Genomic DNA, 57,214 nt, shown 5'->3' on the forward strand with positions numbered 1-57,214 from the left:
CTCTTGCGAATACATCGACTCGACCTGGAAGCGAATGGTTCGCCCGATGAAGGCCTCGAGTTCAGCCACGTTGCCAGACTCTTCGTCCAACAGGCGATCGACCACCTTCTGATTGGCCAGCACGCGATAGCCTTCCGCCTGGTAGGCGCGGGCTTCACGCAGGATTTCGCGAAAGATCTCGTAACAGATGGTTTCGGGCGTTTTGAGCTTGCCTCGCCCCTGGCAAGCCTGGCACGGTTCGCACAGCACCTGCTCAAGGCTCTCCCGGGTGCGCTTGCGGGTCATCTGCACCAAGCCCAACTCGGTGATGCCGATGATGTTGGTCTTGGCGTGGTCGCGCTCCAGCTGTTTTTCCAGCGTTCGCAGCACCTGACGCTGGTGATCCTCGTCTTCCATGTCGATGAAGTCGATGATGATGATGCCGCCGATGTTGCGCAGCCGCAGTTGCCGGGCAATGGCGGTGGCGGCCTCCAGGTTGGTCTTGAAGATGGTTTCTTCCAGGTTGCGGTGACCCACGAAGGCGCCGGTGTTGACGTCGATGGTGGTCATCGCCTCGGCCGGATCCACCACCAGGTAGCCACCCGACTTCAACGGTACCTTGCGATCCAGGGCGCGCTGAATTTCATCCTCGACACCGTACAGGTCGAAGATGGGCCGTTCGCCTGGGTAGTGTTCCAGACGGTCGGCGATTTCAGGCATCAGCTCTTGCACGAACTGCGTGGTGCGCTGGAAGGTTTCCCGCGAGTCGATGCGGATTTTTTCGATCTTCGGGTTGACCAGGTCGCGCAGGGTACGCAGCGCCAGGCCCAAGTCTTCGTAGATGACCAGGGGTGCGCCACAGGTCTTGATCTGCGCCCCGATCTGCTCCCACAACCGCCGCAGGTAGCGAATATCCTGCAGGATCTCCTCAACCCGCGCGCCTTCGGCGGCGGTGCGCAGAATGAAGCCGCCAGCGCCTTGTATGTTCTCGCTGTCCACGCAATCACTGACCACGCGCTTGAGGCGTTCACGCTCGGCCTCGTCCTCGATCTTGAGCGAAATGCCCACGTGGCTGCTACGCGGCATGTAGACCAGGTAGCGCGACGGGATCGACAACTGGGTGGTCAGCCGCGCGCCTTTGCTGCCGATGGGGTCTTTGGTGACCTGTACCACCAGGGCCTGGCCTTCATGGACCAGGGCGGTAATGTTTTCCACGGCCGAGCCTTCGCGCTGCGAAATCTCCGAGGCATGGATGAACGCTGCCCGTTCCAGCCCGATGTCCACGAACGCCGCCTGCATGCCAGGCAGCACCCTGACCACCTTGCCCTTGTAGATATTGCCGACGATGCCGCGACGCTGGGTGCGCTCGACGTGCACTTCCTGCAGTACCCCGTTTTCCACCACCGCCACGCGTGACTCCATCGGGGTGATGTTGATCAGGATCTCTTCGCTCATGGCAGGTTCTCGTCCAGGGTCTTGTTCTAATGATGGATGGCGCAAACGGTGCTGGCTACTGCGGGCGCGTCACCTCAGGTTCCGAGGCCGCCTGTTGCCAGCAAGCGATGCCGAAGCACTCGAGCAACTGTGCCGTTTCGCTCAATGGCAGGCCGACCACGGCCGAATAGCTGCCAATCAGCCCGGTGACGAATACCGCGCCCAGTCCTTGAATCGCATAGCCGCCCGCCTTGTCTGCCGGCTCGCCGCTGGCCCAGTAGCGCTGCGCTTCCTGCTGGTGGATGTCGCGAAAGCGGACGGTGCTGCTGACACACAAGCTCTCGACACGCGTGCCGTCATCGAGCGCCACGGCCGTCAATACCTGGTGTTCGCGGCCGGACAACCGGGCCAGCATGCCCAGGGCGTCGTCACGGTGCTCGGGTTTGCCCAGAATATGGCCGTCAAGCACGACGGCCGTGTCAGCGCCCAACACCACAGCGCCCTCGTTCGCGGTCTCGGCCGGTTCGAGACGGGCACGGCCCGCTGCAGCCTTGGCTTTGGCCAGGCGCTGCACATACACCTCGGCGCTTTCGCCAGGCAGCGGGGTTTCATCGATGGGCGCGCTGGCAACCCTGAAGCGTACGCCGATCTGCGTCAACAGCTCGCGCCGACGTGGAGAGCCGGAAGCCAGGTATAGCGGGGTCATTCGGACATCTCCCTGTCAGCGGCCACCAAGCCGTCAATTGATGTGCAAGCGTCGGCGAAGGTCGCGCAAGGCAAAGCTGATCCACGGCCAGAGCAGCGCGCTGATCACGGCCGACCAGACCAGCGCCAGGGTAGGCAGGCGATTACCGGTCAAGGCACTGAGCCACAGCTGGAGCAACTGTGCAATGCCGAAGACCACCAGGATGATCAGGCTTTGCTGCCACATGGGGAACATGCGCAGGCGCTGTTGCAGCGACAGCACCAAGAATGTGATCAGGGTGAGGATCAACGCGTTCTGCCCCAACAGGGTGCCGTACAGCACGTCCTCGGCTAGGCCAAGCATGAACGCTGTGGCCATGCCGACCTTGTGCGGCACGTTCAAGGTCCAGAACGACACCAGCAACGCCAGCCACATAGGCCGAAAGACTTCCATGAACTGCGGCATGGGCGAGACACTGAGCAGCAGGCCAACGGCAAATGTCAGCCAGATGACCCAACCATTGTTGCGGCGCGATGCGGCCATCACTGCCTCCGGGGTTGAGTGGGCGCAGCGGGCGCTGCGGCCGGGCTTGCGGACTGTGCAGCTGGCGCTGTGGCGGGCGTACTGGACTGGGTGGCAGGCGCAGGGGTTACGGCAGGCGCGCCGTTTGCAGGGGTACCGTTTGCGGGAGTGCCGTTTGCAGGCGCACCTTGACCGGTCGTACCAGCACCCTGAGCAGGAGCCCTCTCGCCTTTGCGGTCTGCTTCTTCCTGGGCAATCGCGGCATCGGTGGCGCGCTGCTCGGGCGTACGCCGGTCGCTGAACACCAGCAGCATGTAACGGCTACGGTTGAGCGCCGCGGTGGGGATGGCGCGCACAATGGCGAATGGCTGGCCGGAATCGTGGATCACCTCGTTGACGGTGGCCACGGGATAACCGGCGGGGAAGCGTTGGCCCATGCCGGAGCTGACCAGCAGGTCGCCTTCCTTGATGTCCGCCGTATCGGCCACGTGGCGCAACTCGAGGCGCTCCGGGTTGCCGGTACCGCTGGCAATGGCGCGCAAACCGTTGCGGTTGACCTGCACGGGAATGCTGTGGGTGGTATCGGTGAGCAGCAAGACCCGCGAGGTATAGGGCATCAGTTCGACCACCTGCCCCATCAGGCCGCGAGCGTCGAGCACCGGTTGACCGAGAAACACGCCATCGCGCTCACCCTTGTTGATCAGGATGCGGTGTGTGAAGGGGTTGGGATCGACGCCGATCAATTCGGCAACTTCGACCTTTTCGTCAACCAGCGCCGAGGAATTGAGCAGCTCACGCAGGCGCACGTTCTGCTCGGTCAACGCCGCCAGCTTCTGCAGGCGACCTTGCAGCAGCAAGGCCTCGGTCTTGAGTTTCTCGTTCTCGGCAATCAGCTCGTTGCGGCTGCCGAACTGGCCCGCCACCCCTTGCCAGGCGCGTTGCGGCAAGTCGGTGATCCAGTACGATTCCATGAGCACCAGGCCCATCTGGCTGCGAACGGGCTTGAGCAGGTCAAAGCGCGCGTCGACGACCATCAACGCGACCGACATCACCACCAGGACGAGCAGGCGAACGCCCAGCGACGGGCCCTTGGAGAAAAGCGGTTTAATGGGCCGTTCCTCGTGGACGACTCAGGAAGTCATTGGACATGGGACAAGGCACCAGCCTGGTTACGAATTGACGGATGAGGCGCCCGGACGGGCACCGGCCAGCACATACAGGTAGCACTGTGCGTGCTACCTGTAAACCGGGGCTCACGAGCCGCGAGGACGAATCACTCGCTCGAGAGCAGGTCCATTGCGTGCTTGTCCATCATTTCCAGGGCTCGACCGCCGCCGCGGGCGACACAGGTCAACGGGTCTTCGGCGACGATGACCGGCAGCCCGGTTTCCTGGGCCAGCAGCTTGTCCAGGTCACGCAGCAGTGCGCCGCCGCCGGTCAACACCAGGCCACGTTCGGCGATGTCGGAAGCCAGTTCGGGTGGCGACTGCTCCAGGGCGCTCTTGACCGCCTGAACGATGGTCGCCAGCGACTCCTGCAGCGCTTCGAGCACTTCGTTGGAGTTCAGGGTGAACGCACGCGGTACGCCTTCGGCAAGGTTACGGCCGCGAACGTCGACTTCGCGCACTTCACCGCCCGGGTAGGCAGTACCGATTTCCTGCTTGATGCGCTCGGCGGTGGATTCGCCGATCAGGCTGCCGTAGTTACGGCGCACGTAGGTCACGATGGCTTCGTCGAAGCGGTCACCACCGACACGCACCGATTCGGCATAGACCACCCCGTTGAGCGAGATCAACGCGATTTCGGTGGTACCACCGCCGATGTCGACGACCATGGAGCCACGGGCCTCTTCGACCGGCAGGCCGGCACCGATGGCGGCCGCCATGGGTTCTTCGATCAGGAACACTTCGCGGGCACCTGCTCCCAGGGCCGACTCGCGAATGGCGCGGCGCTCAACCTGGGTGGACTTGCACGGCACGCAGATCAGCACACGAGGGCTGGGCTGCAGGAAGCTGTTCTCATGAACCTTGTTGATAAAGTATTGCAACATTTTTTCGCAGACGCTGAAGTCGGCGATCACGCCGTCCTTCATCGGACGAATGGCTGCGATGTTGCCAGGCGTACGGCCCAGCATGCGTTTGGCTTCGGTACCGACGGCGACGACGCTTTTCTGATTGCCATGGGTACGGATGGCAACAACCGAGGGCTCATTCAGGACGATACCGCGCTCACGCACGTAAATTAGGGTGTTGGCAGTACCCAGGTCGATGGACAGATCGCTGGAAAACATGCCACGCAGTTTCTTGAACATGGGAAAGTGACCCTGGGGAAAGCGTGGGTAAAAAAGTGCGGCAAACTCTAACAATGGCAGGGATTTTGGGCAAGGAGCCAATATGTTAAATTGGCTGTTTTTCCGAGCATGCCAGCCGATGATCGCGGCTATTGGACCGCCAAAAAGCTGACATGTTCCTCATTGCGGACACTGAATCCGTTCTTTCTATCCTTCTGGAGATCCCCATGGCGCTTGAACGCTGCGACGTGGAAAAGATCGCCCATCTGGCCCGACTGGGCCTAAATGATGGCGAACTGCCACGCATTACCGACGCCTTGAACAGCATCCTCGGGTTGGTCGACCAGATGCAAGCGGTGGACACCGCCGGCATCGAACCCCTGGCTCACCCCCTTGAGGCCAGCCAGCGCCTGCGCCCCGACCAGGTCACCGAGCACAACCAGCGTGACGCTTATCAGGCCGTCGCCCCACAGACCGAAAACGGTCTGTACCTGGTTCCGAAAGTCATCGAGTAAGGGATAGAGCCTGCCATGCATCAATTGACCCTGGCCGAGATCGCCCGCGGACTCGCCGACAAGTCGTTTTCCTCCGAAGAGCTGACCGGCGCCCTGCTGGCCCGTATCAAGCAGCTCGACCCACAGCTCAACAGCTTCATCACCGTGACCGACGAGCTGGCCCTGGGCCAGGCACGTGCTGCCGATGCCCGCCGCGCCGCTGGCGAAGGCGGGGCGTTGCTGGGCGCGCCCATTGCCCACAAGGACCTGTTCTGCACCCAGGGCGTGCGCACCAGCTGCGCGTCGAAGATGCTCGACACCTTCAAGGCGCCCTATGACGCCACCGTGGTGGCCAAGCTCGCCGAAGCTGGCATGGTCACGCTGGGCAAGACCAACATGGACGAGTTCGCCATGGGCTCGGCCAACGAATCGAGCCACTACGGCGCGGTGAAAAACCCCTGGAACCTCGAGCACGTACCGGGTGGCTCGTCGGGCGGCTCGGCCGCTGCCGTGGCGGCGCGCCTGTTGCCGGTGACCACCGGCACCGACACCGGCGGCTCGATCCGTCAGCCGGCCGCACTGACCAACCTCACCGGCCTCAAGCCTACCTATGGCCGCGTCTCGCGCTGGGGCATGATCGCCTATGCCTCGAGCCTGGACCAGGGCGGCCCCCTGGCCCGCACGGCCGAGGACTGCGCGCTGCTGCTGCAAGGCATGGCCGGCTTCGACGCCAAGGATTCGACCAGCATCGAGGAGCCGGTTCCCGACTACAGCGCCACCCTGGGTGATTCGCTGCAAGGGTTGCGTATCGGTCTGCCGAAAGAGTACTTCGGGGCTGGCCTGGACCCGCGCATCGCCGACCTCGTGCAGGCCAGCGTCAAGGAGCTGGAAAAGCTCGGCGCGGTGGTCAAGGAAATCAGCCTGCCGAACATGCAACACGCCATCCCGGCGTACTACGTGATCGCTCCGGCAGAAGCGTCCTCGAACCTGTCGCGTTTCGACGGTGTTCGCTTCGGTCATCGCTGCGAGGCGCCCAAGGACCTGACCGACCTGTACAAGCGTTCCCGCGGCGAAGGCTTCGGCGCCGAAGTGCAGCGCCGGATCATGGTCGGTACCTACGCCCTGTCGGCGGGCTACTATGACGCGTACTACGTGAAGGCCCAGCAAATTCGCCGCCTGATCAAGAACGACTTCATGGCTGCCTTCAAGGATGTCGACCTGATTCTCGGCCCGACCACGCCCAACCCGGCCTGGAAACTGGGCGCCAAGAGCAGCGATCCGGTCGCCGCCTACCTCGAGGACGTCTACACCATCACGGCCAACCTCGCGGGCCTGCCAGGCCTGTCGATGCCAGCCGGCTTCGTCGATGGCCTGCCGGTAGGCGTGCAGTTGCTGGCGCCTTACTTCCAGGAAGGCCGCCTGCTCAACGTAGCCCATCGCTACCAGCAGGTGACCGACTGGCACACCCGCGCCCCTAACGGCTTCTGAGGAACAGACACATGCAATGGGAAGTTGTGATCGGGCTGGAAATTCACACTCAGCTCGCCACCCAGTCGAAAATCTTTTCCGGTAGTGCCACCACGTTTGGCTCGGAACCCAACACCCAGGCGAGCCTAGTCGACCTGGGCATGCCAGGTGTGCTGCCGGTCCTGAACCAGGAAGCGGTGCGCATGGCGTGCATGTTCGGCCTGGCCATCGATGCCGAGATCGGCAAGCGCAACGTGTTCGCGCGCAAGAACTACTTCTACCCCGACCTGCCCAAGGGCTATCAGATCAGCCAGATGGACCTGCCGATTGTGGGCAAGGGCCACCTGGACATCGCGCTGGAAGACGGCACCATCAAGCGCATCGGCGTGACCCGTGCCCACCTGGAAGAAGATGCGGGCAAGAGCCTGCACGAAGATTTCAGCGGCTCCACCGGCATCGACCTGAACCGTGCCGGCACCCCGCTGCTGGAAATCGTGTCCGAGCCCGACATGCGCAGCGCCAAGGAAGCGGTGGCCTATGTCAAGGCCATCCATGCGCTGGTGCGCTACCTGGGCATCTGCGACGGCAACATGGCCGAAGGATCACTGCGCTGCGACTGCAACGTGTCGATCCGGCCCAAGGGCCAGACCGAGTTCGGCACTCGCTGCGAGATCAAGAACGTCAACTCGTTCCGCTTCATCGAGCGCGCGATCAACAGCGAGATCCAGCGCCAGATCGACTTGATCGAGGACGGCGGCAAGGTGGTTCAGGAAACGCGCCTGTACGATCCGAACAAGGACGAGACCCGCTCCATGCGCAGCAAGGAGGAAGCCAACGACTACCGTTACTTCCCCGACCCGGACCTGCTGCCGGTGGTCATCGAGGACAGCTTCCTGGAAACCGTGCGCGCCGGCTTGCCGGAACTGCCCACCCAGAAAGTCGAGCGCTTCCAACGCCAGTACGGACTGTCGGCATACGATGCCAACGTTTTGGCATCGAGCCGTGAACAGGCCGACTACTTCGAGGAGGTGGTCAAGCTCGGGGGCGACGCCAAAATGGCCGCCAACTGGGTCATGGTCGAGCTGGGCAGCCTGCTCAACAAGCTGGGCATCGAGATTGACCAGGCCCCGGTCACCGCCGCGCAACTGGGCGGCATGCTGGTGCGCATCCGCGACAACACCATCAGCGGCAAGATCGCCAAGACCGTGTTCGAGGCCATGGCGGCAGGTGAAGGCGACGCCGACATCATCATCGAAAGCCGCGGCCTCAAGCAGGTCACCGACAGCGGCGCCATCGAGTCGATGCTCGACGAGGTGTTGGCGGCCAACGCCGAACAGGTCGAACAGTACCGCGCCGCCGACGAGGCCAAGCGCGGCAAAATGTTCGGTTTCTTCGTCGGCCAAGCCATGAAAGCTTCCAAGGGCAAGGCCAACCCTGGGCAGGTGAATCAGCTGCTCAAGGCCAAGCTCGAAGGCTGACCGCACCCTTCAGCGGGGGCTCGCCCTCGCTGACAGACCAGCAGAGGTTGACCAGGACACTGGTCCACCTCGGCTTGTCCCGCGCCCGGCCAAAAGCCCCGGCGCACCGGAGTACCTGTATGTTCAAACGTTCTTTGGCCAGCTTGGCCCTCTTTTCCTGTCTGGCAGGCTGCGCCAGCCATGACATCGACCCGCGAGGTTATGACCGCACGGGTACTGCCTCCTACTACGGCGCCCGCCATCACGGCAAACGCACCGCCAGCGGCGAGGCGTTCAATCAGCATGGCCTGACGGCGGCTCATCGCAACCTGCCGTTCGGCAGCCGGGTGCTGGTGACCAACCTGGCCAATCGGCGCAGCGTGGTGGTCCGCATCAACGACCGCGGCCCGCACGCCCGCAGCCGGCTGATCGACCTGTCTCGGGCTGCCGCTGAAAAAATCGGCATGGTGCGTAGCGGAACGGCGCGCGTGCGAGTACAAGGTCTTAGTGACTGACGACCAGGAGCTTTACCATTTTCGATCTGGCCACCCTCCCCACGTTCAGCCTGCTGCAGCTGGGCATCGCTTTGCTGCTGCTGGTCGCAGGCGCCGAACTGCTGGTACGGGCTGCACTGCGCCTGGCGCAACGCCTCCACGTGCGGCCGCTGATCATCGGGCTGAGCCTGGTGGCATTCGGCAGCACTGCCCCCCAGTTGACCCTCAGCCTGCAGGCCGCCTACCAAGGCGCACCGGACGTTGCCGTGGGCAGCGTCATCGGCAGCAACATCTTCAATGTGCTGGCCATTCTTGGCCTGGCAGCGCTGGTCATTCCCCTTCGCGTGTCTCGCCAGCTGGTACGCCTGGATATTCCGCTGATGATCCTGGCCAGCGCCCTGGTCTACGGGTTGGCTGCCAATGGCTATCTGGGCCGCGTTGAAGGCGTATTGCTGCTGATGGGGCTGGTGGGTTACCTGGCCATGCTCTGGCACCAGTCCCGTCACTACGCACGCACCTACCCTGCCCCGCCATCGGTGCCACAAAGCCCGGCACGCTTCTGGTGCGGGACGTTACTGTTGGTGATGGCAGGCCTGGCCCTGCTGAGCCTGGCCGGTCATCTGCTGCTCGACGCTGCCGTGGAAGTGGCCACTGACCTGGGCCTGTCCGAGCGCGTCATCGGCCTTACGGTGGTCGCCATCTGCACGTCGTTGCCGGAACTGGCAGCAGCCCTGATCGCTGCCTTGCGCGGTGAACGCGAGATCGCCGTGGGCACGGTGATCGGCAGCAACCTGTTCAACCTGTTGGGCGTATTGGGCCTGACCGCCGTGGTGACCCCCGAGCCCCTGTCGATTTCGCCCAATGCGCTGGATTTCGACCTGCCCGTCATGCTGGGTGTGGCCGCGTTGAGCTTGCCGGTGTTCTATTCAGGCTATCGCATCACCCGGGCCGAAGGGCTGGTGTTCCTGTGCCTGTACCTGGCCTACGGCCTGCACATCGCCGCGTTCACCATGGGCATGCCCCTGGCCGGACGCCTGGAGCGCCTGATGCTGCTCTACGTATTGCCCGTGCTGGCGGTTGTGTTGGTGTACACCACGGTGCGCGCCTGGCGCCGCCAGCATTGAGCACCCCAAGTCAGATCAGCGGCTGGCCTGACGGGCCTTCTTCAACTTGAAGGCTACCCAGAGCAGCAGGATCCAGCCAGGGATCAGCATCACCGAGATGCGAATGGGCGGCGTCAGGTACATCACCACCAGGATCAGCACGATGAAGGCCAGGCACAGGTAGTTGGTGAACGGATGGCCCAGGCTCTGGTAGAACGGCTGTACCCCTGCCGCGCGCTTGGCCTTGCGGAACTTGAGGTGGGTGATGCTGATGCTGGCCCAGTTGATCACCAGCGCCGACACCGCCAGTGCCATCAGCAGGCCAAAGGCTTCGCCGGGCATCAGGTAGTTGATCACCACACACAGGCCCGTGGCCAGGGCAGAAATGCCTAAAGCTGCCAGGGGTACACCGCTGCGGCTGACCTTCAGCAATTGACGCGGGGCGTCACCTTGGCTAGCCAGGCCGAACAGCATGCGACTGTTGGCGTACACGCAGCTGTTGTAGACCGACAGCGCCGCTGTCAGGACCACGATGTTGAGGATGGTCGCGACCAGGTCGCTGTCCAGCTCATGGAAGATCATCACAAATGGACTGCCGCCTTGTACCACCTTCTGCCAGGGGTACAACGAAAGCAGCACCGCCAGCGCGCCGATGTAGAAGATCAGGATCCGGTAGACCACCTGGTTGGTGGCCTTGGGAATGCTCTGGCGCGGATTGTCGGCTTCGGCGGCCGTGATGCCTACCAGTTCCAGGCCACCGAACGAAAACATGATCACGGCCAGGGCCATGACCAGGCCGCTCACGCCATTGGGGAAGAACCCGCCGTATTGCCACAGGTTGGCCACGCTGGCGTCCGGGCCGCCGTTACCGGTGCTGAGCAACCAGGCGCCGAAACCTATCATGCTGACGATGGCCACGACTTTTACCAAGGCGAACCAGAACTCCATCTCGCCATAGACCTTCACCTGGGTGAGGTTGATCAGGTTGATCACCACAAAGAAGATAGCGGCCGTGGCCCAGGTTGGAAAGTCAGGCCACCAGTACTGGACGTAGATACCCACCGCCGTCAGCTCGGCCATGCCGACCAACACGTAGACCACCCAGTAGTTCCAGCCAGACACGAAGCCTGCGAACTCGCTCCAGTACTGGTGGGCAAAATGGCTGAAGCTACCGGCCACCGGCTCTTCGACGACCATTTCCCCGAGCTGGCGCATGATCAGGAACGCCATCAGGCCAGCAATGGCATAGCCCAGCAAAACGGAGGGGCCGGCCAGCTGGATGGTCTGGGCAATGCCCAGGAACAACCCCGTGCCGATGGCGCCGCCGAGCGCGATCAGCTGGATGTGACGATTCTTCAGCCCGCGCTGTAACCGCTCGGGCGTGCTCTGGTCTTGCATGAAGTGTCCTTTCGCTCAGTGAGGCAATGCTGTTGTTTGCAGTCAAGAATCTAGATCCATCCGCCCCACTGCAAGATGAAAATACCAATGTTGGTGGTGATCGCGGCCATCAGCGTGGTAATCACGATGATTGACGCGGCCAGTTCATGGTTGCCGTTGGCCGCACGCGCCATCACGTAGCTGGCCGCTGCGGTGGGGCTGCCGATGTAGAGAAACAGGATGCCCAGTTCGGCCCCGCGAAAACCACAAAGCCAGGCACCCAGTGTGCCAACGAGTGGCAGCCAGGCCATTTTCACCAGGCTGGCGTCCACGGCCAACCTGCCGCTGTCGCGAAGGGCCGTCAGCGACAGGGTGCCGCCAATGCAGATCAGGGCAAGGGGTAAGGTCATCTGCGCCAGGTAGTCACCGGAGGTGAGCAGCCAATTCGGCAAAGGGACCTGGCCGTAGGCCATGGGAATGGCGACCAGCACGCTGAGAATCAGCGGATTTTTCAGGATGCTTTTGAGGATGCTCCACGGGTCGGACTTCAGGTCGGGGCTGTAGACCGCCAGCACGATGGCAGACAATGAGTTGTACAACAGGATCACCAACCCAGCCAGTACCGCACCCAGTGAGATGCCATAGTCGCCGTACAAGCTTGCGGCCAGCGCCAGGCCAATCACCCCGTTGTTGCCGCGAAAGGCGCCTTGGGTGTAGATACCACGGTCGGCCCACGGGCTGCGCCAGACGGCCATGCCCCAGGCGATGGCAAATCCGGCCAGGGTGGCCACCGTGAAATAGATCATGATCCCTGGCCGGACCGCCGCCGCCAGGTCGGCATGATAGATGCCAAGAAACAGCAAGGCCGGCATGCAGACGTTGAACACCAGTTGCGAAGCGACCTTGTTGAAGTTGTCGTCGATCAGGTGGATACGGCGAAGCAACACGCCCAGAAACAGCATGGCGAAAACGGGCGCCGTGATGTTCAGCGTCTGGATGAGAAGGGCAAGCATGGGCGCACGATCCTGAAAGGGGGTTGCCGTTAGGGGGCTAATGATACGCCAACGGCCAGGATTTGCGGGCATTGTGCGGTGATGGGAGCGCAACCGTGCCCTGCCGGGGCACTGGACCGGCCGCGATGGGCTGCGCAGCAGCCCCAGGTGTCAGCTGCGCAGCGCATGTTGTCGGGGCCGCTACCTCGCGGCAACAGGCCGCGCCTACAGCACGATTCAGCGCCGAACTGGCCGCTTCTGCAATTTGCGCTGCAGTGTCCGGCGGTGCATGCCTAGCGCGCGTGCGGTCGCCGAGATGTTGCCCTCGTGCTCGTTCAGCACGCGCTGGATGTGTTCCCACTGCAGACGGTCCACGGACATGGGGTTTTCCGGCACCAGGGTGTCCAGGTCGGTATGCTCGGACAACAGGGCCGCCAGCACGTCGTCAGCGTCAGCCGGTTTGCACAGGTAGTTGCAGGCGCCGCGCTTGACCGCTTCCACGGCCGTGGCGATGCTCGAGTACCCGGTCAGGATGACGACCCGCATTTCCGGGTCCAGCTCCAGCAGCTTGGGCAGCAGCACCAGGCCCGAATCCCCTTCCATTTTCAGGTCGAGCGTGGCGTAGTCCGGCAGGTCTTGCTGGGCCAGGACCAAACCTTCTTCGGCCGAGCTGGCGGTGCTTACCCGAAAGCCCCTGCGGCTCATGGCCCGGGCCATCACCCGGGTGAAGGTAGCATCGTCGTCCACCAACAGCAGGTGCGGCAGCTCTTCGGTTTCAACCTGGGTTTCTTCACTCATCATGCTTCTCCTCGCGTGCCATAGGGCAGGCGCAATTCGGTCAGGGTGCCACCTTGTTCATGACTATAGAGTTTCACTGAGCCACCCGCACGGGTGACGCTGGCCTTGCTCAGGAACAGGCCCAGGCCGAAGCCCTTGCCCTTGGTGGTAATGAAAGGTTTGCCAATGGCCTCGGCGATGGCCGGCGGTACGCCAGGGCCATGGTCGCGAATGCTGATGACGATGTCCTGGTGATCCCAGTCCAGGCGCACCTCCAGGTCATCAGGACAGGCGTCGGCGGCGTTGTTCAACAAGTTGAGCAGTGCCTGGGTCAGGTCAGGCGGCGGCGTCAACCGAGGGACGAGCCCATCACGCAGGCGCTGGAAGCGGTAACTGGCTTCCGGGCGCATGAGGTGCCAGCGGTTGAGGGCCTCGTCGAGCCAGACGGTGACCTCCTGCTCGACAATGGCCAGGCGGCGATTGGCCTCGGCGGCGCGAACCAGCTGTTGCAGTGTTTCTTTGCACAGTTTGACCTGGTCCTGAAGAATCTGCAGGTCTTCCTGCAGCAGCGGATCAGTATGGTCCTGGCGCATCTCGTTGAGCAACACGCTCATCGTCGCCAGCGGCGTACCCAGCTCGTGGGCCGCGCCCGCCGCCTGGGTGGCCACGGCCAGCAATTGCTCATCGCGCAGGCTTTCTTCGCGCCGCTCCGAGCGCAGGTGTTCCTGGCGCCGAAGCTCCTCGGCCATGCGCGCGGCAAAGAAGGTGATCACCGCCGCGGCCAGCGCAATGCTCAGCCACATGCCGTAGACCTGCATCTTGTCCCGTGCCAGCGGCAGGCCCTCAAGCGGGTAGAACTGCACCAGCAGCAGGCTGTAGGCCGTCAGCGCGATGCCCGACAGAATCAGCGAATACAGCCAGGGCAGCGTCACCGCCGCGATCGCCAGCGGCACCAGGTAGTAGGACACGAAAGGGTTGGTCGAGCCGCCGGAGTAGTACAGCAGAGCGCTGTGTATCAACAGGTCGCACGCCAGTTGCAGGGCATATTCGAGTTCGGTGACCGGCAGCGATAGGCGCAGGCGCAGCGCCGTGAAGGCGCACAGCAGCGAGGACAAGGCCAGGGTGCCGGCCAGCGACAGCCAGGGCAGTGGCAGCAGCTCGGTCCAGTAGGCCACGCCGACCGAGCCGGCCTGGGCGGCCAAAACCAGGACGCGAATAACGGTCAGTCGCCAGAGGTTCTGGCGCGTAGCGGACAGCGGTTGTGCGGCGGCGAGCATGAGCTCTCCTGATGAGTGCTCCAGAAAATCGGCTGGAGTATACCGAAGCGGGGCATGCTGCTGCAGTGATGCGGCAAAGCGCCACACTTTGTCACAGCTTCATGGGGCCAGCGCTGAACCCACTACACTGTTCCCGGTCTGATGGGCCATGCGTGGAATGGATGGCCACACCCCACGCTTTCATCTGCCAAGGAGCACCTTATGCTAATCCAACGTCGCGGCGCTGCCCTTCTCTTGTCCTGCGGTTTGCTGGCCAGCTTGCCAGCGCTGGCCGCCGATGAGCCGCGCTTCAATCAGGTGTCACTGCGCGCCGAAGTGAGCAAGGAAGTGGCACGCGACCTGATGGTCGTGACCCTCTACAGCGAAGCGCAGAACACCGACCCGGGCAAGCTTGCCAAGCAGATCACCGAGACCATGAACAAGGCTGTGCAGCAGTCGCGCCAGGTCAAGGACGTCAAGATCAGCCAGGGCAGCCGCAACAGCTACCCGGTGTACGACACCAAGGGCCAGAAGATTACCGGCTGGCGCGAGCGTGCCGAGCTGCGGCTCGAAAGCGCGGACTTCCCAGCGCTTTCACAGCTCACCGCCGAGCTGCTGCAAGACCTGAAAATGGGCGGCATGGACTTCTCCATCTCACCAGCCACCCGCAAGTCCAGCGAAGACGCGCTGCTCAAGGAAGCCGTCGACGCATTCAAGGCGCGCGCCCAATTGGCCACCGAAGCCCTGGGCGGCAGTGGTTACAAGGTGGTCAGCCTCAACCTGAACAGCAGCGGCTATCCACGGCCTTACCTGCGCAGTGCACCGATGGCGATGAAGGCCATGGCAGCAGACGAAGCTGCGCCAGCGCCGGACATCGAGGCGGGCACCAGCGAAGTGAGCATGAACGCCGATGGCTTGATCGAAGTGCAGATGCCTTGACGGCGAGGTGGCAGGGGCAGGCCCCAGGCCAGCCCCCTGACCAGCAACTGATGCCCTGGCGCCTTGACTGCCCCGTCAGGGCTTTTCACCCTGCCCTGAAGGAAGGCCTGCATTTTAAGAGATTTCCTACACCCTCTTAAGCCTTTCCCGACATCCTCATCCAATCAGCAATATTCAGCAAAAAGCCATCATTTTGCCCTCGCAAACGTTTAACTCCGCCAAAAGTTACACCGATGCGACATTCATGTACTGCCGTGCCACTTTTCAAGTCCCGACTAACCTTGTGCATATTGCATTGGGCCCACCCCTGCATAAGTATCCGCAGGTCGGCTCACGAGGCCGCCCTCTCTGAACAATGACAACAATGAGGCCAACATGCTCAAACATGCAGTCATTCCGTTCCTGCTAGGCGCAGGGTTGCTCACTGGCGCGCCGTCGGCCTTCGCCGCTTCGAACCTGGTGTTCTGTTCAGAAGGCAGCCCGGCCGGCTTCGACCCGGGGCAATACACCACCGGTACCGATTTCGACGCCTCGGCCGAAACGGTCTTCAACCGGTTGACTCAGTTCGAGCGGGGCGGCACTGCGGTCATTCCGGGGCTGGCAACGCGCTGGGAGGTTGCAGAAGATGGCAAGACCTACACCTTCCACCTGCGCGAAGGCGTGAAGTTCCACACCACCGACTACTTCAAGCCCACCCGCCCGTTCAATGCAGACGACGTGCTGTTCACGTTCAACCGCATGCTCGACAAGGACCATCCATTCCGCAAGGCCTACGCCACCGAGTTCCCGTACTTCACCGACATGGGCATGGACAAGAACATCGCCGGGATCGAGAAACTGGACGAGCACACGGTCAAGTTCACCCTCAACGACGTCGACGCCGCGTTCATCCAGAACCTGGCCATGAGCTTTGCCTCGATCCTGTCCGCCGAATACGCCGAGCAGTTGCTTAAAACCGGCCGCCCTAGCGACATCAACCAGCAACCGATAGGCACCGGCCCGTTCGTGTTCCAGCGCTACCAGAAAGACTCGCAGATCCGCTACAAGGCCAACCGTGCCTACTGGGCGCCCGAGCAGGTGAAGCTCGACAACCTGGTGTTCTCGATCAATGTCGATCCGTCGGTGCGCATCCAGAAACTGCGCCGCAACGAGTGCCAGGTCACCCTGCATCCGCGGCCGGCCGACCTGCCAGGGCTCAAGCAGGACACGAACGTGCAGGTCTTGCAGCAAGCAGGGTTCAACCTGGGCTATATCGCCTACAACACCCAGCACCCGCCATTCGATCGGCTTGAGGTGCGCCAGGCCATGGACATGGCAGTCAACAAGCAGGCCATCCTGCAGGCGGTCTACCAGGAAGCAGGACAACGGGCGGTCAACGCCATGCCGCCCACCCAGTGGTCCTACGACACTAGCATCACCGATGCACCGCACGACCCGGAAAAAGCCCGCCAGCTGCTCGAACAGGCCGGGGTCAAGCCTGGCACCGAAATCACTCTGTGGGCCATGCCGGTGCAACGCCCCTACAACCCCAACGCCAAGCTGATGGCCGAAATGCTCCAGGCCGATTGGAGCAAGCTGGGCTTGAAGGTGCGCATCGTCAGCTACGAATGGGGCGAATACATCAAGCGCCTCAAGAGCGGCGAGCACGATGTGGCGCTGATCGGCTGGACCGGTGACAACGGCGACCCCGACAACTGGCTGGGTACGCTGTACAGCTGCGACGCCATTGGCAGCAACAACTATTCGCAATGGTGCGACCCGCAGTACGACAGCCTGGTCAAGCAAGCCAAGCAGGTTACCGACCAAGCTCAGCGCACCACGCTCTATCAGCAAGCCCAGCAGCGGCTCAAGCAGCAGGTGCCGATCACGCCAGTGGCCCACTCCACTGTCAATCAGCCCCTGAGCACCCGAGTGTCTGGGTTCAAGGTCAGCCCGTTCGGGCGCAACGAGTTTTCCGGCGTCAGCGTCGATTAGCACCGACTGGCAGGCAGGGCGCGCAGGGGGGGGAGACCCGCGCGCCATGCCTACCCATCGCCCGCTTAAGCCTCGGTGATCCCGGGGCGCCCCAGGCAACACGGCAACACGGCAACACCCACCCGGCCCACAAGGCCGGCAATAACTAGAAATGAAAAGGAGCTTCTATCGTGAGACTGTTCAATTCGAGCGCACTGGCGTTAGCCATAGGTGCAGCAACCACCACCGTCCACGCCGATCCACAGAGCCAGGCCTACTTGCCGCTCACCCTCGCAGCCGAAAGCGCCCAGGCGCAGGCCAAGGGTTTCGTCGATGGCCAGAGCCTGGGCGGGACGACGCGCAACTGGTACGCCCGCGAACGCGCCACCCGCGCACCGCTGTGGCGCTACTACAAGAGCGACGGCACCCGTCACCCGACCCACACCCGTGAAAACTGGGTGCAAGGCACCATCCTCAACTACACCTCGGGCTTTACCCAGGGCACGGTGGGCTTTGCCGTGGAGGCAGCCGGCTATAACGCCATCGCCCTGCAGCAGGACCGCGAAGCGATCGCAGGTCCCAACAACCGTACCCTGACCCACAGCGACGGCGACGCCATCGGCCAGTGGAGCAAACTGGGGCTGGGCAACGTCAAGGCGCGTCTTTCCAATACCACCCTGACCCTCGGTCGCCAGGCCGTCGATACCCCGATGATCGCCTTTATCGGTAACCGCGCCCTGCCCTCCAGTTTTCAGGGCGCATTCCTGCACAGCGCTGAATTCGACAACCTGACGTTCGACCTGGGTACCTTCGACCGGGTCTCGCCCCGTACCGAGCAGAGCCTGAGCAAGTTCCGCAGCGAATACGGTGCGGCCGGGGTGGAAACGGACCGCGCCAGCACGGTCGGTATCAACTACCAGCCCCTCAAGAGCCTGACCACCAGCCTGTATGCCACCAAGGTCGACGATTTCTGGAACCAGTACTACTTCGGCGCCAATCACATGTTCGGCGACAGCGCCGTGCTCAGCCTGTCCACGGGCCTCAACTACTACAAGACCGTGGACGCCGGCAGCCGCAAGATGGGCGAAATCGACAACGACACCTACAGCCTGTCGCTGGGCCTGACCCATCAGGCGCACACCCTCACCGCCGCCTGGCAGCAGGTCAATGGCAACGAGTATTTCGACTACCTCCACGAAACCAACGGCATCTACCTGGCCAACTCGCTGCTGTCGGACTTCAACGGCCCGAACGAGAAATCGCTGCAGTTATCCTATGTGCTCAACATGGCTTACTACGGCGTGCCAGGGCTGAAATTCAACCTGTACAACGCCCGGGGCTGGGGCATCGACGGCACCCATTACCGCGGTAGCGCCTATGACGTCCAGGGCCTCGATGGCGAGACCCATTACGAGTGGGGTATCGGCACCAGCTACGCCGTACAGAGCGGACCGCTCAAGGACACCAGCATCCGCGCCACCTACACCACACACCGCGCAAGCAAGGCACAGGGCGATGGCAGCCTGAACGAATTCAGGCTCGTGACCACCATCCCGTTCAACATCCTCTGACCGGCCGCCCGGCCCGCTTGCCAGCGGGTCGGGCGTCAGGCTGGAGCACAACGCAGGGAGAATTGATCCATGCACGCTGTGACCAAGAAGACATCGGCGCTGCGGCTGTTGCTGGCAACGCTGCTTTTGGGCAGTACATCCCAGCTGGCCGCCAAGCCGCTGGTGGTGTGCACCGAGGCCAGCCCCGAAGGGTTCGATGTGGTGCAATACACCACGGCGGTAACGTTCGACGCGGCGGCCGAAACCCTCTTCAACCGCCTGGTGGACTTCAAGCCCGGCACCACGGATGTCCAACCGGCCCTGGCCGAGCGTTGGGACATCTCCGCCGACGGCCTGACCTATACCTTCCACCTTCGCCGAGGGGTCAAGTTCCACACCACCGACTATTTCAAGCCCAGCCGCGACCTGAACGCCGACGATGTGCTGTGGAGCTTGCGCCGCCAGCTTGACCCGAGCCACCCCTGGCACGACAAGACCAGCATCGGCTACCCCTACTTCGAGAGCATGGCCTTCAATTCGTTGCTCAAGTCGGTGGACAAGACCGACGACTACACCGTGGTGATCACCTTGACCCGGCCAGAGGCGCCTTTGCTGCGCGACATGGCCATGGGCTTCACGTCCATCTACTCCGCCGAGTACGGCGATCAGTTGTTGGCAGCCGGCAAGACGGCAGAGCTCAACAGCAAGCCAATCGGCACAGGGCCGTTCATTTTCCAGCGCTACAACAAGGATGCCCAGGTCCGCTTCAAGCCCAACCCGGACTACTTCCGGGGCAAGCCGCCCGCCGATGCCCTGATTTTCGCCATCGCCACCGACAGTAATGTTCGCCTGCAAAAGTTGCGCGCCAACGAGTGCCAGGTTGCGTTGTACCCCAAACCGGACGATGTACCGTCGATCGTGGCGGACCCGCGCCTGAAGGTCGCCCAGACCGAAGCGCTGGTGACCGGTTACATCGCCATGAACACCCAGCATCCGTACCTGAGTGATGTACGCGTGCGCAAGGCGATCAACATGGCCTTCGACCGCCAGACCCACGTCGACCAGCTATTCGGCAAAGGCAACGCGCTGGTGGGCGTCAACCCGTATCCCCCTTCGATGATCGGCTACAACACCGACACCCAGAACCCGCCACGCGATCTCGACCAGGCGCGTGCGCTGCTAAAACAAGCCGGTGTCCCCCAGGGCACGGTCATTACCCTGTTCACCCGCAATGGCGGCGGCCCGACTAACCCGAACCCGCGACTGTCCGCCGAGATGCTTCAGGCCGACCTGGCGCAGATCGGCCTGAAGCTGGATATCCGTGTCATGGAGTGGGCCGAAATGCTGCGCCGTGCCAAGAAAGGCGAGGCGGACCTGGTGTCCAGTGGCTGGGCCGGCGACAACGGCGACCCGGACAACTTTCTCACCCCCCTGCTCAGTTGCGAGGCGGCCAGCAATGGCGAGAACTATGCACGCTGGTGCAACTCGAAATTCCAGGCATTGATCACCCGCGCCCGCGAGGTGAGCGACAACGAGGAGCGTGCCAGGCTCTATAGCGAGGCATTGACGGTGTACGATGAGGACCAGCCCTGGATCAGCATGGCCCACCCCAAGGTGTTCACGGCCATGCGTGAGAACGTGGAGGGCTACGTGATCAGCCCCTTGACCAGCAACAACTTCGCTACCACCCGAGTGAAGTAGAACAACAACGACCGCCGTTGCCCTGTGGGCAGCGGCGGCACTGCCGTGGCAGGTACCTGCCATGCGGCCTGATGAGGTAACTGCGACCATGTTGAGTTTTATTGCCCGGCGCTTGGGCCTGTTGATCCCGACCTTTTTCGGCATCACCTTGCTGACCTTCGCGCTGATACGCCTGATCCCCGGTGACCCGGTGGAAGTGATGATGGGCGAACGCAGGGTCGACCCGGAAATGCACGCCCAGGCCATGGAGCGGCTGGGCCTGAACAAACCGTTGCCGGCCCAGTACCTGGACTACATCGGCAAGCTGGCCCAGGGCGACCTGGGCGAGTCGCTGCGCACGCGCGAGAGCGTATGGAGCGAGTTCACCACCTTGTTCCCGGCCACCCTGGAACTGGCCATGGCCGCCTTGCTGTTCGCCGGCGTGGTCGGCTTGCTGGCCGGGGTGATCGCCGCGCTCAAGCGCGGGTCGCTGTTCGACCATGGGGTGATGGGGATTTCGCTGGCGGGCTACTCGATGCCGATCTTCTGGTGGGGCCTGATCCTGATCATGTTCTTCTCGGTGAGCCTGGGCTGGACCCCGGTATCCGGGCGCATCGACCTGCTCTATGACATCGAGCCCAAGACCGGTTTCATGCTCATCGACACCCTGCTCAGCGACGAAGAGGGTTCGTTCAAGGATGCCGTGATGCACCTGATTCTGCCGGCCATCGTACTGGGTACCATCCCGCTGGCGGTGATCGCACGCATGACGCGTTCCTCCATGCTCGAAGTGTTGCGCGAGGACTACATCCGCACGGCGCGTGCCAAGGGGCTGTCCCCGGCCCGGGTCGTGTTCATGCACGGCTTGCGCAACGCCCTGATTCCCGTCCTGACCGTGTTCGGCCTGCAGGTCGGCACCTTGCTGGCCGGTGCGGTGTTGACCGAAACCATTTTCTCCTGGCCGGGCATCGGCAAATGGCTGATCGAAGCCATCGGCGCCCGTGACTACCCCGTGGTCCAGAACGGCATTCTGTTGATTGCCTGCCTGGTGATCCTGGTCAACTTCGTCGTGGACATTCTCTACGGCCTGGCCAATCCACGCATCCGTCATCAGCGCTGAGGCCCCGTCATGACCAACCCGACTGCAAAAACCTTGTCCCCGGTCAGCCCGGTGGACCAGAGCCTTCTCTACCCCTCGCCCTACAAGGAATTCTGGCAGGCCTTCGCGCGCAACAAGGGCGCGGTGATGGGCCTGGCGTTCATGTGCGTGGTGGTGTTCTGCGCGCTGTTCGCGCCCTGGGTCGCGCCCCACGACCCCAGCGAGCAGTACCGCGACTTTCTGCTCACCCCCCCGGTGTGGCTGGAGGGTGGCACTTGGCAGTTCATCCTGGGCACCGATGAGCTTGGCCGCGACCTGCTCTCGCGCTTGATCCAAGGGGCGCGCCTGTCCTTGCTGATTGGCTTGTCCTCGGTGGTGATATCGTTGATCCCCGGCATTCTGCTCGGGTTGCTGGCGGGCTTCTTCCCGCACTTCGTCGGCCCTTCGATCATGCGCCTGATGGACGTGATGCTGGCCCTGCCCTCGCTGCTGCTGGCCGTCGCCATCGTCGCCATCCTCGGCCCTGGCCTGATCAACACCGTGATCGCCATTGCCATCGTCTCGCTGCCCTCCTACGTGCGCCTGACCCGCGCCGCCGTGATGGGCGAGCTGAACCGCGACTACGTCACCGCTGCCCGGCTGGCAGGCGCTGGGCTGGGGCGCCTGATGTTCGTGACCGTGCTGCCCAACTGCATGGCGCCGCTGATCGTGCAGGCCACCTTGAGCTTTTCCTCGGCCATTCTCGACGCCGCCGCCCTGGGCTTCCTGGGCCTTGGTGTGCAACCCCCGACGCCGGAGTGGGGCACCATGCTGGCCTCGGCCAGGGATTACATCGAGCGCGCCTGGTGGGTGGTGAGCCTGCCGGGCCTGACCATCCTGCTCAGCGTACTGGCGATCAACCTGATGGGTGATGGCCTGCGCGATGCGCTCGACCCCAAACTCAAGAACGCCGCCTGAGGAGCACACCCATGTCTTTGTTGCAGATCAACAACCTCAACGTGCGTTTTGGCGACGCGGACGCCGTGCCAGTGGTGGACGGGCTGGACTTACAGGTTCAAGCCGGCGAAATCCTGGCCATCGTCGGCGAGTCCGGCTCGGGCAAATCGGTGACCATGATGGCCCTGATGGGCCTGGTCGAGGCCCCTGGCCGGATCACGGCCGATGCCATGACATTCGACGGTACCGACATGCTCACCCTCAGCGGCCGGCAACGGCGCAAGGTGGTCGGCAAGGACATCGCCATGGTCTTCCAAGACCCCATGACGGCCCTGAACCCCAGCTACACCGTGGGTTATCAGATCGAAGAAGTCCTGCGTCAACACCTGGGCCTCAAGGGCAAGGCGGCGCGGCAACGGGCCCTGGAACTGCTGCAGAAGGTCGAGATCCCGGCCGCCGAAAGCCGCCTGGACGCTTATCCGCATCAACTGTCCGGCGGCATGAGCCAACGGGTGGCCATCGCCATGGCCATCGCCGGTGAGCCGAAGCTGCTGATCGCCGATGAGCCGACCACGGCGCTGGACGTGACCATCCAGGCGCAGATCATGGAGCTGCTGGTCAACCTGCAACAGGAGCGCAACATGGCCCTGATCCTGATCACCCATGACCTGGCGGTAGTGGCCGAGACCGCGCGCCGGGTGTGCGTGATGTATGCAGGCCAGGCCGTGGAGGTGGGCCAGGTGCCAGAGCTGTTCGACGTCCCTGCCCACCCCTATACCGAAGCCCTGCTGGCGGCGATTCCCGAACACAGCCTGGGTGCCGAGCGCTTGGCTACCCTGCCTGGCATCGTCCCGGGCCGCTATGACCGGCCAACGGGTTGCCTGCTGTCACCGCGTTGCCCTTATGTGCAGGACAACTGCCGACACCAGCGCCCGGCCCTGGACCCCAAGGCCCAGAGCCTGGCCCGTTGTTTCTACCCACTGAACCAGGAGGTGGCGTGATGGCCGTCGTTCTATCGGCCCGGGACCTGACCCGGCATTACGAAGTCTCCCGCGGGTTGTTCAAGGGCCATGCGCTGGTGCGCGCGCTCAATGGCGTTTCGTTCGAACTGGAGGCGGGCAAGACGTTGGCGGTAGTCGGTGAGTCCGGTTGCGGCAAGTCGACCCTGGCCCGCGCCCTGACCCTGATCGAGCAGCCCACCTCAGGCTCGCTGCAGATTGCAGGTACCGAGGTCACCGGAGCCAGCAAGGCCGAGCGCAAGCAACTGCGCCGGGACGTGCAGATGGTCTTCCAGAGCCCTTACGCCTCGCTCAACCCGCGGCAGAAGATCGGTGACCAGCTGGCCGAGCCTTTGCTGATCAACACCGCGCTGAGCAAGGCGCAGCGCCGTGACAGGGTGCAGAAGATGATGGAGCAGGTGGGGCTGCGCCCGGAGCATTACCAGCGCTATCCGCACATGTTCTCCGGTGGGCAGCGTCAGCGTATCGCGCTGGCACGGGCCATGATGTTGCAGCCCAAGGTGTTGGTGGCTGACGAGCCGACATCTGCACTGGATGTGTCCATCCAGGCCCAGGTGCTGAACTTGTTCATGGACATGCAGCAGCAGTACGGTACCGGTTATGTATTCATCTCCCACAACCTGGCGGTAGTACGTCACGTGGCTGACGATGTGCTGGTCATGTACTTGGGCAGGCCGGCGGAGATGGGGCCCAAAGCCGATATCTACGAAAAGCCGCTGCATCCGTACACCCAGGCTCTATTGTCTGCCACACCCGCTATTCATCCAGACCCGTCCAAGCCGCGCATCCGCATTGCCGGTGAGCTGCCCAACCCGCTCAACCCGCCGGATGGCTGCGCTTTTCACAAACGCTGCCCCTACGCGACCGATCGCTGCGCCAATGAGGTGCCGGCGTTCAGGCAAGTGGAAACCCGGCAGGTGGCTTGTCATTATGCGGAGCAGTTTCTTTAACGAAGGTACGGCGCGGTCGGTCGGGCGGACCGCCACGACCGCTCCGAATTCACTCACCATCAGAAGCGACGCAAGGCAGCAGACCGACAAATGAGACATAAACGAAAAGGGCCGCTAAGCGGCCCTTTTCGTCAGTGCATGAACAGTGCAATCAGAATGATGACTGGAATCGGTACACCCAGCATCCATAGCAATATCGAGCGCATGTTCGTTCTCCTTACTTAGCGTTGAATGGTGCGGTGAGCGACGTAGTCGCCTTCGAGCCACTGAACCTGGTCGCGACGACGACCACCGTACAGCGCGGCCAGGCTGGCGAAGAAGGCGCCGCACAGCAGGGCCACGAAGGTCCACAGGGCAGTCCAGGCAGCCACTTTGGCGGCGGTGTCTGCAGCCTGCTTGGCATCGGTTTTCAGTTGCTGAACCTGAGCCATGACCTGATCGACGCGAGCTTCGGCTTCCGGTTGGGAAAGGCGGGTGCGCTGGGCAACCAGCTGCGCCAGGTAGGCACGGTCTTCAGGTGCCAGGGCGCCGTCACCGGCAAAGCCTTTGGCCAGGATGCGAGCGGCAACACCGTTGGCCGCATCATCGCTGACAGGCGCCGGGCCCTCGCCACGGAACAGGCCGTCGACGAAGTAGTCCAGGGACTCATCCGAGGCATTGGAAGCGGCAGCGCCACCGGCAGCGGCGGTCATGCCGGCCGCTTGAGTGGCTGCACTGGCACCAGCGCCCACGATGTTGCCGGCTGTGCCCAGTACCAGCATGGCCGTTACCAGGGTAGCCACGGCCCACGACAGGAAGCCGTGTGCAGTGTCGCGGAAATACACTTCGTCGCCGTGCAGATTGGCCCATTTCACGCGCAGACGGCCGGCAATGTAGCCGCCCATGCCCGAAGCGATGATCTGGGTCAGCAGCAACCAGACAATGGTAGAGATGCCCAGGGCTTTCGCACTGGCCCCTTCATCTGCCCACGGCGAGGTCGCGGCAAAGCCGAGCCCTGCACCGAGTACCACCAGAAGGAGGGAGATGGCAGCAGCACCGGCTGCGCCAGCAAAGATTGCTGCCCAGGAAACACCTGAGCGGCTTTGTGTATCGACAACGGGATAGTCGGCAGATGAGATCATGATGTGGTCGCCTGTGTTGTTAGCGAGAAGTCCATTCGCGCATTAAACGTTGCAGCGGCTGTGCCAGTTGCCGTAAAAAATCACGCCCTTTGAAATCAACAACTTACAAAAACAGGTTAATTATTGACCGTGCAAAATGCGCGAATCGGCCTGTAGCGTCAGGTGTTCTGCATTCTTGTCGCCACGCCAGGGAAAGGGCATGATCCGTCCATGACCCTGCCCGATGGCCCGTCCCAGACACCGATTACCGCCGACACCGTGATGCGCTACCACCTGTGCTGGAAGCATCGTGATCTCGATGGCGTGATGGCGCTGTACCACCCCGACATTCAATACCACGACTTCTTTCAGAACCGTGTGCTGGGCCATGCCGAGCTGCGTACGTACGTGGGCGCCTGCCTGCCCCATGCCGCCGGCGAGGACATCGTGCACAGCGACCGTATCCGCGTCGATGGCTGCACGGCGTATATTCAGTACCAAGTCACCGTGCAGGGCGGGGACGGCCTGGTGGCGTTCCAGTCCAGCGAGGCGATCACGGTCAAGGACGGTCTGATCTGGCAGGTCAATGAATACGCCACACTCGTGCGTCAGCACAGCGCAAGCAGCACCAGTCGCACCTCACGGCCCGCCACCAGCCGGCTTGGGCTGTCCCCGCGCCAGTTGTCTACCATGGCGCAAGACCTTGAGCACTACTTCCAGCGACATCGTCCGTACCTGGATCCTGACTTGAGTTTGCAACAGGTCGCCCAGGCCAGCGGTTACAGCCGCAATCAGATTTCCTACTTGCTGAACCAGGTGCTGGGTCAGCGTTTTTACCGCTACGTCAACCAAGCCCGCCTTCAGCACCTGATGACGATCCTGGCGAATGACAGCGGCCAGACGTCCATCGATGACCTGGCGTTCAACGCCGGTTTCAACTCGCTGTCCGCGTTCTACAAATGCTTCCGCGAGCATACCGGGCTGACGCCAAAGGCCTATCTAAAACAGATTTCCTCGCGTGCACGCACGTAAGACAACCGCTGGCGTTGGCCACTAGCATCGCTCCATCACCTGATCGCTTGTGGAGCCCGGCCCATGCAGCCTCTGCGTACACTCAGCTTGTGGATGGACCAGCTGCAAGAGCCGCTGTGCGCGCGCCCTGCCCTGCGTGAAAATGTCGAGGCCGACGTCTGCATCATCGGCGCTGGCTACACAGGCCTGTGGACCGCTTACTACCTCAAGCGCCAGGCACCGCACCTCAATGTCGTGGTAATCGAGGCCAACATCGCAGGGTTTGGCGCCTCGGGGCGCAACGGCGGGTGGTTGATGGGCAATTTGCTGGGTGAAGATCGCCTGTTGGCCAGCCTGTCGCCGGTTCAGCGCCGCGCCAGCATTGAGCTGCTGCATGACATTCCAGACGAAGTACAGCGCGTGTTGCACCGCGAACAGCTCGATTGCGACTACCGCAAGGGCGGCGTGTTGTACTGCGCAGCCCGTTATCCCGAGCAGGAGCGAAGCCTGCGTGCCTACCTGGATCACTTGTACAACCTGGGCATGACCGAGGACGATTACCACTGGCTGCGTCCAGCGCAACTGCAGGGCCAGCTGCGCGTAAGCAATGCCTATGGGGCTATCTACAGCCCGCACACGGCCACGATTCAGCCGGCCAAGCTCGTCCGTGGCCTGGCCAGCGCAGTCGAGGCCCTGGGGGTGCCGATCTACGAAAACACACCGGCGCTGGACTGGCAACCTGGCGAAGTGACCACCCCGTTGGCACGCCTGCGGTGCAACTGGATCGTCCCGGCGGTGGAAGGCTATGCCGCCAGCTTGCCGCCGTTGGGCAAACACCAGTTGCCGGTTCAGAGCCTGATGGTCGCTACCGAGCCTTTGCCTGAGGCCATTTGGGCGCAGATCGGCCTCGACCAGGGACAAGCCTTCAGCGAGGGCAGCCGACAGGTGACCTATGGTCAGCGCACTGCCGATGATCGGCTGGTGTTCGGTGCCCGAGGTGGCTACCGCTTCGGTGGCAGGTTGCGTGAGGACTTCAACCTCCAGGCCCATGAAATCGAGCTGCGTCGCTACCTGTTCAGCGAGCTGTTTCCCCAACTGCGCCATGTACGCATCACCCATTCGTGGGGTGGCAACCTGGGTATGGCGCGGCGCTTCCAGCCGCACATGCTGTGCGACCGCCAGCGGGGTATCGCGTTGGCCGGTGGCTACGGCGGTGAAGGCGTAGGCGCGACCAACCTGGGTGGTCGCACCCTGGCTGCACTTATCCTGAATCAGCAGAACGCACTCACCGGGCAGCCTTGGGTACATGACAACAGGCCGCTATCGAGCCTGGCCAGCTGGCCTCCGGAGCCCAGCCGCTGGCTGGGGTACAACGCCATCATCCAGAGTTTCGTCCACGAGGACCGTACCCTGGCCAACCCCGCGACACCGCCATGGAGACGGCAACTGGCCAGCAAGCTGGCAGATTTCATGGAAGGTTTCATGCACTGATTCTTCACCCAAACAGGACCGACCTTTCATGAGCATCACTCAGTTCAAACGGGCAGACAGCGCCGTTTTGCAGTCCAGCAGCCCTGTCGCCGTACCGCTCGGCCAACCCGTGGCGGTGACATCGACCACGAGCGTGCAACGCAGCGATGGCGTGGAGACGGGAATCTGGGAATGCACCCCAGGGCGCTGGCGACGGCAAATCACGCAACAGGAGTTCTGCCACTTCATCAAGGGGCGCTGCACCTTCACCCCTGACGATGGCGAGCCCCTGGTCATAGAAGCCGGAGACGCATTGATGCTACCGGCCAACAGCACTGGCACCTGGGATATCCAGGAAACCGTGCGCAAGACCTACGTACTTATCTTCTGATCCGCTGATCGCCTGCCTTCGATAACAACACACAAAGCAAGGTAAACCGATATGCGCACGCTTATCATCGCCCCCTTGATGCTGGCCGCCAGCGTGGCCAGCGCGGCAGAAACCGTCAAGATCTACAACTGGTCCAGTTACATCGCGCCCGACACCTTGAAGCAGTTCCAGCAAGCCACCGGCATCGTGCCCACCTACGACGTCTATGACAGCAACGAGACCCTCGATGGCAAGTTGATGACCGGCAATTCCGGCTACGACGTGGTGTTTCCCTCCAACCATTTCATGGCCCGGCAAATCCAGGGCAAAGCCCTCAAGCGCCTGGACAAGTCGCAGTTGCCCAACTGGAAGAACCTCAACCCAGTGCTGCTCAAGGCCCTGGAGGGCAACGACCCAGGCAACCAGTACGGGTTCCCGTACCTCTGGGGCAGCACGGGCATCGGCTACAACATCGACAAGGTCAAAGCCGTATTGGGCGACGACGCGCCGGTCGACTCCTGGGACCTGATCTTCAAGCCGCAGTACATGAGCAAGCTCAAAGGTTGTGGCGTGGCGGTGCTGGACAATGGCCCCGAGTTGCTACCCATCGCCTTGCATTACCTGGGGCTGCCCCACCATAGCCAGAACCCGGCCGACTACGACAAGGCCAAGGCGCTGCTGATGCAGGTGCGGCCGTACATCAGCTATTTCCATTCATCCAAGTACACGGCGGACCTGGCCAATGGCGACGTCTGCGTGGTGGTCGGGTTCTCGGGGGACGTGCTCCAGGCAAAGAACCGCGCCGAGGAGGCCCACAACGGGGTCAAGGTCGGCTACTCGATACCCAAGGAGGGGGCGCCGATGTGGTTCGACATGGTGGCCATGCCCGTCGATGCGCCGGATGAAAAGGCCGGGTATGCCTACATGAACTACCTGCTGGAGCCGCAGGTAATGGCCGCCATCAGCAATCATGTGCAATACGCCAACGCCAACCTGCAAGCCGATGCGCTGGTTGACCCGGCGCTCAAGGCCAACACCATGATCTATCCGAGCGAAGCGGTGATGGGCAAGTTGTACGCGCTAGAAGCGATGCCGGCCAAGATAGACCGCATCAGGACGCGTATCTGGACCAGTGTGAAGGCGGGCAACTGATGCCTGCGCCTGCGAAAGTGGCAGGAAATGGTTGAGGTGAGCGAGGCGAACGTCGGGCCGCCCTGCTCGCGCAAGGGCCCGGCCAGCGAAGCGGCCGGGCCTTTTACGCTCAGTGGTGCTCGCGCGTGGCGCGGAACTTGACGTCAGGCCAGCGCTCTTCCATCAGCGACAGGTTGACCCGGGTGGGCGCCAAGTAGGTCAGGTGCCCGCCACCATCGATGGCCAGGTTCTCCATGGCCTTGTTCTGGAATTCCTCCAGCTTCTTCTTGTCGTCGCAGGCGATCCAGCGCGCCGACCACACGGTGATGGGCTCGTAGGCACACTCGACCTTGTATTCTTCCTTCAGGCGGCTGGCAACCACGTCGAACTGCAGCACACCGACCGCACCGAGGATGATGTCGTTGCTGCGCTCGGGGAAGAACACCTGGGTAGCACCTTCTTCGGCCAGCTGCTGCAGGCCCTGACGCAACTGCTTGGATTTCAGCGGGTCTTTCAGGCGCACGCGGCGGAACAGTTCCGGGGCGAAGTGCGGGATGCCGGTAAAGCCCAGCGCCTCGCCTTCGGTGAAGGTGTCACCGATCTGGATGGTGCCGTGGTTGTGCAAACCGATGATGTCGCCGGCGTAGGCTTCTTCGAGCTGCTCACGCTCGGACGAGAAGAAGGTCAGCGCATCGCCGATGCGAAGGTCCTTGTTCAGCCGCACGTGGCGCATTTTCATGCCCTTTTCGTACTTGCCCGAGCAGATGCGCATGAAGGCGATACGGTCCCGGTGTTTCGGGTCCATGTTCGCCTGGATCTTGAACACGAAGCCGGTGAATTTCTCTTCCACGGGCTCGACGGTACGCTCGTGGGCAACACGGCCCAGCGGGCGCGGCGCCCAGTCGACGACGGCATCGAGCACGTGGTCGACACCGAAGTTGCCCAGTGCGGTACCGAAGAACACAGGGGTCAGTTGACCGTTGATGAATTCGTCCTGGTCGAACTCGTGGCAAGCGCCCTGCACCAGCTCCAGCTGCTCGACGAACGCGTCGTACTGGTCGCCCAGGTGGGCGCGGGCTTCGTCCGAGTCCAGATTGCGAATGATCTTGGCTTCGGTGCGCTCGTGGCCGTGGCCGGGCGTGTAGACGATGATGTAGTCACCGGTCAGGTGGTACACGCCCTTGAAGTCACGGTAACACCCGATAGGCCAGGTAATCGGTGCGGCCTTGATCTTCAGAACGGCTTCGATTTCGTCGAGCAGTTCGATCGGGTCGCGAATGTCGCGGTCGAGCTTGTTGATGAAGCTGACGATGGGCGTGTCGCGCAGGCGGCATACGTCCATCAGGGCAATGGTACGCGGCTCCACACCTTTACCGCCGTCGAGCACCATCAGCGCCGAGTCCACCGCGGTGAGGGTGCGATAGGTGTCTTCGGAGAAGTCTTCGTGGCCGGGGGTGTCGAGCAGGTTGATCATGTGCTCTCGGTACGGGAACTGCATCACCGAAGTGGTGATGGAGATGCCGCGCTGCTTCTCCATTTCCATCCAGTCGGAGGTGGCGTGGCGGTCGGACTTGCGCGACTTCACGGTGCCGGCGACGGAGATGGCCTTGCCCATCAGCAACAGCTTCTCGGTGATGGTGGTCTTACCGGCGTCGGGGTGGGAAATGATTGCGAAAGTGCGGCGCTTCGCGACTTCGGCGGCCTGGTTGGTCATGGGAAATCGCCTGACTGGGGGATTTGAAAGGGGCGATATCATACCTGAACTCTGGCGTCAGGCCAAAACCTGCCGCCACGCGCTGGCCCGCCTCAATGATCGTCCATGAGCTCCTGGCCGACATGCAGAATGTCCAGTTCCAGGTCCATGGGCTGTCCACCCTCATTGACCACATAGGCAAACCAGTGACCTGCCACCGTTTCCTTGCGATAGGCCTGAAGCGGTATGTTCGAGCGGGTATGGATACGGCCACGAATCGTCTGCCCTGGTTCGACGATGGATGTCATGCTCCGCCACTCGCCACCCTCGTCCATCTGCATGAACTTCCACAATGTTTGCTCGCCGGGAGGTGCGGCATAGAGGCCGGCGTAGCCATTGTTGCTGCAGTCGAGGTGGCAATTGGCAGACTGAAAGTCCCGCCCCGTCTTTCGGCTCCAAGACTGGATGTCGTAGTAAGGACGGCCAATCGCGGCGTCGAACAGGCAACGGAACATGAACATGTGTGGCGACTTTGTCACCAGAGAGGTGACGATCATCCAGTCATCGGCGGCGCGTGCGGCCTGTTGGCCGCGCTCGACCAATTTAGCGCAGTCCAGATACCCCGGCGCGTCCAGGGACAGACAACGTACCTGGGCGATGAACGATCGGTCATAACTGTAATTCAGCATGGCATGGGACCTGTGCAAGATTGAACAAAAACGACTTTTTTCCAGTTCGCTACAGCCCAGTATTGAAGAGGCCTATGAGCGTAATGAGCACCTGGAAACAATGACTTGCGAGCTGCGCAGGGCTGGCCAAATGCTTCCCCAGATGGGAACCTTGGTGCCTTGGGAGACGTCCATTGCCCTGAATTGCACCTCGACTCAGGGCTGAATTCATCAGCATCTTCGATGCCCGACGGGGCTCGACTCATTGCATGAACGCTCAGCTTCAACGGCATCATGCTGCTACTCGCGAACACACCACCGCTGCCCTCGAGGGCTGGCCAAGAAGAAGTGTGCTCGCCGACGACAAGAAGGAGTCCACCTGTGGCGACACGCTACGGAAAAGGGCTGTTGGGATGGGCCGCCGTGCTCGTCATCCTGGCCCTGCTGGTCCATTGGATCGGCCTCGACACGATCGCGCGCTACCGCGACGATCTGACGTTCTACCTGCAAGCGCACCTGGTTCTGGTGCTGGCTTCGATGGCGGCGGCATTGGCCGTGGGCATCCCCGCCGGCATTGCCTTGAGTCGACCGCACAGGGTCGACAAAGCCGAGCGGTTCATGCAGTTCTTCAACATTGGCAACACCATCCCTCCCTTGGCCGTACTGGCCATCGCCCTGAGCGTGCTAGGCATCGGCGCAGGGCCTGCCATTTTCGCCCTGTTCCTCGCCTCCCTCCTGCCCATCGTGCGCAACACCTACGAAGGGCTGAAAAACGTTCCCGCCTCGCTCAAGGAAGCCGCTACCGGCATCGGCATGACGCCGCGCCAGCAGTTATGGCAGGTCGAGCTGCCCAACGCCGTGCCCATCATCGTCGGCGGCGTGCGTGTGGCGCTGGCACTGAACGTGGGCACCGCCCCGCTCGCCTTCCTGATCGGTGCCAACAGCCTGGGCAGCCTGATCTTCCCCGGCATCGCCCTGAACAACCAGCCCCAGCTTTTGCTGGGCGCCGCTTGCACGGCACTGCTGGCATTGCTGCTGGACGCACTGGTGACGTTCGCCAGCAAGCGCTGGCTGGAACGTGGCCTGGCCCAATAACCCGAGGAAAACCATGAAGAACGCAATCGCCTTGCTCCTGGGCGCGGTCCTGCTGTCGGCAGGTTTTGCCCAGGCGGCAGACAAACCGTTGATCCGTATCGGCGCCCGGGTATTCACCGAACAGACCGTGCTCGCCGAAATTACTGCCCAATACCTGCGCGCCCATGGCTTCGATGTGCGCGTCACTGGCGGCCTTGGCAGCAGCCTGGCACGTCAGGCGCAGGAAACCGGGCAGCTTGACCTGATGTGGGAATACACCGGGGTCTCGCTGGTGTCCTACAACCATGTCGAAGAACGCATGCCCAGCGCGGCGGCCACCTATGCCAGGGTCAAGGCTCTGGACGCCGAAAAGGGACTGGTCTGGCTCAAGCCTTCCAAGTTCAGCAACACCTATGCATTGGCTTTGCCTAGCGAAGTGGCCAAAGCCTACCCACAGGTCAACACCATCAGCCAGTTGAACCAGGTGTTGATGGACGAGCAGGCGCGCAAGCACGTGGTTGCGCTGGACACCGAGTTCGCCAACCGGCCCGACGGCCTGGATGGCCTGCAGGCGCGGTATGGCATGCAGCTGGGGCGCGCCAACATCCGCCAGATGGATGCAGGCCTGGTCTACACCGCGCTGCGCAATGCCCAGGTGTTCGCAGGCCTGGTGTACACCACCGATGGCCGGCTCAACGCGTTCAAGCTCAAGCTGCTCGAAGACGACAAGCACTACTTCCCGGATTACACGGCAGGCCCAGTGGTGCGCAAGGCCGTACTCGACGCTCACCCGCAGTTGGCCAGCCTGCTCGCGCCTCTGGCCGAGCAATTGGACGACGAGACCATGCGCCAGCTCAACGCCAAGGTCGATGTGCAGCATCAAAGCCCCTCCTCGGTCGCGGCCGACTTCCTGCGAGAACATCCCTTGAAGGAGGTGACGCCATGACATTGCTCGACACTTTCGCGCACCTGGACTGGGCCCTGGTGCTGCAGCTGACCTGGCAGCACATCATGTTGGTGGGCGTGGCCGTGGGCCTGGCCATCCTGATCGGGGTGCCGCTGGGCATCGTCATGACCCGCTTCCCGTTCCTGGCCGGGCCCGTGCAGGCCAGCGCCACGGTACTGCTGACCATCCCGTCGATCGCCCTGTTCGGGCTGCTGTTGCCGTTTTACTCCACGTTCGGCCAGGGCCTGGGCCCGCTGCCTGCCATCACAGCGGTGTTTCTCTATTCCCTGCTGCCGATCCTGCGCAACACCTACTTGGCGCTGACCAACGTCGAGCCCGGTATTCGCGAGGCTGCCCGGGGCATTGGCATGACCTTCGGCCAACGCCTGCGCATGGTCGAGTTGCCCATCGCGGTACCGGTGATTCTCGCCGGCGTGCGTACGGCCGTGGTGATGAACATCGGCGTAATGACCATCGCCGCCACCATCGGAGCCGGTGGCCTGGGCGTCCTCATCCTCACCTCCATCAGCCGCAGCGACATGTCGATGCTGCTGGTCGGCGCCGTGCTGGTCAGCCTGCTGGCGATCATCGCCGACCTGCTTCTGCAAACCCTGCAACGTGCCCTGACTCCAGAAGGAATGCGCTCATGATCGAACTGAAAAACCTCAGCAAGACCTTCAACGTCAACGGCAAGGACGTCAAGGCCGTGGACGCGGTCAGCCTCACGGTCAATGAAGGCGAAATCTGCGTGTTCCTGGGCCCGTCAGGGTGCGGCAAGAGCACCACCCTGAAGATGATCAACCGCCTGATCACACCCACCTCGGGGCAGGTGTTCATCAATGGCGAAGACACCAGCGGGCTGGACGAGGTCAGCCTGCGTCGTCACATCGGCTATGTGATCCAGCAGATCGGCCTGTTCCCGAACATGACCATCGAGGAGAACATCACCGTCGTCCCTCGCCTGCTCGGGTGGGACAAGCAGCGCTGCGCCGAGCGCGCCCGGGAGCTGATGCACATGATCAAGCTCGAACCCAAGCAGTACCTGCAGCGCTACCCCCGGGAACTCTCCGGGGGTCAGCAGCAGCGGATCGGGGTGATCCGCGCCTTGGCAGCCGACGCGCCGGTGCTGTTGATGGACGAACCGTTCGGCGCCGTGGACCCCATCAACCGGGAGATGATCCAGAACGAATTCTTCGAGATGCAGCGGGCCTTGAACAAGACCGTGATCATGGTCAGCCATGACATCGACGAGGCCATCAAGCTGGGCGACAAGATTGCCATCTTCCGTGCGGGCAAGCTGTTGCAGCTGGATCACCCGGACACCTTGCTGGCGCACCCGGCCGATGACTTCGTAAGCAACTTCGTCGGCCAGGACAGCACCCTGAAGCGGCTGCTGCTGGTACGTGCCGAAGATGCAGCTGACAATGCCCCGGCGGTGAGCCCGCAGACCCCAGTGCATGATGCGCTGGAGCTGCTGGATGAACATGATCGCCGCTACGTGGTGGTGACCGATGCCGCGAACAAGGCGCTTGGCTATGTGCGCCGACGCGACATGCACCGCCAGCAAGGCACGTGCGCCGACTTCCTACGGCCGTTCAACGCCACGGCGGCGCACGATGAGAACCTGCGTATCTTGTTGTCGCGCATGTACGAGTTCAACCGCGCCTGGCTCCCAGTACTGGACGCCGAGCAGGTGTTCCTGGGCGAGGTCACCCAGGAGTCGATTGCAGCCTACCTGAGTTCGGGCCGCTCGCGCGGAGCGAAATCCACCATCGTCTCGCCCGCCGAGATGGTGACGTCCTAAAAGCCTCTCATCGCAAAAAAAGACGTGACGAGGGCGGACGGAACAAAAAATTCACGGGCCGTTTTCTGAACGCCCGTACCAGGCTCGGGTGGCCATAAATATGAACACCCGAGCCTACCTTTCGCACCTCTCGATGAGCTCCAAAAGCACGTCGTGCCCATGCAGAGGGGCTTGGGTTTAAGCCCCCTGCTCAGGGCTATTCCACAATTCTTTACGTCTGAAGCGCACCGGGGAACATCAGCCGCTCACATGGGTCGTTTATCCCAGGCGTGGCAGCTCGATCATCGCCGATTCATCAGGGATTGCCTGTTGATTCTGCCGAGTTCACGCCCTAAAGTGCGCGCCGAACGTCCATGCTGGAAACGATCCATCCGGCTCAAGTACTGAGTAGGCGAACCAAAGTGGGGATACGGAGGACGTTCAGTTTGCAGCCACTTAAATTTTCAGTTTGCCCATGGAGTCCCTGAGCATGTCGATCCAGGTCGAAGACTATTTCGCACGCGACACCTTCCAGAAAATGAAGGCGTTTGCCGACAAACAGGAAACGCCGTTCGTACTCATCGATACCCAGATGATCAGCAAGGCTTATGACGACCTGCGCGCCGGGTTCGAATTCGCCAAGGTGTACTACGCCGTCAAGGCCAACCCAGCCGTCGAGATCATCGACCTGCTCAAGGACAAGGGCTCGAACTTCGACATCGCCTCCATCTACGAGCTGGACAAAGTGATGAACCAGGGTGTCAGCGCCGACCGCATCAGCTACGGCAACACCATCAAGAAATCCAAGGACATTCGCTACTTCTACGAGAAGGGCGTGCGCCTGTACGCCACCGACTCCGAGGCAGACCTGCGCAACATCGCCAAGGCCGCTCCAGGCTCGAAAGTGTACGTGCGTATCCTGACCGAAGGCTCCACCACCGCTGACTGGCCGCTGTCGCGCAAGTTCGGTTGCCAGACCGACATGGCCATGGACCTGTTGATCCTCGCCCGCGACCTGGGCCTGGTGCCCTATGGCATCTCCTTCCACGTGGGCTCGCAACAGCGCGACATCAGCGTGTGGGACGCCGCCATCGCCAAGGTGAAGGTGATCTTCGAACGGCTCAAGGAAGAAGACGGCATCGAACTGAAGCTGATCAACATGGGCGGCGGCTTCCCGGCCAACTACATTACCCGCACCAACAGCTTGGAAACCTATGCCGAAGAGATCATTCGCTTCCTCAAGGAAGACTTCGGTGACGACTTGCCGGAAATCATCCTGGAGCCGGGCCGTTCGCTGATTGCCAACGCCGGCATCCTGGTTAGCGAAGTGGTGTTGGTAGCACGCAAGTCGCGCACGGCCGTCGAGCGCTGGATCTACACCGACGTCGGCAAGTTCTCGGGCCTGATCGAAACCATGGACGAGTCCATCAAGTTCCCGATCTGGACCGAGAAAAAGGGCGAAACCGAGGAAGTGGTCATCGCCGGGCCTACCTGTGACAGCGCCGACATCATGTACGAGCACTACAAGTATGGTCTGCCGCTGAACCTGGCCATTGGCGATCGCCTGTACTGGCTGTCGACCGGTGCCTACACCACCAGCTACAGCGCGGTGGAGTTCAATGGGTTCCCGCCGCTCAAAGCCTTCTACCTGTAATCCATGACGGGGCCCAAAGGCCCCGTTTTCATGTCTGCGCAATAAAGCCGACCGCACGTTGGTCACCGGCGCTACACCTTCCGCCACTCACCTTGTGAATGTGAACGAATCTCAATTGCCGCGTGCTGGAGCTTCCATTAACATCCGCCAGCGCGACGCAGGGTGCGGCGGCGATACAAGGTGATCGAAGGTGTTGAAGAAGACGCTGTTCCAGCTGCATTGGTTATTCGGCATCACGGCCGGGCTGGTTCTTGCAGTGATGGGTATCACCGGGGCGCTCTATTCGTTTCAGGACGAACTGCTGGGCGCGTTCAATGCCGATGTGCTGCGCGTGGAGGTACGCCCTGAGGGCGTGCTGCCGCCTGCTGAACTGGTGCGGCGGGTCGAGGCCCAGCAACACGACAAGGTCGCCATGCTGTGGGTCGACGTCCGTGAAGGCGAAGCTGCCAGGATCTTCTTCACACCAGCACCGGGCGAGCGGCGCGGCCCGTTGCGCTACGCAGATCCGTATACGGGCCAGTTGCTGGGCGAGGTGTCGGGGCAAGGCTTCTTCACCCTCATGCTCACGCTTCACCGCTTTCTGGCCATGGGCGACACGGGCAGGCAGATCACCGGTGCCTCGACGCTGCTGCTGGTGTTCTTCTGCCTGTCGGGCCTGTACCTGCGTTGGCCGCGCAATGCCACGAATTGGCGAACCTGGCTGACGCTGGATTGGGCCAAGAAAGGCCGCGCGTTCAACTGGGACCTGCACGCCGTGGCAGGCACTTGGTGCCTGCTCTTCTACCTGCTATTTGCCCTGACGGGCCTGTTCTGGTCCTACGAATGGTACCGCGAAGGCCTGAACCGGCTACTGGCCGATCCGCCGGTCGCTGGGCAGCCACAGGCGCAAAAAGCCCGGCGCCACGGGGCTGCGCCCATCGACCCAAACGCACCGGCGCTGAACGTCGACTACGACGCCCTCTGGGCCAGCCTGCGCAACGCCGCGGGTCCAGGCCTTGCCAGCTACAACCTGCGCCTGCCCCCAGTTGGCGGTCAACCTGCCAACGTGTTCTACCTGCTCGATGACGCCGACCACCCCAGGGCATTCGACACCTTGGTCCTGGACCCTGCCAATGGCAAGGTTAGCCGTCACGAACGCTACAGTGACAAGTCACTCAAGGCCCAATTGCTCCAGAGCGTGTACGCGCTGCATGTCGGCGAATACTTTGGCCTGGTTGGACGCATCGTTCTGACCTTGGCCAGCCTGGCCATGCCAATCTTCTTCGTCACGGGCTGGCTGCTCTACCTGGATCGACGACGCAAGAAACGTCAGGTTCGGGCTGCCCGCCGCCACGTGACCTGCGATGAGGTCAACAGCGAGAGCTGGCTGATCGGCTACGCCAGCCAGAGTGGTACGGCCGAGCAACTGGCCTGGCACAGCGCCGGGCAACTGCAAGCGGCGGGTTTGCCGGTGCAGGTCAGGGCATTGGGTACGTTGTGTGAAGACGATCTGCGTCAGGCGCGCCGTGCGCTGTTCGTCGTCAGCACCTTCGGGGATGCAGACGCCCCTGACAGCGCGCGAGGCTTTGAGCGCAACGTGCTGGGTCAGCCTTTGTCCTTGCAGACGCTCAGCTATGCCCTGCTGGCGCTGGGTGATCGTCAATACCCACAGTTCTGCGGATTCGCCCGCAGGCTTCAGGCGTGGTTGACCGACCGGGGTGCTCGCTGTGCGTTCAGCCCCATAGAGGTGGACAACGTCGATCAGGCAGCCCTTCAGCAGTGGCATCAGGCGCTGGCGCTTCTGACCGGCACCGCGCCGGTATCCGCTTGGCAAGCTCCCCGTTTTGGCAACTGGTCGCTGATACGCCGTGAACTGCTCAACCCTGGCAGCCAGGGCCATCCGGTCTACCTGCTTGGTCTGCAAGCGCAAGCGCCTGCCGTGTGGGAAGCTGGCGACCTGGTGGAGATTCTGCCGCTCAACGGTCGGCCGAGGGTCGATGCCTTCATCAAAAGCCTGGGGCTGGAGGCGGACACGCAGGTGCAGGTCGAAGGGGTGGTAGAAACGCTTGCCCAAGCACTTGCCGGCCGTCAGTTACCTGCCGTCGGTGAGCATCTGGTCGGGCTGCATGCCCAGGCGGTGATGGACGCACTGGTGCCCCTCGGCAGCCGCGACTATTCCATCGCCTCAATTGCCAGTGATGGCGTGCTGGAGCTGATCGTGCGCCAGGAGCGCCATCCAAGCGGCGAGGTGGGCGTAGGCTCTGGTTGGCTGACCAAGTACCTGCCGCTCGACGGCACGCTGAGCCTGAGGCTAAGGCGCAACAGCGGCTTCCATGCGCCCCAGGGTAACGTGCCGATGATTCTGATCGGCAACGGCACGGGCCTGGCCGGCCTGCGCAGTCTGCTACGGGCTCGCGTCGCCGCGGGCGAGCGGCGTAACTGGTTGCTGTACGGCGAACGCAACCGTGCTCATGATTTTCTGTGTGGCCAGGAGCTGCAAGGGTTGCTCGCCGCTGGCGATCTGGCACGGCTGGACCTGGCGTTCTCTCGCGACCAGGCTGAAAAAATCTACGTGCAGGATGTGTTGTTGCAGCAGGCGGTATTGTTCAAACGCTGGATGGATGAAGGTGCCTGCGTATACGTCTGCGGCAGCCTGCAGGGCATGGCCGCGGGTGTCGATGCGGCACTCGCAGGCCTGCTTGGGGACGCTGCGGTGCAACGGCTGATCGAAGAGGGGCGCTACCGGCGGGATGTGTACTGACCGGCAGCCAGGCGGCTTTCTGGCATTGATCTTCCGGAACCTCGCCGCAATCAGTGCAGCTCGAAGGTATCGGCGTCCAAGTTGGCCGGGAACTTGGCTCTATAGGCAGCGAGATCCGAGGCACTCAATACCACAGTGAACACGCCATCTGCCTCTCCAGCGCTGAGCAAGCTCTCGCCCTGAAAATCCAGTACCTGGCTATCACCGCTGTACGCGAAACTCTTGCCGTCAGTGCCCACCCGGTTCACAGCCGCGACATAGCACAGGTTTTCGATCCCTCGCGCCGGAAGCAGACGGTTCCAGTGCAGGCGACGTGCTGCCGGCCAGTTGGCCGTGTACAACAGCAGGTCGGTGTCCGTGGCATCCCGGCTCCAGACTGGGAAGCGCAGGTCGTAGCAGATGAGCGGGCGAATACGCCATCCCTTGAGCTCGAACTGCACCTGACGCTCGCCCGGCGTGTAGTGCTCGTGCTCACCAGCCATGCGGAACAGATGACGCTTGTCGTAGTGCAGGATCTCGCCATCTGGCCTTGCCCAGAGCAGGCGGTTACGGTGACTGCCATCGGCCGCCTGAATGATCACGCTGCCCGTGACCACGGCATTGCACTTTTTCGCCTGAGCCTTGAGCCATTTGTACGTCGGGCCATTCTCCGGCTCGGCGAGGCTCTTGGACTGCATGGAAAACCCGGTGGTAAACATTTCCGGCAAGATCACCAGGTCCACCTCGCCCACCTGCTCGAGCAGCACATCGAAATGGGCGAAGTTGGCTTCCCGGTCATGCCAGGCAAGTGTGGTCTGCACCAGGGCCAGCCTGAGGTCAGGCAGCGTACTCAGATCGCGCATAGTTTCTCCGCCGCCTGACGCAGCGTCTCCTCTCGTTTGGCAAAGCACAGGCGCAGCAGTCGCTGACCGGGAACAGGTTGCTGGTAGAACACCGAGATCGGGATGGTGGCCACGCCATGCTCGCGGGTCAACCACGTCGCCATCTGCACGTCATCGAGGTCCGGTCGGATGTTCGAATAGTCAACCAACTGAAAGTAAGTGCCGGCTGTGGGGGTGAAGCTGAATCGCGAATCATGCAACAAGCCGCAACACAGGTCGCGCTTGGCTTGATAGAAAGCCGGTAACGCATCGACATGTTCCGGATGCTCGACCATGAAGTCAGCCAGGGCGTACTGCAACGGGGTCACGCCACAAAAGTTGACGTATTGATGCACCTTGCGCAGCTCGCCGGTGAGGGCCGGCGGTGCGATGACATAGCCCGTCTTCCAACCGGTGACGTGGTACGTCTTGCCAAAGGAGCTGACCACGAACGCACGTCTGTAGAGCTGCTCGTGAGCCAGTACGCACGCATGCTTCACGTCGTCGTAGACCAGGTGTTCGTAGACTTCATCGCTGAGTACGTAGATGTCTCGATCGGCGATCAGCTGGGCCAGCTGATCCAGATCCTTGCTGGAAAGCAAGGCACCGCTGGGGTTATGGGGCGAGTTGAGCACGACCAGACGTGTGCGTGGCGTAAGGGCGTCCGCGAGCTGCTGCCAATCGATGGAAAAATCGCCAGGGTCCAGTTGCAGATGCACGCACCGGCCACCGGCCAGCGCCACCGAGGGCGCGTAGCTGTCGTAGCAGGGGTCGAAGATGATGACCTCGTCCCCTGGCTGCACGACAGCCTGGATAGCGCAGAAGATCGCCTCCGTCGCGCCGGGCGTAATCGTCACTTCATGGTCGGGGTCCACCGTGACACCGTAGAGCCGCTTGACCTTGATGGTCACCTGCTGGCGTAAGGCTGCAAGGCCCGACATGGGCGCGTATTGATTGTGGCCTGCCATGACATGCCGGCCCACCGACTCGAGCAGGGCTTGGGGCCCGTTGAAATCCGGGAAGCCCTGCGAAAGGTTCAGCGCACCGGTCTGGGCGGCGAGCTCTGACATGGTGGTGAAGATGGTCGTGCCGACGTTCGGCAATTTGCTGGGGATCATGGCGCCCTTGCTCCTGGTGCAGCCGGCACGGAAAGAAAGCACGAGCATAGCGGATCGTTTCGTCGGGAAGAAGCCAGTCAAGGCGTGAGTCGCACGTCACAGGCTTTCTCGACGATTACTGTCGGGGCTAGGTCAACCTTCTGCTGGAGCGACGAACTCCAGTATGAAGGTCGCTGCGGGCGCCACGTCTTTGGTATGGTAGCGCAACCTGTCGCTTGGCTGGCTCTCCCAAACGGGTACCTTCTTCGTAGCATTGGGCGTGAGGCCGAACCAAGTCCAGCCTACGGGGACTTCTTTGTAGCCCACGAGCACACGATCGTGGGCTGAGACGTAGCGGGCATCGAGGGTTTGCAATTGAACCTGGTTAACATTGGGCTCGCCGTCAACGTTTCCAGCCAGGTGACTGATTTGCAGAGCAGGACCGGGTGTGCCCAGCTCTTCGCCCGACGCATGAAGCACGCGCCCACCACGTCCAGTGACCTGCTTGCCTGCTGACGTTCGAAACTCAAAAGCCACACCCCCCTCGAGCGATGGGTGGGCGAGCATTCCGATGTCGAAGCACTCGGGCGTATCCAGCGATCCTGCTACCTGCAGTTCATTCAAATGATTGACGATGATTGCATAACGCTCGCCGTCCTCAAGCAGATAGAGCTTGCCTTTGGTTTTTTTTAAGTAAATATCGTTCATGACGTTCCCTCCATTGATCTAACACATCATTCACACGTACGTGAATAGCCAACGCCCCCCGCGCGGGGAGCACGGACTGAGAGTCTTGTGCACCACACGCACACAAACTACCGGTGCAATGTGGAGAGCGGCATAGATCAATGTTTCCTCCCGAGCTTGGCTGCATGGCCGCACTCGCGAGGAAACAGGAACACAGGTGCGGCGCTAGAAATACGCAGCACGGCGGGCGAGGACCTGTACAGACACTGTAACGGGTTCGGCAGGCGCCTATCGCTTATCGCGGCGTTTCTTCTCGGCTTTCTTGTGGTGCGACATCAAGCGACGTTTCTTGTTGACCTGGCGGTCTGTGAGGGTGTTCTTCTTGCCCTCGTAGGGGTTTTCACCGCCTTTGTACTCGATGCGAATCGGCGTGCCGACCAGCTTGAGCACGCGACGGTAAGTGTTTTCCAGGTAACGCGAGTACGACTTGGGAATGCTGTCGGTTTGGTTGCCGTGGATCACGATCAGCGGCGGGTTGGCCCCGCCCAGGTGCGCATAACGCAGCTTGATGCGACGGCCATTGACCAGCGGCGGCTGGTGCTCGCTGACGGCGTCTTCGAGGATCTGCGTCAGGCGGCTGGTTGGCCAGCGGGTCACAGCTGAGGTGAACGCGGCCTGCACCGATTTGTACAGGTTGCCCACGCCCGTGCCGTGCAGGGCGGAAATGAAGTGGATATCGGCGAAATCGACGAAGAACAGCCGGCGCTCCAGCTCGGTCTTCACATAGGCACGCTCACCCGGCTCCATGCCATCCCACTTGTTCAGGGCGATGACGATGGCGCGGCCAGCTTCCAGAGCAAAGCCCAGCAAGTTCAGGTCGTGATCGACCACCCCTTCGCGAGCATCCATGACGAAGATCACCACGTTGGCGTCCTTGATCGCCTGCAGCGTCTTCACCACCGAGAACTTTTCGACTTCCTCGTGGATCTTGCCGCGCTTGCGCACACCGGCGGTGTCGATGAAGGTGTACTTGTCACCATCACGCTCGAAGGGAATGTAGATACTGTCGCGCGTCGTACCCGGCTCGTCGTAGACCACCACACGCTCTTCACCGAGCATGCGGTTGACCAGGGTCGACTTGCCGACGTTGGGGCGACCAATGATGGCAATCTTGATGCCATCCTTTTCGCTTGGGCCAGGGATGCGAACGGCCTCTTCGCCTTCGGCGACATCCTGGTCCAGGGCTTCTTCTTCGGCATCGCGCGGCAAGTGACCGAGTACGGCCTCCATCAACGCGTTGATGCCTCGACCCTGGGAGCCTGCCACCGGAATGGCATTGCCCATGCCCATTGGCGAGAACTCAGCGCGAGCGACGTCAGCGTCGATGTTGTCGATCTTGTTGGCGACCAGAATCGCCGCCTTGTTGCGCTTGCGCAGGTGCTCGGCAATCATCTGGTCTGCCGCTGTCATGCCCGCTCGGGCATCGACCAGGAACAGCACATAGTCGGCTTCTTCGATGGCCATGAGCGACTGCTCGGCCATTTTTTCGTCCATGCCCACTTCATCACCGGTGATGCCACCGGTGTCGATGAGGATGAAGGAGCGACCCTGCCAGCTGGCATCACCATACTGGCGATCACGGGTCAGGCCCGACAGGTCACCCACGATGGCATCGCGGGTCTTGGTCAGGCGGTTGAACATGGTGGATTTGCCGACGTTCGGACGGCCCACCAGGGCGATTACGGGAACCATTCGGCTCTCCACTCTTGAATTCTTGAAAATACAAAGGCCGCTGCAAGGCAGCGGCCGGAGTTCGGGCGGCGTATCCTACGCCGCAGCCTGAAGCCGCACGGCTTCAAGCATAGCTTCAGCGGATGGTCAGTGCCTCGAGCTTGCCGCTGTTGCCGAAGACATAGATGGTGTCACCCACCACCAATGGCCGTGCACGCAGGCCACTGCTGTCGACACGCTCACGGCCAACGAAGCGACCGTCGACTTGGCTGAGCAGGTGCAGGTAGCCTTCGAAGTCGCCTACTGCCACGTAGCTGCTGTACACCTCGGGGGCGGTCAGCTGGCGGCGGGCCATGGCATCGTTGGACCACAGGGCGCTGGAGGAACGCTCATCGACGCTTTCCACGGTACCCGAGGCTTCGCTCACGTAAACGTTGCCAAAGCCCTGGGCGACCCCGACGTAGCTGGAAGCATCACGCTGCCAGAGCACGCGGCCACTTTCCAGATCCAGGCCCGCAACGCGCCCCTGGTAGGTGCTGACGTACAGGGTACCACCCGAGAGCAGCAAGCCGCCGTCGATGTCGACGACACGCTCAAGCTCGGAACGGCCCTGGGGGATCGCCACACGGCTTTCCCATACAGGTACGCCATTGCTGATGTCGACTGCCACGACCTTACCGGTGGACAGGCCAGCAACCGCCAGGCGGTTAGTCACGATCGGCGCGCCGGTGCCGCGCAGGGTCAGTACCGCCGGGGTGCTTTCATAAATCCAGCGACGATCACCGGTAGCAGCATCCAGGCCGATCAGGCGATCATCCTGGGTCTGCACCACTACCACATCACCGTTGTTGGCCGGGGGCGCCAGCACTTCGCTGGTCACCCGGGCGCGCCAGCGCTCCTCGCCGGTGCTCGAATCCAGGGCAATCACTTCACCCTTGAGGGTGCCGAGCATCACCAGACCGTAGCCTACGCCGACCGCGCCAGAAACCGGCAGGTCAAGGTCCTTGTTCCACACCACGTTGCCCGTGATGCGGTCCAGGGCATAGACATCGCCGGTGACGTCGGAGGCATAGATCCGGTCGTTCTCGATGGCCGGCACGAGGGTGTTGTAGGTTTCACCCTGACCGTCACCGATGGAGCGGCTCCACTGCTTCTTGAGCACCACTTCCTGGGTGAACTTGGTCAGTTCGGCAGGAGGCAATTCCTTCTTGCTGTTGCTGCTGCACCCTGCGGCCAATACCGCCAAGGTCAGCACTGCTGCTTGTTTCCAACCGATCACTTACGCGTCCCCTCTGGCCAGATCATCGAGCTTCAACTGCAAGCCACCCACTGCCGCCTCGTCGGACAACGCAGCCTTGGCCTTTTCGTAAGCACCGTGCGCGTCATCAGCGCGGCCCAGCTGTACCAGCAGGTCCCCTTTCAACTCCTCGCGACTGGCGAGGAAGGCTTTCTCGGCATCCCCGTCAAGCAACTTGAGGGCATCCTCGGCCTTGTTCTGGGCGGCCAGCACACGGGCCAGACGCTGGCGTGCGATCTCGCCAAGGGTGGCGTCTGCCGGCTTGTCCAGCACAGCCTTGAGTTCGCCAGCGGCATCGTCGAGCTTGCCGCTCTCGACCGCTACCTTGGCCACGAACAGGCTGCCGTACTGGGCATAGGCAGTGCCGCCGAACTCGCTCTTGAGCTTGCCGGCCAGTTCCGCAACCCGGGTGGCGTCCGGCTGACCCGTAGGCGTGAGGCTGGTTTCCAGTAGCGCCTGATACAACTGCGAGGCACCTTGCGACTGGTTGTTCTGGTACTTGTGCCAGGTGTTCCAGCCCAGCACTACCACGCCGGCGAGCAACGCACCGGTCAGCAGCGGCTTGCCGTTACGGTTCCACCAGTCCTTGACCCCTGCCAGGTCATCATCATCGGTACTCGACACCCCAATACTCCTTTTCGCCTATTCGCTCGTTGAACCGCGTTACGCCTGCGCGATCGCGGTTTCCAGGTGCCCTGCAAGGGCATCCCAGGCAATGTTCTGTTGTTCGCCCTGACCACGCAGGGGTTTGAAGCCGACTTCCTGTTTGGCCAACTCATCATCGCCAAGAATCAAGGCGAACAGCGCGCCGCTCTTGTCGGCTTTCTTGAACTGGCTTTTGAAACTGCCCCCGCCCGCATTCACGGCCAGACGCAGGCCCGGCAGGCGGTCACGCACCGCTTCGGACAGACGCAGGCCCGCCAACTCGGCCTGCTCACCAAAAGCGCAGAGGTAGACATCGACCTGACGGCTGATGGAGTCCGGTACCTTGCCAAGGGTTTCAAGCAGCAGAATCAGGCGCTCGATACCCATGGCAAAGCCAACGCCAGGTGTAGGCTTGCCGCCCATTTGCTCCACCAGCCCATCGTAGCGGCCGCCGGCACACACCGTACCCTGGGCACCAAGCTTGTCGGTGACCCACTCGAAGACGGTCTTGCTGTAGTAGTCCAGCCCCCGCACCAGCTTGGTGTTGAGCACGAATGGAATGCCGGCAGCGTCCAGGCGGGCCTTCAGGCCTGCGAAGTGCGCACGGGATTCTTCGTCCAGGTAATCTTCGAGCTTCGGCGCATCGACCAGCACCGCCTGGGTGTTGGTGTCCTTGCTGTCGAGGATGCGCAGCGGATTGCTCTTGAGGCGGCGCTGGCTGTCCTCGTCCAGTTGCTCCAGGCGCGCGGACAGGAACTCCACCAACGCGTCGCGGTAGCGGGCGCGCGCTTGGCTGGTGCCAAGGCTGTTGAGTTCGAGCTTGACCGCATCCTGAATGCCCAGCAAGCCCCACAGGCGCCAGGTCAGCATGATCAACTCGGCATCGATGTCCGGGCCATCGAGGTTGAACACCTCCACACCGATCTGGTGGAACTGCCGGTAGCGGCCCTTCTGGGGACGCTCGTGGCGGAACATCTGCCCGATGTACCACAGCTTCTGCACCTGGCCATTGCCGGTGATGCCATGCTCCAGCACCGCGCGAACACAGGCCGCAGTCCCTTCCGGACGCAGTGTGAGCGAGTCACCGTTGCGGTCTTCGAAGGTGTACATTTCCTTTTCGACGATATCGGTCACTTCACCGATCGAGCGCTTGAACAGCTCGGTGAACTCCACGATGGGCGTGCGGATCTGGCTGTACCCGTAGGTGTCCAGCAGGCCGGCAACGGTACCCTCGAAATAGCGCCACAATGGCGACTGCTCGGGCAGGATGTCGTTCATGCCACGGATGGCTTGCAGCGATTTGCTCACGAATGATCCTTACGAATTCTGTGTATCAGCCACGGGCGATCAACGCCGCGTCGGCTTCGACCTTCTCGGCCGCTTTCTGACGGATGAGCCTTTCGAGATCATCGACCAGGTTGTCGTTGGTCAGTTTCTGCGCCGGTTTACCGTCGATGTAGACCAGGTTGGGCGTACCACCGGTCAGGCCGACATGCGCTTCCTTGGCCTCCCCCGGGCCATTGACCACACAGCCGATGACGGCCACGTCCAAAGGCACCAGCAGGTCCTCGAGGCGCCCTTCGAGCTCGTTCATGGTTTTTACCACATCGAAATTCTGCCGCGAGCAGCTCGGGCAGGCGATGAAGTTGATGCCTCGGGAACGCAAGTGCAGGGACTTGAGGATGTCATAGCCTACCTTGACCTCCTCCACCGGGTCTGCCGCCAGCGAAATGCGGATGGTATCGCCAATGCCTTCGGCCAGCAGCATACCTAGGCCAACGGCAGATTTCACCGTACCCGAGCGCAGGCCACCGGCTTCGGTGATTCCCAGGTGCAGGGGTTGCACGATCTGCCGTGCCAGCAGGCGATAGGCCTCGACGGCCATGAACACGTCCGACGCCTTGACGCTGACCTTGAAATCCTGGAAGTCGAGACGATCGAGGTGTTCCACATGGCGCAGCGCCGATTCGACCAGCGCTGCGGGCGTAGGCTCGCCGTACTTTTTCTGCAGGTCCTTTTCCAGTGAGCCTGCGTTGACGCCGATACGGATTGGAATACCACGGTCGCGAGCGGCGTCAACGACAGCCCTGACCCGGTCTTCACGGCCGATATTGCCAGGGTTGATGCGCAGGCAGTCCACACCCAACTCGGCCACGCGCAGGGCAATCTTGTAGTCGAAGTGAATGTCGGCGACCAGCGGCACGCTGACCTGCTGCTTGATGCGGCCGAAGGCTTCGGCGGCGTCCATGTCAGGTACCGACACGCGAACGATGTCCACACCGGCATCGACCAGACGCTGGATCTGCCCCACCGTGGCGGCGACATCATTGGTATCGGTGTTGGTCATGCTCTGCACTGCAATGGGCGCATCACCGCCCACCGGCACATTGCCGACCCATATCTTGCGGGATTCGCGACGTTTGATCGGGGATTGGCCGTGCATGAATTACTGTCCCAACTTCAGGCGAGCGGTTTCGCCACTGGTGAACGGGGCAACGTCGACGGCCTGGCCGTTGTAGCTGACCTTGGCGCCACGGGCAAAGCCCAGACGTACCGCAAACGGCGGCTTGCCAGTCAGCTCGAGGTTGTCCCCCTTGCGCTTGATGCCGCTGAACAGCACCTTGCCGTTGCCATCGGAAACCTGGGTCCAGCAATCGGCGACGAACTCAATCGCGACCTTGCCGCTGCCTGCTGGCACGGCGGCGGGCTCGGCGGCGGCTGCACTGGTTGCAGGGGCGGCTGCCGCCGGCGCGCTGGCAACAGGGGTAGCGTTGGCCGGCGCCGGCTGCGGCGTCGCAGTGCCCGTTACCGGAGCAGAGCCGGCTGCAGGCGTGTCGGTAGCCGCTGCCTGCCCGGTACTTGCAGCCTGCTGCTCGTCGGTACCCTGGGCCAACGGCAGGGGGGCGCTCTCAGGTTGCTGGGCGGCAGAGACGGCCTGGTCTTCGGGTTCGTCAAGCGGGTGAATCTGGGTGGTGCCGTCGGCGCTTTCGACCTCGACGTGCTCAAGGGCGATGCTGGAGAGGTCTTTGCCGCGCAGACTGCCCTGGTCCTGCCACCAGACGAAACCGCCACCCACGACCGCCAGCAGCAGCAACAGGCTGACCCCGCGCAGAATATTGTGGGACAACCGGGAAGGCTCTTCGATACGCCCCAGCGAATGTACGTCGCTGCCCTTGGCGTGGGTGCCGGTGTAGCGATCGAAGGCTTCGACCAGGGCAGCCTGGTCCAGCTCCATCAACTTGGCGTAGGCGCGGATGTAGCCACGGGCGAAGGTATGCCCGGGCAGCTTGTCGAAGGCGCCGGTTTCCACATGGTTGAGCGAGCTGACAGTAAGATTGAGCTTGCGGGCCACCTCGGCTTGGGACCAGTCCCGTTTCTCACGGGCCAGGCGCAACAGCTCACCAGGGTTCTGGCCAGGCGCTACAGCTACTTCGGGATGCGCGGCGTTCATCGTTGCTCCGACAGGTATTGCTGATATTCCGGCGTACCGGGATAAAGTCGTTGTAATTGCTGCCCCAACTCGGCCACCGTCCCTTGCTCGTCGAACACCTTGGCAAGGCGGCTACCCAGCAGCAGGCTCCGGGCATCGTGGCCACTCAACCGGCTGAAACGATCGTAGTAATCCCGGGCCGGCACATAATGCCTGTTTTCGTAGGACAACTCAGCCATTTCCAGCAACGCTTGTGGCTGTCGCTGGTTAAGCTGCAATGCTTTTTGCAAATGGGCGTGCGCCTGATCGCGCTGGCCGAGCCTCAAGGCTGTCAGGCCAAGGTTTTCATAAACCCGTGATCGCTCAGGATACAGGGTATCGGCGCTGGCAAGGCGAAACATCTGCTGCGCTTCGGCAAACCGCCCTTGAGCATAAAGGAAACTGCCGTAATTGTTGCGAATTCGCGTGGTGCTGGCACCCGCCCCAAGCGCTTGCTTGAAATGGCGCTCGGCCAATACAGGCTCGCCTTCGGCCTGGTAGACCAATGCCAAGGCGGCATGGGCGTCGGCATCGTCGCCATCCAGCGCCAGCGCCTTTGACAAGGGCGTCTTGGCCTGGCCCAGCATCCCCTGTTGCAGGTAGCCCAGCCCCAGCTGCACATACGCCCGCCCGGCCTCGACCCTGCGCTGCTCAGCCACCTGCGCATCGCTGCCTGCGCCTGACATGCAGCCGGCGAGCAGCGAAAGCGCAATGATCGGCAGCGCAGCGCGCACGTTCATAGGCCAGTTCCGGTCAGTGGGCGGCCGGGCTGTCCGGGCGCTCGGCGTCTGCCGACAGCTGCCGGACGGCGATGTAACGTTCGCTGCGCCGGGTGCGGTCATTGACCTGCCCCACCAGCTGGCCGCAAGCCGCATCGATGTCATCACCACGGGTGGTGCGCGTCGTCACGTTGTAGCCACCGTGGTGCAGCAGGTCTTGGAAACGACGAATGGCGTTGTTGCTGGGGCGCTCGTAGCCGGAGTGCGGGAACGGATTGAATGGAATCAGGTTGATCTTGCACGGCACGTCGCGCAGCAGCTCGATCATCTGCGCCGCATGCTCGGGCTGGTCGTTGACGTCCTTGAGCAGGGTGTACTCGATGGTGAGCACCCGCTTGCCGCCCAGGGTCGCCATGTAGCCCATGCATGCGTCGAGCAGCATCTTGAGCGGGTACTTCTTGTTGATCGGTACCAGTTTGTTGCGCAACTCGTCATTGGGTGCATGCAATGACAAAGCCAGCGACACATCGATGTGCTTGGCCAACTCGTCGATCATCGGCACGACGCCCGAGGTGGACAGGGTGACGCGACGCTTGGAGATGCCATAGCCCAGATCTTCCATCATGATCTTCATGGCGGCGATGACATTGTCGAAATTGAGCAGGGGTTCGCCCATGCCCATCATGACCACGTTGGTGATGGCGCGGTCGATTTTGGCAGGCACGGTCCCGAAGGATTTGTTCGCAAGCCACACCTGGCCGATCACTTCGGCGGCGGTGAGGTTGCTGTTGAAGCCTTGTTTGCCGGTGGAGCAGAAGCTGCAGTCCAGGGCACAACCGGCTTGCGACGACACGCACAGGGTGCCGCGATCGTCGGTGGGAATATAGACGGTTTCGACGCAGCTGCCGGAGGCAACGCGGATCACCCACTTGCGGGTGCCGTCTGCGGAAATGTCTTCGCTGACCACTTCCGGTGGGCGAATTTCGGCAACGGCCTCGAGCTTTTCACGCAAGACCTTGCCGACGTTCGTCATGGCGGCGAAATCATCGACGCCAAAGTGGTGAATCCATTTCATCACCTGACCGGCGCGGAAGCGCTTCTCTCCGATGGAATCGAAGAATTGTTCCATTTCCTGCAGGGTCAGACCCAGCAGGTTGATTTTGTCAGTCGATGTCGTCATGGATTCACCCTCACCCGTAAGCTTTCGCTTAGCGAGTGGTTACCTCGGTAGCAGCGAAGAAGTAAGCGATTTCGCGAGCAGCAGCAGCTTCGGAGTCCGAACCGTGAACGGCGTTGGCGTCGATGGACTCGGCGAAGTCGGCGCGGATGGTGCCGGCAGCGGCTTCTTTAGGGTTGGTAGCGCCCATCAGCTCACGGTTCTTGGCAATGGCGTTCTCGCCTTCCAGGACCTGAACGACAACCGGACCGGAAGTCATGAAGGCAACCAGATCACCGAAGAAGCCGCGCTCGCTGTGCTCGGCGTAGAAGCCTTCGGCCTCGGCCTTGGACAGTTGCTTGATTTTCGAGGCAACGATTTTCAGGCCGGCTTCTTCGAAGCGAGTGGTGATCTTGCCGATGACGTTCTTGGCAACAGCGTCAGGCTTGATGATGGAGAAAGTACGTTGAACAGCCATGGAAAACTCCAGAATATGAGTGTTACGAAAAATTAAACCCGCGAATTATACGCGGGTTCCAGGGGATTGCCTAACCTGCGGTGCGTGTTCAGTCGGCTTCGTCGATCCAGGCCGCCTGGATGGCCTCGAGCACCTTCTCGCCGGCGCGCGAAGGATCGTCACTGAAGCCAGGCAATGCCACCACCCAGCGGTGCAGATCGACGAAATTCACATACCGAGGATCGACGTCCGGCTTGCTTTCTGCAAGCTCGATGGCGATATCAAGTACATCAATCCATTTCAGACTCATGTCCAGGACCTCAGTGCGGCGCTTCGGCAGCGTGGTTGAGCGAATACTTAGGGATCTCGATGGTGAGGTCCTGATCGGCCACCACCACCTGGCAACCCAGACGCGACTGCGCTTCCAGGCCCCACGCCTTGTCCAGCATGTCTTCTTCGAGCTCGTCGGCTTCCTCAAGGGAATCGAAGCCCTTGCGCACGATGCAGTGGCACGTGGTGCAGGCCTTCACACCGCCGCAGGCGCTCTCCATCTCGATGTGATGATCGTGGGCCAGCTCCAGGATATTGGTGCCGGCAGGCACCTCCACGGTCAGCCCCTCCGGGCAGAACTTCTCATGCGGCAGGAATGTCACCAGCGGCATCGATTACTCCTCGATCTCATTCAGGTTGCGCCCGGCCAGTGCGGCTTTGACCGTCGAATCAAGGCGTCGGGCGGCAAATGCGTCGGTCACATGCGACAGACGCTTGGTCTGTTGCTCGATGGCAGCGCCATCGGTGCCCGCCAGCAAATCACGTAGTTCTTGCATCTGGAATTCAATGGCCTGGCGCTCTTCTTCACTGAGCAAGCGCTGACCGTCGGCGTCCAGGGCGCCCTGTACCGCTTCGAGCAGCCGTTCGGCGTCCACTTGGTGCTCACGCAACTGACGGGCCTGCTTGTCGGTACCAGCATGCTCGAAGGAGTCCTTGAGCATGCGCGCGATTTCGCCATCGGTCAGGCCGTAGGACGGCTTGACCTGAATGCTGGCTTCCACGCCTGATGCGAGTTCCCGGGCGGCGACGCTGAGCAGCCCGTCGGCATCGACCTGGAAGGTGACGCGAATTTTCGCTGCCCCTGCCACCATGGCCGGAATGCCGCGCAGTTCGAAGCGCGCCAGTGACCGGCAGTCGCTGATCAGTTCGCGCTCGCCCTGCAGCACATGGATCATCATGGCCGACTGGCCGTCTTTATAAGTCGTGAACTCCTGGGCGCGCGCCACCGGGATGGTGGTATTGCGCGGGATCACTTTCTCCATGAGCCCGCCCATGGTCTCCAGGCCCAGTGACAGCGGGATCACATCAAGCAGCAACAGCTCGCCGCCTTCGCGACGGTTGCCGGCCAGGGTATCGGCCTGAATGGCGGCGCCGATGGCCACGACCTGATCGGGGTCGATGGAAGTCAGCGGGCTACGACCGAACAGGGTACCGACGGCATCGCGAACACGGGGCACGCGCGTGGAACCGCCGACCATGACCACGGCACTGACTTCATCGAGCTCGACGCCACTGTCACGTACGGCACGGCGGCAGGCCTTGAGGCTGCGGGCCACCAGCGGCTCGATCATCGCATCGAAACCGGCACGGGTGAGCTCACCCTGCCAGGCACCATGCGTGACGCCCACCACCTCGGCATCGGTCAACGCTTCCTTGGCGGCGCAAGCCGTCTGTAACAGCGCGCGCTGGGTAGCCGGGTCGAGGTCGGAGGACAAGCCAGCCTGCTCGATGATCCAGCCTGCAATGGCGTGATCGAAGTCATCGCCACCCAGGGCGGTATCGCCGCCGGTGGCCAGCACTTCGAACACGCCCGCTGTCAGGCGCAGGATGGAAATGTCGAAGGTACCGCCACCCAGGTCGTAGATGGCGACTACGCCCTCGGCGTTCTGGTCAAGGCCATAGGCCACGGCGGCGGCCGTAGGCTCGTTGAGCAGACGCAGGACGTTCAGGCCAGCCAGGCGTGCAGCATCTTTTGTGGCCTGGCGCTGGGCGTCATCGAAATAGGCCGGAACGGTGATCACCGCACCGACCAGTTCACCGCCCAATGTCGCCTCGGCGCGCTCACGCAGCACCTTGAGGATGTCCGCCGAGACCTGCACCGGGCTCTTGGGCCCTTGCACCGTATCGATGAAAGGCATGTGCGATTCGCCACCGACGAAGCGGTAGGGCAATTGCTGGCCCAACTGCTTGACGTCGGCCAGGCCGCGACCCATCAGGCGCTTGACCGACAGCACGGTGTTCAGCGGATCGCTGGAGGCAGCGTCACGCGCTGCCTGCCCGACTTCGCTGCCGCCAGCTTCGAGGTAACGCACCGCCGAAGGCAGAATCACATTACCTTGCGCATCGGGCAGGGGCTCGCTCACGCCGCTGCGCAATGCAGCGACCAGGGAATTGGTGGTGCCCAGGTCGATCCCTACCGCCAGGCGGCGCTCATGGGGCTGGGGCGTTTGACCGGGTTCGGCAATCTGCAATAGGGCCATGCTTATCTGAATACCTTAGGTGCCATCACGGGTAGCACCGGGTTAATCGTCGAGGCGCTCTTCCAGTTGGCGCACTTCTTGGGCGAGCTTGTCGAGGAATTGCATTCGGCGCATCAGGCGTTCGGCCTGATCACGCGCATCGGCAACATCCCAGCAGGCGGCGAAATCCTCGTTGAGCGTGTCTTGAGCAGCCTTCAGGCGCTTCTTGAACACGGCCACGCCATCGAGGTCGGCTTCGTCCTGGAGGTCTTCGAGCTCCTCACGCCACTGCATCTGCTGCAGGAGGAAATCCGGGTCATGGACCGTGACCTCCTGCGGCACTTCGTGGCCACCGATCGCCAACAGGTAGCGCGCACGGCGTGGTGCACTGCGCAGCGTCTGGTAGGCGTCGTTGAGGGCAGCGGATTTCTCCAGCGCAGAGCGTTGCTCGCGCTCGGAGGCATCGGCAAAACGATCAGGATGGACTTCGCGGGCCAGCTCGCGATAGCGAGTGGCCAGCATCTCAAGGTCCAGTCGAAAACTCGGCTGCAGGTCGAACAGTGCAAAATGACAAGGAGTACCCACGGTCGGCCTCAGACGTTGAAGCTTTCGCCGCAGCCACACTCACCGCGCACGTTGGGGTTGTTGAACTTGAACCCTTCGTTCAACCCTTCCTTGACGAAGTCCAGCTCGGTGCCGTCAAGATAAACCAGGCTCTTGGGATCGATGATCACCTTGACACCATGGTTCTCGAACACCTGGTCCTCGCCCGCCAGCTCGTCGACGAACTCCAGCACGTAGGCCAGGCCCGAGCAACCGGTGGTGCGTACGCCAAGGCGAATGCCTTCACCCTTGCCCCGCCCTTCCAGGGAACGCCGCACATGATTGGCGGCGGCTTCTGTCATGCTGATAGCCATGAGAACTCCTTACCTTGCAACAGGCGACGTTAGATCAAGCCTTTCTTCTGCTTGTAATCGCGAACAGCGGCCTTGATGGCATCTTCGGCGAGTACCGAGCAGTGGATCTTGACCGGCGGCAATGCCAGTTCTTCGGCCAGCTGGGTGTTCTTGATGGTCTCGGCTTCGTCCAGGGTCTTGCCCTTCATCCACTCGGTGGCCAGGGAGCTGGACGCGATGGCCGAACCGCAGCCGTAGGTCTTGAACTTGGCGTCTTCGATCACGCCCTGCTCGTTGACCTTGATCTGCAGGCGCATCACATCGCCACAGGCCGGTGCGCCGACCATGCCGGTACCGACATCCGGGTCCTCGGCATTCATCTTGCCGACGTTGCGCGGGTTTTCGTAGTGGTCGATGACCTTTTCACTGTATGCCATGGTGCAATTCCTTCCTCATCAGGGAGCCGCTCTTGCCGGCGACTGCTTAGTGGGCGGCCCACTCGATCTTGGAGATGTCGACGCCGTCTTTGTACATGTCCCAAAGTGGGGACAGTTCACGCAGCTTGTTCACGGCCTCGCAGACTTTCTGCGCGGCGTAATCAACCTCTTCCTCGGTGGTGAAGCGGCCGAAGGAGAAGCGGATGGAGCTGTGCGCCAGCTCGTCGTTACGGCCCAGTGCACGCAGCACGTAGGACGGCTCGAGCGAGGCGGAGGTGCAAGCCGAACCGGACGAGACGGCGATGTCCTTGAGCGACATCAGCAGCGATTCGCCCTCGACGTAGTTGAAGCTCAGGTTCAGGTTGTGCGGCACGCGAGCAGTCAGGCTACCGTTGACGTACAGTTCTTCGAGGCTGGATACCTGCTTGAAGAAGCGGTCGCTCAAGGCTTTGATGCGTGCGTTTTCAGCCGCCATGTCCTGCTTGGCAATGGCGAATGCTTCGCCCATGCCGACAATCTGGTGCGTCGGCAGCGTACCCGAACGCATGCCGCGTTCGTGACCACCGCCGTGCATGGCTGCCTCGAGGCGTACCCGCGGCTTGCGGCTGACATACAGCGCGCCGATCCCTTTGGGGCCATAAACCTTGTGCGCGGAGAACGACATCAGATCGACCTTGAGCTGCTGCAGATCGATTTCGACCTTGCCGGCAGACTGGGCGGCATCGACGTGGAACAGCACGCCGCGCGAACGGGTCAGTTCACCGATGGCGGCAATGTCGTTGATCGAGCCGACTTCGTTGTTCACGTGCATCAGCGAGACCAGGATGGTGTCGTCACGCAGGACCGCCTCGACCATGGCCGGGGTGACGATGCCGTCTTCGCCCGGTTCCAGGTAGGTGACTTCGAACCCCTCACGCTCCAGCTGGCGAGCGGTATCGAGGACCGCCTTGTGCTCGATCTTGGAGGTGATGATGTGCTTGCCCTTGGTCTGATAGAAGTGCGCAACACCCTTCAGGGCCAGGTTGTCGGACTCGGTGGCACCGCTGGTCCAGACGATTTCGCGCGGGTCGGCATTGATCAGCTCGGCGACCTGACGGCGACCGTTCTCGACCGCTTCTTCGGCTTTCCAGCCAAAGACGTGGGAGCGCGAAGCCGGGTTA

At 62.2% G+C, this 57,214-nt stretch carries 54 protein-coding genes (2 of these 54 only partly in view); 23 read left to right on the plus strand and 31 right to left on the minus strand.

Features of this window, described 5'->3' with window-relative positions; all coding sequences use genetic code 11:
• The 5 genes from rng to mreB form a co-directional block, all read right to left on the minus strand.
• Positions 1 to 1,434 carry the 5' portion of a ribonuclease G gene (gene rng, locus PFU01S_RS10380; protein WP_027913731.1) on the minus strand. Its footprint begins 24 nt before the window's first position, so the window shows 1,434 of its 1,458 coding nt (coding positions 1-1,434); it begins with the start codon at positions 1,432 to 1,434; its stop codon lies off the left edge, out of view.
• Positions 1,435 to 1,489: 55 nt separating this feature from the next.
• Positions 1,490 to 2,119, minus strand: a complete 630-nt coding sequence (locus tag PFU01S_RS10385) for a Maf family protein (protein ID WP_028687047.1) — start codon at positions 2,117 to 2,119, stop codon at positions 1,490 to 1,492.
• A 33-nt stretch (positions 2,120 to 2,152) separates the two neighbouring features.
• Complete coding sequence (mreD, locus tag PFU01S_RS10390) at positions 2,153 to 2,641, minus strand: rod shape-determining protein MreD (protein WP_027913729.1); 489 nt, start codon at positions 2,639 to 2,641, stop codon at positions 2,153 to 2,155.
• Positions 2,641 to 3,669 (minus strand): rod shape-determining protein MreC, encoded by a 1,029-nt coding sequence (gene mreC, locus PFU01S_RS10395; protein ID WP_028687046.1) that lies wholly within the window; start codon positions 3,667 to 3,669, stop codon positions 2,641 to 2,643. Before mreC ends, mreD begins: the two co-directional genes overlap by 1 nt.
• A 224-nt stretch (positions 3,670 to 3,893) precedes the next feature.
• Positions 3,894 to 4,931, minus strand: a complete 1,038-nt coding sequence (mreB, locus tag PFU01S_RS10400) for a rod shape-determining protein MreB (protein ID WP_003255163.1) — start codon at positions 4,929 to 4,931, stop codon at positions 3,894 to 3,896.
• A gap of 206 nt (positions 4,932 to 5,137) precedes the next feature.
• Here mreB and gatC point away from each other — a divergent pair, with 206 nt between their 5' ends.
• From gatC to PFU01S_RS10425, 5 genes are all read left to right on the plus strand, one after another.
• Entirely contained in the window at positions 5,138 to 5,425 is a 288-nt protein-coding gene (gene gatC / locus PFU01S_RS10405) for an Asp-tRNA(Asn)/Glu-tRNA(Gln) amidotransferase subunit GatC (protein ID WP_023533299.1), read from the plus strand.
• Between the two features lie 15 nt (positions 5,426 to 5,440).
• Positions 5,441 to 6,892, plus strand: coding sequence for an Asp-tRNA(Asn)/Glu-tRNA(Gln) amidotransferase subunit GatA (gene gatA / locus PFU01S_RS10410; RefSeq protein WP_027913726.1), 1,452 nt, complete (start codon positions 5,441 to 5,443; stop codon positions 6,890 to 6,892).
• An 11-nt stretch (positions 6,893 to 6,903) separates the two neighbouring features.
• On the plus strand, positions 6,904 to 8,349 hold the full coding sequence (gene gatB / locus PFU01S_RS10415; RefSeq protein WP_028687045.1) for an Asp-tRNA(Asn)/Glu-tRNA(Gln) amidotransferase subunit GatB: 1,446 nt from the start codon (positions 6,904 to 6,906) through the stop codon (positions 8,347 to 8,349).
• 119 nt (positions 8,350 to 8,468) lie between these two features.
• The gene (locus tag PFU01S_RS10420) at positions 8,469 to 8,843 is read left to right on the plus strand and encodes a septal ring lytic transglycosylase RlpA family protein (RefSeq protein WP_023533371.1); all 375 of its coding nucleotides are present in this window, start codon (positions 8,469 to 8,471) and stop codon (positions 8,841 to 8,843) included.
• 59 nt (positions 8,844 to 8,902) lie between these two features.
• Complete coding sequence (locus tag PFU01S_RS10425; protein WP_028687044.1) at positions 8,903 to 9,946, plus strand: calcium/sodium antiporter; 1,044 nt, start codon at positions 8,903 to 8,905, stop codon at positions 9,944 to 9,946.
• Positions 9,947 to 9,961: 15 nt separating this feature from the next.
• Here PFU01S_RS10425 and PFU01S_RS10430 read toward each other — a convergent pair whose 3' ends face one another.
• The 4 genes from PFU01S_RS10430 to PFU01S_RS10445 all read right to left on the minus strand — a co-directional run bounded on the left by PFU01S_RS10430 (position 9,962) and on the right by PFU01S_RS10445 (position 14,348).
• The gene (locus PFU01S_RS10430) at positions 9,962 to 11,323 is read right to left on the minus strand and encodes an amino acid permease (protein WP_027913723.1); all 1,362 of its coding nucleotides are present in this window, start codon (positions 11,321 to 11,323) and stop codon (positions 9,962 to 9,964) included.
• 50 nt (positions 11,324 to 11,373) lie between these two features.
• Positions 11,374 to 12,315: an AEC family transporter gene (locus PFU01S_RS10435; protein ID WP_027913722.1), complete on the minus strand. Its 942-nt coding sequence runs from the start codon at positions 12,313 to 12,315 to the stop codon at positions 11,374 to 11,376.
• A gap of 216 nt (positions 12,316 to 12,531) precedes the next feature.
• Positions 12,532 to 13,092, minus strand: coding sequence for a response regulator transcription factor (locus PFU01S_RS10440; protein ID WP_028687043.1), 561 nt, complete (start codon positions 13,090 to 13,092; stop codon positions 12,532 to 12,534).
• Positions 13,092 to 14,348, minus strand: coding sequence for an ATP-binding protein (locus tag PFU01S_RS10445; RefSeq protein WP_027913720.1), 1,257 nt, complete (start codon positions 14,346 to 14,348; stop codon positions 13,092 to 13,094). Before PFU01S_RS10445 ends, PFU01S_RS10440 begins: the two co-directional genes overlap by 1 nt.
• A gap of 201 nt (positions 14,349 to 14,549) precedes the next feature.
• Here PFU01S_RS10445 and PFU01S_RS10450 point away from each other — a divergent pair, with 201 nt between their 5' ends.
• The 8 genes from PFU01S_RS10450 to PFU01S_RS10485 all read left to right on the plus strand — a co-directional run bounded on the left by PFU01S_RS10450 (position 14,550) and on the right by PFU01S_RS10485 (position 24,453).
• On the plus strand, positions 14,550 to 15,266 hold the full coding sequence (locus tag PFU01S_RS10450; protein ID WP_028687042.1) for an SIMPL domain-containing protein: 717 nt from the start codon (positions 14,550 to 14,552) through the stop codon (positions 15,264 to 15,266).
• A 375-nt stretch (positions 15,267 to 15,641) separates the two neighbouring features.
• The gene (locus PFU01S_RS10455; protein ID WP_028687041.1) at positions 15,642 to 17,240 is read left to right on the plus strand and encodes an ABC transporter substrate-binding protein; all 1,599 of its coding nucleotides are present in this window, start codon (positions 15,642 to 15,644) and stop codon (positions 17,238 to 17,240) included.
• 170 nt (positions 17,241 to 17,410) lie between these two features.
• Positions 17,411 to 18,790 carry an OprD family porin gene (locus tag PFU01S_RS10460; RefSeq protein WP_027913716.1) on the plus strand — a complete coding sequence of 460 codons (1,380 nt, stop codon included), beginning with the start codon at positions 17,411 to 17,413 and terminating at the stop codon, positions 18,788 to 18,790.
• A gap of 69 nt (positions 18,791 to 18,859) precedes the next feature.
• Entirely contained in the window at positions 18,860 to 20,470 is a 1,611-nt protein-coding gene (locus tag PFU01S_RS10465; protein ID WP_028687040.1) for an ABC transporter substrate-binding protein, read from the plus strand.
• Positions 20,471 to 20,558: 88 nt separating this feature from the next.
• On the plus strand, positions 20,559 to 21,569 hold the full coding sequence (locus PFU01S_RS10470) for an ABC transporter permease subunit (RefSeq protein ID WP_027913714.1): 1,011 nt from the start codon (positions 20,559 to 20,561) through the stop codon (positions 21,567 to 21,569).
• Between the two features lie 9 nt (positions 21,570 to 21,578).
• The gene (locus tag PFU01S_RS10475; RefSeq protein WP_027913713.1) at positions 21,579 to 22,505 is read left to right on the plus strand and encodes an ABC transporter permease subunit; all 927 of its coding nucleotides are present in this window, start codon (positions 21,579 to 21,581) and stop codon (positions 22,503 to 22,505) included.
• Between the two features lie 11 nt (positions 22,506 to 22,516).
• Positions 22,517 to 23,485: an ABC transporter ATP-binding protein gene (locus tag PFU01S_RS10480; RefSeq protein WP_027913712.1), complete on the plus strand. Its 969-nt coding sequence runs from the start codon at positions 22,517 to 22,519 to the stop codon at positions 23,483 to 23,485.
• Positions 23,485 to 24,453 (plus strand): peptide ABC transporter ATP-binding protein, encoded by a 969-nt coding sequence (locus PFU01S_RS10485; RefSeq protein WP_027913711.1) that lies wholly within the window; start codon positions 23,485 to 23,487, stop codon positions 24,451 to 24,453. Before PFU01S_RS10480 ends, PFU01S_RS10485 begins: the two co-directional genes overlap by 1 nt.
• A 221-nt stretch (positions 24,454 to 24,674) precedes the next feature.
• Here the strand turns inward: PFU01S_RS10485 and PFU01S_RS10490 are convergent, their stop codons facing one another.
• Positions 24,675 to 25,574 carry a hypothetical protein gene (locus PFU01S_RS10490; protein WP_027913710.1) on the minus strand — a complete coding sequence of 300 codons (900 nt, stop codon included), beginning with the start codon at positions 25,572 to 25,574 and terminating at the stop codon, positions 24,675 to 24,677.
• A 210-nt stretch (positions 25,575 to 25,784) separates the two neighbouring features.
• Here PFU01S_RS10490 and PFU01S_RS10495 point away from each other — a divergent pair, with 210 nt between their 5' ends.
• From PFU01S_RS10495 to PFU01S_RS10510, 4 genes are all read left to right on the plus strand, one after another.
• Entirely contained in the window at positions 25,785 to 26,585 is an 801-nt protein-coding gene (locus tag PFU01S_RS10495) for a helix-turn-helix domain-containing protein (RefSeq protein ID WP_027913709.1), read from the plus strand.
• A 63-nt stretch (positions 26,586 to 26,648) separates the two neighbouring features.
• Positions 26,649 to 28,055: an NAD(P)/FAD-dependent oxidoreductase gene (locus tag PFU01S_RS10500; protein WP_027913708.1), complete on the plus strand. Its 1,407-nt coding sequence runs from the start codon at positions 26,649 to 26,651 to the stop codon at positions 28,053 to 28,055.
• Positions 28,056 to 28,083: 28 nt separating this feature from the next.
• Positions 28,084 to 28,425, plus strand: a complete 342-nt coding sequence (locus tag PFU01S_RS10505; protein WP_028687039.1) for a cupin domain-containing protein — start codon at positions 28,084 to 28,086, stop codon at positions 28,423 to 28,425.
• Positions 28,426 to 28,476: 51 nt separating this feature from the next.
• On the plus strand, positions 28,477 to 29,556 hold the full coding sequence (locus tag PFU01S_RS10510) for a polyamine ABC transporter substrate-binding protein (protein WP_028687038.1): 1,080 nt from the start codon (positions 28,477 to 28,479) through the stop codon (positions 29,554 to 29,556).
• Between the two features lie 109 nt (positions 29,557 to 29,665).
• Here the strand turns inward: PFU01S_RS10510 and PFU01S_RS10515 are convergent, their stop codons facing one another.
• Entirely contained in the window at positions 29,666 to 31,249 is a 1,584-nt protein-coding gene (locus PFU01S_RS10515; protein ID WP_028687037.1) for a peptide chain release factor 3, read from the minus strand.
• Between the two features lie 92 nt (positions 31,250 to 31,341).
• Positions 31,342 to 31,917, minus strand: coding sequence for a hypothetical protein (locus tag PFU01S_RS10520; RefSeq protein WP_027913704.1), 576 nt, complete (start codon positions 31,915 to 31,917; stop codon positions 31,342 to 31,344).
• A gap of 360 nt (positions 31,918 to 32,277) precedes the next feature.
• Between PFU01S_RS10520 and PFU01S_RS10530 the strand changes: the two genes are divergently transcribed.
• The 6 genes from PFU01S_RS10530 (at position 32,278) to PFU01S_RS10555 (ending at position 40,093) form a co-directional block, all read left to right on the plus strand.
• Positions 32,278 to 32,991, plus strand: coding sequence for an ABC transporter permease (locus tag PFU01S_RS10530; RefSeq protein ID WP_027913703.1), 714 nt, complete (start codon positions 32,278 to 32,280; stop codon positions 32,989 to 32,991).
• Positions 32,992 to 33,004: 13 nt separating this feature from the next.
• Positions 33,005 to 33,916, plus strand: a complete 912-nt coding sequence (locus PFU01S_RS10535) for a glycine betaine ABC transporter substrate-binding protein (protein ID WP_027913702.1) — start codon at positions 33,005 to 33,007, stop codon at positions 33,914 to 33,916.
• Positions 33,913 to 34,566: an ABC transporter permease gene (locus PFU01S_RS10540; RefSeq protein WP_027913701.1), complete on the plus strand. Its 654-nt coding sequence runs from the start codon at positions 33,913 to 33,915 to the stop codon at positions 34,564 to 34,566. Before PFU01S_RS10535 ends, PFU01S_RS10540 begins: the two co-directional genes overlap by 4 nt.
• Complete coding sequence (locus tag PFU01S_RS10545) at positions 34,563 to 35,720, plus strand: osmoprotectant ABC transporter ATP-binding protein OsmV (RefSeq protein WP_027913700.1); 1,158 nt, start codon at positions 34,563 to 34,565, stop codon at positions 35,718 to 35,720. The genes PFU01S_RS10540 and PFU01S_RS10545 overlap by 4 nt, the downstream gene beginning before the upstream one ends.
• Before the next feature lie 469 nt (positions 35,721 to 36,189).
• Positions 36,190 to 37,353 (plus strand): type III PLP-dependent enzyme, encoded by a 1,164-nt coding sequence (locus PFU01S_RS10550; RefSeq protein ID WP_023533340.1) that lies wholly within the window; start codon positions 36,190 to 36,192, stop codon positions 37,351 to 37,353.
• A gap of 190 nt (positions 37,354 to 37,543) precedes the next feature.
• Positions 37,544 to 40,093: a PepSY domain-containing protein gene (locus tag PFU01S_RS10555; RefSeq protein ID WP_028687036.1), complete on the plus strand. Its 2,550-nt coding sequence runs from the start codon at positions 37,544 to 37,546 to the stop codon at positions 40,091 to 40,093.
• Between the two features lie 50 nt (positions 40,094 to 40,143).
• On the opposite strand, the gene PFU01S_RS10560 is transcribed toward PFU01S_RS10555, so the two are convergent.
• The 19 genes from PFU01S_RS10560 to PFU01S_RS10650 form a co-directional block, all read right to left on the minus strand.
• Complete coding sequence (locus PFU01S_RS10560; protein WP_027913698.1) at positions 40,144 to 40,935, minus strand: amidohydrolase; 792 nt, start codon at positions 40,933 to 40,935, stop codon at positions 40,144 to 40,146.
• Entirely contained in the window at positions 40,923 to 42,071 is a 1,149-nt protein-coding gene (locus PFU01S_RS10565; RefSeq protein ID WP_028687035.1) for a pyridoxal phosphate-dependent aminotransferase, read from the minus strand. Before PFU01S_RS10565 ends, PFU01S_RS10560 begins: the two co-directional genes overlap by 13 nt.
• Before the next feature lie 132 nt (positions 42,072 to 42,203).
• Positions 42,204 to 42,758, minus strand: coding sequence for a hypothetical protein (locus tag PFU01S_RS10570; RefSeq protein ID WP_027913696.1), 555 nt, complete (start codon positions 42,756 to 42,758; stop codon positions 42,204 to 42,206).
• Between the two features lie 267 nt (positions 42,759 to 43,025).
• Complete coding sequence (gene der / locus PFU01S_RS10575) at positions 43,026 to 44,489, minus strand: ribosome biogenesis GTPase Der (protein WP_023533412.1); 1,464 nt, start codon at positions 44,487 to 44,489, stop codon at positions 43,026 to 43,028.
• A gap of 115 nt (positions 44,490 to 44,604) precedes the next feature.
• A complete protein-coding gene (gene bamB / locus PFU01S_RS10580) occupies positions 44,605 to 45,747 on the minus strand; it encodes an outer membrane protein assembly factor BamB (protein ID WP_028687034.1) in 1,143 nt (380 codons plus the stop codon).
• The gene (locus PFU01S_RS10585; RefSeq protein WP_027913694.1) at positions 45,748 to 46,389 is read right to left on the minus strand and encodes a tetratricopeptide repeat protein; all 642 of its coding nucleotides are present in this window, start codon (positions 46,387 to 46,389) and stop codon (positions 45,748 to 45,750) included.
• A 39-nt stretch (positions 46,390 to 46,428) separates the two neighbouring features.
• Positions 46,429 to 47,718, minus strand: coding sequence for a histidine--tRNA ligase (gene hisS / locus PFU01S_RS10590; protein ID WP_028687033.1), 1,290 nt, complete (start codon positions 47,716 to 47,718; stop codon positions 46,429 to 46,431).
• Positions 47,719 to 47,743: 25 nt separating this feature from the next.
• Positions 47,744 to 48,853, minus strand: coding sequence for a flavodoxin-dependent (E)-4-hydroxy-3-methylbut-2-enyl-diphosphate synthase (ispG, locus tag PFU01S_RS10595; protein WP_023533296.1), 1,110 nt, complete (start codon positions 48,851 to 48,853; stop codon positions 47,744 to 47,746).
• 3 nt (positions 48,854 to 48,856) lie between these two features.
• Positions 48,857 to 49,861 (minus strand): RodZ domain-containing protein, encoded by a 1,005-nt coding sequence (locus PFU01S_RS10600; protein WP_028687032.1) that lies wholly within the window; start codon positions 49,859 to 49,861, stop codon positions 48,857 to 48,859.
• Positions 49,858 to 50,619: a type IV pilus biogenesis/stability protein PilW gene (gene pilW, locus PFU01S_RS10605; protein WP_027913691.1), complete on the minus strand. Its 762-nt coding sequence runs from the start codon at positions 50,617 to 50,619 to the stop codon at positions 49,858 to 49,860. Before pilW ends, PFU01S_RS10600 begins: the two co-directional genes overlap by 4 nt.
• A 13-nt stretch (positions 50,620 to 50,632) precedes the next feature.
• Complete coding sequence (rlmN, locus tag PFU01S_RS10610) at positions 50,633 to 51,778, minus strand: dual-specificity RNA methyltransferase RlmN (protein WP_027913690.1); 1,146 nt, start codon at positions 51,776 to 51,778, stop codon at positions 50,633 to 50,635.
• Positions 51,779 to 51,806: 28 nt separating this feature from the next.
• The gene (gene ndk, locus PFU01S_RS10615; RefSeq protein ID WP_023533373.1) at positions 51,807 to 52,232 is read right to left on the minus strand and encodes a nucleoside-diphosphate kinase; all 426 of its coding nucleotides are present in this window, start codon (positions 52,230 to 52,232) and stop codon (positions 51,807 to 51,809) included.
• Between the two features lie 88 nt (positions 52,233 to 52,320).
• The gene (gene iscX, locus PFU01S_RS10620) at positions 52,321 to 52,521 is read right to left on the minus strand and encodes a Fe-S cluster assembly protein IscX (RefSeq protein WP_023533289.1); all 201 of its coding nucleotides are present in this window, start codon (positions 52,519 to 52,521) and stop codon (positions 52,321 to 52,323) included.
• A 10-nt stretch (positions 52,522 to 52,531) separates the two neighbouring features.
• The gene (fdx, locus tag PFU01S_RS10625) at positions 52,532 to 52,873 is read right to left on the minus strand and encodes an ISC system 2Fe-2S type ferredoxin (protein WP_027913689.1); all 342 of its coding nucleotides are present in this window, start codon (positions 52,871 to 52,873) and stop codon (positions 52,532 to 52,534) included.
• Positions 52,874 to 52,876: 3 nt separating this feature from the next.
• Entirely contained in the window at positions 52,877 to 54,742 is a 1,866-nt protein-coding gene (hscA, locus tag PFU01S_RS10630) for a Fe-S protein assembly chaperone HscA (RefSeq protein WP_027913688.1), read from the minus strand.
• A gap of 42 nt (positions 54,743 to 54,784) precedes the next feature.
• Entirely contained in the window at positions 54,785 to 55,306 is a 522-nt protein-coding gene (gene hscB, locus PFU01S_RS10635; RefSeq protein WP_028687031.1) for a co-chaperone HscB, read from the minus strand.
• An 8-nt stretch (positions 55,307 to 55,314) separates the two neighbouring features.
• Positions 55,315 to 55,638, minus strand: coding sequence for an iron-sulfur cluster assembly protein IscA (iscA, locus tag PFU01S_RS10640; protein ID WP_023533425.1), 324 nt, complete (start codon positions 55,636 to 55,638; stop codon positions 55,315 to 55,317).
• A 29-nt stretch (positions 55,639 to 55,667) separates the two neighbouring features.
• Positions 55,668 to 56,054, minus strand: a complete 387-nt coding sequence (iscU, locus tag PFU01S_RS10645) for a Fe-S cluster assembly scaffold IscU (protein WP_003248539.1) — start codon at positions 56,052 to 56,054, stop codon at positions 55,668 to 55,670.
• Positions 56,055 to 56,100: 46 nt separating this feature from the next.
• Positions 56,101 to 57,214, minus strand: the 3' portion of a protein-coding gene (locus tag PFU01S_RS10650) for an IscS subfamily cysteine desulfurase (RefSeq protein WP_027913686.1). It continues 101 nt past the right edge of the window; only the last 1,114 of its 1,215 coding nucleotides appear in the window; the start codon falls outside the window, past its right edge; it ends in the stop codon at positions 56,101 to 56,103.

Origin of the sequence: Pseudomonas fulva NBRC 16637 = DSM 17717 (assembly GCF_000730565.1) — a bacterium.
Classification (GTDB): Bacteria; Pseudomonadota; Gammaproteobacteria; order Pseudomonadales; family Pseudomonadaceae; genus Aquipseudomonas; species Aquipseudomonas fulva.

Bases quoted from the DNA above. Each gene is read 5' to 3' on its own strand.
- mreC (WP_028687046.1), bottom strand. From the start codon at position 3,669: ATGTCGGTCGCGTTGATGGTCGTCGACGCGCGCTTTGACCTGCTCAAG.
- PFU01S_RS10470 (WP_027913714.1), top strand. From the start codon at position 20,559: ATGTTGAGTTTTATTGCCCGGCGCTTGGGCCTGTTGATCCCGACCTTT.
- fdx (WP_027913689.1), bottom strand. From the start codon at position 52,873: ATGCCGCTGGTGACATTCCTGCCGCATGAGAAGTTCTGCCCGGAGGGG.
- PFU01S_RS10515 (WP_028687037.1), bottom strand. From the start codon at position 31,249: ATGACCAACCAGGCCGCCGAAGTCGCGAAGCGCCGCACTTTCGCAATC.
- iscU (WP_003248539.1), bottom strand. From the start codon at position 56,054: ATGGCATACAGTGAAAAGGTCATCGACCACTACGAAAACCCGCGCAAC.
- PFU01S_RS10480 (WP_027913712.1), top strand. From the start codon at position 22,517: ATGTCTTTGTTGCAGATCAACAACCTCAACGTGCGTTTTGGCGACGCG.
- PFU01S_RS10450 (WP_028687042.1), top strand. From the start codon at position 14,550: ATGCTAATCCAACGTCGCGGCGCTGCCCTTCTCTTGTCCTGCGGTTTG.
- gatB (WP_028687045.1), top strand. From the start codon at position 6,904: ATGCAATGGGAAGTTGTGATCGGGCTGGAAATTCACACTCAGCTCGCC.
- iscA (WP_023533425.1), bottom strand. From the start codon at position 55,638: ATGGCTATCAGCATGACAGAAGCCGCCGCCAATCATGTGCGGCGTTCC.
- mreD (WP_027913729.1), bottom strand. From the start codon at position 2,641: ATGGCCGCATCGCGCCGCAACAATGGTTGGGTCATCTGGCTGACATTT.
- PFU01S_RS10505 (WP_028687039.1), top strand. From the start codon at position 28,084: ATGAGCATCACTCAGTTCAAACGGGCAGACAGCGCCGTTTTGCAGTCC.
- PFU01S_RS10510 (WP_028687038.1), top strand. From the start codon at position 28,477: ATGCGCACGCTTATCATCGCCCCCTTGATGCTGGCCGCCAGCGTGGCC.
- ndk (WP_023533373.1), bottom strand. From the start codon at position 52,232: ATGGCTGTTCAACGTACTTTCTCCATCATCAAGCCTGACGCTGTTGCC.
- PFU01S_RS10420 (WP_023533371.1), top strand. From the start codon at position 8,469: ATGTTCAAACGTTCTTTGGCCAGCTTGGCCCTCTTTTCCTGTCTGGCA.
- ispG (WP_023533296.1), bottom strand. From the start codon at position 48,853: ATGCACGGCCAATCCCCGATCAAACGTCGCGAATCCCGCAAGATATGG.
- gatC (WP_023533299.1), top strand. From the start codon at position 5,138: ATGGCGCTTGAACGCTGCGACGTGGAAAAGATCGCCCATCTGGCCCGA.
- PFU01S_RS10440 (WP_028687043.1), bottom strand. From the start codon at position 13,092: ATGAGTGAAGAAACCCAGGTTGAAACCGAAGAGCTGCCGCACCTGCTG.
- PFU01S_RS10500 (WP_027913708.1), top strand. From the start codon at position 26,649: ATGCAGCCTCTGCGTACACTCAGCTTGTGGATGGACCAGCTGCAAGAG.
- PFU01S_RS10475 (WP_027913713.1), top strand. From the start codon at position 21,579: ATGACCAACCCGACTGCAAAAACCTTGTCCCCGGTCAGCCCGGTGGAC.
- PFU01S_RS10385 (WP_028687047.1), bottom strand. From the start codon at position 2,119: ATGACCCCGCTATACCTGGCTTCCGGCTCTCCACGTCGGCGCGAGCTG.
- PFU01S_RS10565 (WP_028687035.1), bottom strand. From the start codon at position 42,071: ATGATCCCCAGCAAATTGCCGAACGTCGGCACGACCATCTTCACCACC.
- PFU01S_RS10430 (WP_027913723.1), bottom strand. From the start codon at position 11,323: ATGCAAGACCAGAGCACGCCCGAGCGGTTACAGCGCGGGCTGAAGAAT.
- PFU01S_RS10550 (WP_023533340.1), top strand. From the start codon at position 36,190: ATGTCGATCCAGGTCGAAGACTATTTCGCACGCGACACCTTCCAGAAA.
- PFU01S_RS10490 (WP_027913710.1), bottom strand. From the start codon at position 25,574: ATGATCTCATCTGCCGACTATCCCGTTGTCGATACACAAAGCCGCTCA.
- hscA (WP_027913688.1), bottom strand. From the start codon at position 54,742: ATGGCCCTATTGCAGATTGCCGAACCCGGTCAAACGCCCCAGCCCCAT.
- PFU01S_RS10520 (WP_027913704.1), bottom strand. From the start codon at position 31,917: ATGCTGAATTACAGTTATGACCGATCGTTCATCGCCCAGGTACGTTGT.
- PFU01S_RS10535 (WP_027913702.1), top strand. From the start codon at position 33,005: ATGAAGAACGCAATCGCCTTGCTCCTGGGCGCGGTCCTGCTGTCGGCA.
- PFU01S_RS10545 (WP_027913700.1), top strand. From the start codon at position 34,563: ATGATCGAACTGAAAAACCTCAGCAAGACCTTCAACGTCAACGGCAAG.
- PFU01S_RS10445 (WP_027913720.1), bottom strand. From the start codon at position 14,348: ATGCTCGCCGCCGCACAACCGCTGTCCGCTACGCGCCAGAACCTCTGG.
- PFU01S_RS10495 (WP_027913709.1), top strand. From the start codon at position 25,785: ATGACCCTGCCCGATGGCCCGTCCCAGACACCGATTACCGCCGACACC.
- PFU01S_RS10465 (WP_028687040.1), top strand. From the start codon at position 18,860: ATGCACGCTGTGACCAAGAAGACATCGGCGCTGCGGCTGTTGCTGGCA.
- rlmN (WP_027913690.1), bottom strand. From the start codon at position 51,778: ATGACGACATCGACTGACAAAATCAACCTGCTGGGTCTGACCCTGCAG.
- der (WP_023533412.1), bottom strand. From the start codon at position 44,489: ATGGTTCCCGTAATCGCCCTGGTGGGCCGTCCGAACGTCGGCAAATCC.
- gatA (WP_027913726.1), top strand. From the start codon at position 5,441: ATGCATCAATTGACCCTGGCCGAGATCGCCCGCGGACTCGCCGACAAG.
- mreB (WP_003255163.1), bottom strand. From the start codon at position 4,931: ATGTTCAAGAAACTGCGTGGCATGTTTTCCAGCGATCTGTCCATCGAC.
- PFU01S_RS10485 (WP_027913711.1), top strand. From the start codon at position 23,485: ATGGCCGTCGTTCTATCGGCCCGGGACCTGACCCGGCATTACGAAGTC.
- PFU01S_RS10455 (WP_028687041.1), top strand. From the start codon at position 15,642: ATGCTCAAACATGCAGTCATTCCGTTCCTGCTAGGCGCAGGGTTGCTC.
- PFU01S_RS10570 (WP_027913696.1), bottom strand. From the start codon at position 42,758: ATGAACGATATTTACTTAAAAAAAACCAAAGGCAAGCTCTATCTGCTT.
- pilW (WP_027913691.1), bottom strand. From the start codon at position 50,619: ATGAACGTGCGCGCTGCGCTGCCGATCATTGCGCTTTCGCTGCTCGCC.
- PFU01S_RS10435 (WP_027913722.1), bottom strand. From the start codon at position 12,315: ATGCTTGCCCTTCTCATCCAGACGCTGAACATCACGGCGCCCGTTTTC.
- PFU01S_RS10560 (WP_027913698.1), bottom strand. From the start codon at position 40,935: ATGCGCGATCTGAGTACGCTGCCTGACCTCAGGCTGGCCCTGGTGCAG.
- PFU01S_RS10600 (WP_028687032.1), bottom strand. From the start codon at position 49,861: ATGAACGCCGCGCATCCCGAAGTAGCTGTAGCGCCTGGCCAGAACCCT.
- PFU01S_RS10540 (WP_027913701.1), top strand. From the start codon at position 33,913: ATGACATTGCTCGACACTTTCGCGCACCTGGACTGGGCCCTGGTGCTG.
- iscX (WP_023533289.1), bottom strand. From the start codon at position 52,521: ATGAGTCTGAAATGGATTGATGTACTTGATATCGCCATCGAGCTTGCA.